51 protein-coding genes and 1 CRISPR repeat array (1 of these 52 running past the window's edge) are annotated in these 57671 nt (G+C 40.4%); of the genes, 25 read left to right on the forward strand and 26 right to left on the reverse strand.

Annotation, left to right across the window (positions count from 1 at the left end; genetic code table 11):
• The coding region (locus PL8927_RS02600; RefSeq protein ID WP_156093087.1) for a transglycosylase domain-containing protein at nucleotides 1-1779 on the reverse strand (1779 nt) is incomplete at its 3' end.
• Between the two features lie 384 nt (nucleotides 1780-2163).
• On the opposite strand from PL8927_RS02600, the gene tyrS reads away from it, so the two are divergent.
• Nucleotides 2164-3414: a tyrosine--tRNA ligase gene (tyrS, locus tag PL8927_RS02605; protein WP_083617333.1), complete on the forward strand. Its 1251-nt coding sequence runs from the start codon at nucleotides 2164-2166 to the stop codon at nucleotides 3412-3414.
• A 190-nt stretch (nucleotides 3415-3604) separates the two neighbouring features.
• Here the strand turns inward: tyrS and PL8927_RS28335 are convergent, their stop codons facing one another.
• From PL8927_RS28335 to PL8927_RS02620, 3 genes are all read right to left on the reverse strand, one after another.
• Nucleotides 3605-3895 carry a hypothetical protein gene (locus PL8927_RS28335; protein WP_083617335.1) on the reverse strand — a complete coding sequence of 97 codons (291 nt, stop codon included), beginning with the start codon at nucleotides 3893-3895 and terminating at the stop codon, nucleotides 3605-3607.
• Nucleotides 3882-4154 carry a BrnT family toxin gene (locus tag PL8927_RS02615; protein WP_083617337.1) on the reverse strand — a complete coding sequence of 91 codons (273 nt, stop codon included), beginning with the start codon at nucleotides 4152-4154 and terminating at the stop codon, nucleotides 3882-3884. The genes PL8927_RS28335 and PL8927_RS02615 overlap by 14 nt, the downstream gene beginning before the upstream one ends.
• Nucleotides 4155-4261: 107 nt before the next feature.
• Nucleotides 4262-4579 (reverse strand): DUF433 domain-containing protein, encoded by a 318-nt coding sequence (locus tag PL8927_RS02620; protein ID WP_083617339.1) that lies wholly within the window; start codon nucleotides 4577-4579, stop codon nucleotides 4262-4264.
• Between the two features lie 186 nt (nucleotides 4580-4765).
• Here PL8927_RS02620 and PL8927_RS02625 point away from each other — a divergent pair, with 186 nt between their 5' ends.
• A complete protein-coding gene (locus PL8927_RS02625) occupies nucleotides 4766-5017 on the forward strand; it encodes a hypothetical protein (RefSeq protein ID WP_231505891.1) in 252 nt (83 codons plus the stop codon).
• A 53-nt stretch (nucleotides 5018-5070) separates the two neighbouring features.
• Here PL8927_RS02625 and PL8927_RS02630 read toward each other — a convergent pair whose 3' ends face one another.
• From PL8927_RS02630 to PL8927_RS02650, 5 genes are all read right to left on the reverse strand, one after another.
• Entirely contained in the window at nucleotides 5071-6492 is a 1422-nt protein-coding gene (locus tag PL8927_RS02630) for an MlaD family protein (RefSeq protein WP_083617341.1), read from the reverse strand.
• A 58-nt stretch (nucleotides 6493-6550) separates the two neighbouring features.
• On the reverse strand, nucleotides 6551-8140 hold the full coding sequence (locus tag PL8927_RS02635) for an Hsp70 family protein (protein ID WP_083617343.1): 1590 nt from the start codon (nucleotides 8138-8140) through the stop codon (nucleotides 6551-6553).
• Between the two features lie 27 nt (nucleotides 8141-8167).
• Complete coding sequence (gene dtd, locus PL8927_RS02640; RefSeq protein ID WP_083617345.1) at nucleotides 8168-8626, reverse strand: D-aminoacyl-tRNA deacylase; 459 nt, start codon at nucleotides 8624-8626, stop codon at nucleotides 8168-8170.
• Nucleotides 8627-8895: 269 nt separating this feature from the next.
• Nucleotides 8896-10059 carry a CobW family GTP-binding protein gene (locus PL8927_RS02645; RefSeq protein ID WP_083617347.1) on the reverse strand — a complete coding sequence of 388 codons (1164 nt, stop codon included), beginning with the start codon at nucleotides 10057-10059 and terminating at the stop codon, nucleotides 8896-8898.
• Nucleotides 10060-10140: 81 nt separating this feature from the next.
• Nucleotides 10141-12510, reverse strand: coding sequence for a glycosyltransferase family 4 protein (locus PL8927_RS02650; RefSeq protein WP_083617349.1), 2370 nt, complete (start codon nucleotides 12508-12510; stop codon nucleotides 10141-10143).
• 221 nt (nucleotides 12511-12731) lie between these two features.
• Here PL8927_RS02650 and PL8927_RS02655 point away from each other — a divergent pair, with 221 nt between their 5' ends.
• From PL8927_RS02655 to PL8927_RS02670, 4 genes are all read left to right on the forward strand, one after another.
• Entirely contained in the window at nucleotides 12732-13850 is a 1119-nt protein-coding gene (locus PL8927_RS02655; RefSeq protein WP_083617351.1) for an AI-2E family transporter, read from the forward strand.
• 30 nt (nucleotides 13851-13880) lie between these two features.
• The gene (locus PL8927_RS02660) at nucleotides 13881-15131 is read left to right on the forward strand and encodes an FIST signal transduction protein (protein WP_083617353.1); all 1251 of its coding nucleotides are present in this window, start codon (nucleotides 13881-13883) and stop codon (nucleotides 15129-15131) included.
• Between the two features lie 78 nt (nucleotides 15132-15209).
• The gene (locus PL8927_RS02665) at nucleotides 15210-18875 is read left to right on the forward strand and encodes a PAS domain S-box protein (protein WP_083617355.1); all 3666 of its coding nucleotides are present in this window, start codon (nucleotides 15210-15212) and stop codon (nucleotides 18873-18875) included.
• A 38-nt stretch (nucleotides 18876-18913) separates the two neighbouring features.
• Nucleotides 18914-19291, forward strand: coding sequence for a response regulator (locus tag PL8927_RS02670; protein ID WP_083617357.1), 378 nt, complete (start codon nucleotides 18914-18916; stop codon nucleotides 19289-19291).
• A gap of 408 nt (nucleotides 19292-19699) precedes the next feature.
• On the opposite strand, the gene PL8927_RS28785 is transcribed toward PL8927_RS02670, so the two are convergent.
• Nucleotides 19700-19831, reverse strand: a complete 132-nt coding sequence (locus PL8927_RS28785; protein ID WP_269322002.1) for a hypothetical protein — start codon at nucleotides 19829-19831, stop codon at nucleotides 19700-19702.
• A 146-nt stretch (nucleotides 19832-19977) separates the two neighbouring features.
• Between PL8927_RS28785 and PL8927_RS02675 the strand changes: the two genes are divergently transcribed.
• Nucleotides 19978-21036 (forward strand): adenylate/guanylate cyclase domain-containing protein, encoded by a 1059-nt coding sequence (locus tag PL8927_RS02675; RefSeq protein WP_083617359.1) that lies wholly within the window; start codon nucleotides 19978-19980, stop codon nucleotides 21034-21036.
• A gap of 73 nt (nucleotides 21037-21109) precedes the next feature.
• On the opposite strand, the gene PL8927_RS02680 is transcribed toward PL8927_RS02675, so the two are convergent.
• From PL8927_RS02680 to PL8927_RS02705, 6 genes are all read right to left on the reverse strand, one after another.
• Nucleotides 21110-22894, reverse strand: a complete 1785-nt coding sequence (locus PL8927_RS02680; RefSeq protein ID WP_083617361.1) for a sensor histidine kinase — start codon at nucleotides 22892-22894, stop codon at nucleotides 21110-21112.
• An 85-nt stretch (nucleotides 22895-22979) separates the two neighbouring features.
• Entirely contained in the window at nucleotides 22980-23207 is a 228-nt protein-coding gene (locus PL8927_RS02685) for a type II toxin-antitoxin system CcdA family antitoxin (protein WP_083617363.1), read from the reverse strand.
• Between the two features lie 526 nt (nucleotides 23208-23733).
• Complete coding sequence (locus tag PL8927_RS02690; RefSeq protein ID WP_231505892.1) at nucleotides 23734-24306, reverse strand: Uma2 family endonuclease; 573 nt, start codon at nucleotides 24304-24306, stop codon at nucleotides 23734-23736.
• A 388-nt stretch (nucleotides 24307-24694) separates the two neighbouring features.
• Entirely contained in the window at nucleotides 24695-25537 is an 843-nt protein-coding gene (locus PL8927_RS02695) for an SDR family oxidoreductase (protein WP_231505893.1), read from the reverse strand.
• Complete coding sequence (gene hdhA / locus PL8927_RS02700; RefSeq protein WP_083617368.1) at nucleotides 25538-26305, reverse strand: 7-alpha-hydroxysteroid dehydrogenase; 768 nt, start codon at nucleotides 26303-26305, stop codon at nucleotides 25538-25540.
• Nucleotides 26306-26544: 239 nt separating this feature from the next.
• The gene (locus PL8927_RS02705) at nucleotides 26545-27039 is read right to left on the reverse strand and encodes a permease (protein WP_083617370.1); all 495 of its coding nucleotides are present in this window, start codon (nucleotides 27037-27039) and stop codon (nucleotides 26545-26547) included.
• Between the two features lie 122 nt (nucleotides 27040-27161).
• Between PL8927_RS02705 and PL8927_RS02710 the strand changes: the two genes are divergently transcribed.
• Entirely contained in the window at nucleotides 27162-28361 is a 1200-nt protein-coding gene (locus PL8927_RS02710; RefSeq protein ID WP_083617372.1) for a response regulator, read from the forward strand.
• Between the two features lie 177 nt (nucleotides 28362-28538).
• Here the strand turns inward: PL8927_RS02710 and PL8927_RS02715 are convergent, their stop codons facing one another.
• On the reverse strand, nucleotides 28539-28847 hold the full coding sequence (locus tag PL8927_RS02715; protein ID WP_083617374.1) for a Uma2 family endonuclease: 309 nt from the start codon (nucleotides 28845-28847) through the stop codon (nucleotides 28539-28541).
• A gap of 207 nt (nucleotides 28848-29054) precedes the next feature.
• Between PL8927_RS02715 and PL8927_RS02720 the strand changes: the two genes are divergently transcribed.
• The 4 genes from PL8927_RS02720 to pyrF all read left to right on the forward strand — a co-directional run bounded on the left by PL8927_RS02720 (nucleotide 29055) and on the right by pyrF (nucleotide 31438).
• Entirely contained in the window at nucleotides 29055-29792 is a 738-nt protein-coding gene (locus PL8927_RS02720; protein WP_083617376.1) for a TIGR04255 family protein, read from the forward strand.
• Nucleotides 29789-30085: a hypothetical protein gene (locus PL8927_RS02725; RefSeq protein WP_083617378.1), complete on the forward strand. Its 297-nt coding sequence runs from the start codon at nucleotides 29789-29791 to the stop codon at nucleotides 30083-30085. Before PL8927_RS02720 ends, PL8927_RS02725 begins: the two co-directional genes overlap by 4 nt.
• Nucleotides 30082-30621, forward strand: a complete 540-nt coding sequence (locus PL8927_RS02730; RefSeq protein ID WP_083617380.1) for a hypothetical protein — start codon at nucleotides 30082-30084, stop codon at nucleotides 30619-30621. The genes PL8927_RS02725 and PL8927_RS02730 overlap by 4 nt, the downstream gene beginning before the upstream one ends.
• 109 nt (nucleotides 30622-30730) lie before the next feature.
• Complete coding sequence (gene pyrF, locus PL8927_RS02735) at nucleotides 30731-31438, forward strand: orotidine-5'-phosphate decarboxylase (RefSeq protein ID WP_083617382.1); 708 nt, start codon at nucleotides 30731-30733, stop codon at nucleotides 31436-31438.
• A 135-nt stretch (nucleotides 31439-31573) separates the two neighbouring features.
• Here pyrF and crtH read toward each other — a convergent pair whose 3' ends face one another.
• A complete protein-coding gene (gene crtH, locus PL8927_RS02740; protein ID WP_083617384.1) occupies nucleotides 31574-33118 on the reverse strand; it encodes a carotenoid isomerase in 1545 nt (514 codons plus the stop codon).
• 505 nt (nucleotides 33119-33623) lie between these two features.
• Between crtH and ilvN the strand changes: the two genes are divergently transcribed.
• The 5 genes from ilvN (at nucleotide 33624) to PL8927_RS02760 (ending at nucleotide 38626) form a co-directional block, all read left to right on the forward strand.
• Complete coding sequence (ilvN, locus tag PL8927_RS02745) at nucleotides 33624-34154, forward strand: acetolactate synthase small subunit (RefSeq protein ID WP_083617386.1); 531 nt, start codon at nucleotides 33624-33626, stop codon at nucleotides 34152-34154.
• A gap of 375 nt (nucleotides 34155-34529) precedes the next feature.
• Nucleotides 34530-35522: direct repeats of the CRISPR family, unit length 37 nt; unit sequence GTTAGCTTCTACCTTTTCCCCGCAAGGGGACGGAAAC.
• A 130-nt stretch (nucleotides 35523-35652) separates the two neighbouring features.
• A complete protein-coding gene (locus PL8927_RS28340) occupies nucleotides 35653-36108 on the forward strand; it encodes a hypothetical protein (protein WP_231505894.1) in 456 nt (151 codons plus the stop codon).
• Nucleotides 36098-36769, forward strand: coding sequence for a hypothetical protein (locus tag PL8927_RS28345; protein ID WP_231505895.1), 672 nt, complete (start codon nucleotides 36098-36100; stop codon nucleotides 36767-36769). The genes PL8927_RS28340 and PL8927_RS28345 overlap by 11 nt, the downstream gene beginning before the upstream one ends.
• A gap of 95 nt (nucleotides 36770-36864) precedes the next feature.
• Entirely contained in the window at nucleotides 36865-37311 is a 447-nt protein-coding gene (gene psbQ / locus PL8927_RS02755; protein ID WP_083617388.1) for a photosystem II protein PsbQ, read from the forward strand.
• 193 nt (nucleotides 37312-37504) lie between these two features.
• On the forward strand, nucleotides 37505-38626 hold the full coding sequence (locus tag PL8927_RS02760; protein ID WP_083617390.1) for an NAD(P)/FAD-dependent oxidoreductase: 1122 nt from the start codon (nucleotides 37505-37507) through the stop codon (nucleotides 38624-38626).
• A 238-nt stretch (nucleotides 38627-38864) separates the two neighbouring features.
• Here PL8927_RS02760 and PL8927_RS02765 read toward each other — a convergent pair whose 3' ends face one another.
• Both PL8927_RS02765 and psbX read right to left on the reverse strand, forming a co-directional pair.
• Complete coding sequence (locus tag PL8927_RS02765; protein ID WP_083617392.1) at nucleotides 38865-39758, reverse strand: Ycf66 family protein; 894 nt, start codon at nucleotides 39756-39758, stop codon at nucleotides 38865-38867.
• A 201-nt stretch (nucleotides 39759-39959) separates the two neighbouring features.
• Entirely contained in the window at nucleotides 39960-40079 is a 120-nt protein-coding gene (psbX, locus tag PL8927_RS02770) for a photosystem II reaction center X protein (protein ID WP_083617394.1), read from the reverse strand.
• A gap of 214 nt (nucleotides 40080-40293) precedes the next feature.
• Here psbX and PL8927_RS02775 point away from each other — a divergent pair, with 214 nt between their 5' ends.
• The 3 genes from PL8927_RS02775 (at nucleotide 40294) to mdh (ending at nucleotide 43186) form a co-directional block, all read left to right on the forward strand.
• Nucleotides 40294-40572 (forward strand): YggT family protein, encoded by a 279-nt coding sequence (locus PL8927_RS02775; protein WP_083617396.1) that lies wholly within the window; start codon nucleotides 40294-40296, stop codon nucleotides 40570-40572.
• Between the two features lie 257 nt (nucleotides 40573-40829).
• On the forward strand, nucleotides 40830-42158 hold the full coding sequence (locus tag PL8927_RS02780; protein ID WP_083617398.1) for a tetratricopeptide repeat protein: 1329 nt from the start codon (nucleotides 40830-40832) through the stop codon (nucleotides 42156-42158).
• 56 nt (nucleotides 42159-42214) lie between these two features.
• A complete protein-coding gene (gene mdh, locus PL8927_RS02785; RefSeq protein WP_083617400.1) occupies nucleotides 42215-43186 on the forward strand; it encodes a malate dehydrogenase in 972 nt (323 codons plus the stop codon).
• A gap of 628 nt (nucleotides 43187-43814) precedes the next feature.
• Here mdh and PL8927_RS02790 read toward each other — a convergent pair.
• Nucleotides 43815-45389, reverse strand: coding sequence for a DGQHR domain-containing protein (locus PL8927_RS02790; RefSeq protein WP_083617402.1), 1575 nt, complete (start codon nucleotides 45387-45389; stop codon nucleotides 43815-43817).
• Nucleotides 45390-45503: 114 nt separating this feature from the next.
• On the opposite strand from PL8927_RS02790, the gene PL8927_RS02795 reads away from it, so the two are divergent.
• Genes PL8927_RS02795 through dndD form a run of 3 tightly spaced genes read left to right on the forward strand, consistent with a single transcriptional unit; the run spans nucleotide 45504 to nucleotide 50073 of the window.
• Nucleotides 45504-46472 (forward strand): HNH endonuclease, encoded by a 969-nt coding sequence (locus tag PL8927_RS02795; RefSeq protein WP_083617404.1) that lies wholly within the window; start codon nucleotides 45504-45506, stop codon nucleotides 46470-46472.
• A 7-nt stretch (nucleotides 46473-46479) separates the two neighbouring features.
• Entirely contained in the window at nucleotides 46480-48060 is a 1581-nt protein-coding gene (gene dndC / locus PL8927_RS02800) for a DNA phosphorothioation system sulfurtransferase DndC (protein ID WP_083617406.1), read from the forward strand.
• Between the two features lie 27 nt (nucleotides 48061-48087).
• Nucleotides 48088-50073, forward strand: a complete 1986-nt coding sequence (dndD, locus tag PL8927_RS02805; protein ID WP_083617408.1) for a DNA sulfur modification protein DndD — start codon at nucleotides 48088-48090, stop codon at nucleotides 50071-50073.
• Between the two features lie 287 nt (nucleotides 50074-50360).
• Here dndD and PL8927_RS02810 read toward each other — a convergent pair whose 3' ends face one another.
• The 4 genes from PL8927_RS02810 to PL8927_RS02825 all read right to left on the reverse strand — a co-directional run bounded on the left by PL8927_RS02810 (nucleotide 50361) and on the right by PL8927_RS02825 (nucleotide 55974).
• Nucleotides 50361-50636: a glutaredoxin family protein gene (locus PL8927_RS02810; RefSeq protein ID WP_083617781.1), complete on the reverse strand. Its 276-nt coding sequence runs from the start codon at nucleotides 50634-50636 to the stop codon at nucleotides 50361-50363.
• Nucleotides 50636-54913, reverse strand: a complete 4278-nt coding sequence (locus PL8927_RS02815) for an EAL domain-containing protein (protein WP_083617410.1) — start codon at nucleotides 54911-54913, stop codon at nucleotides 50636-50638. Before PL8927_RS02815 ends, PL8927_RS02810 begins: the two co-directional genes overlap by 1 nt.
• Before the next feature lie 551 nt (nucleotides 54914-55464).
• Entirely contained in the window at nucleotides 55465-55728 is a 264-nt protein-coding gene (locus PL8927_RS02820) for a type II toxin-antitoxin system RelE family toxin (protein WP_083617412.1), read from the reverse strand.
• A 3-nt stretch (nucleotides 55729-55731) separates the two neighbouring features.
• Complete coding sequence (locus tag PL8927_RS02825) at nucleotides 55732-55974, reverse strand: hypothetical protein (protein ID WP_083617414.1); 243 nt, start codon at nucleotides 55972-55974, stop codon at nucleotides 55732-55734.
• Nucleotides 55975-56157: 183 nt separating this feature from the next.
• Between PL8927_RS02825 and PL8927_RS02830 the strand changes: the two genes are divergently transcribed.
• Both PL8927_RS02830 and PL8927_RS02835 read left to right on the forward strand, forming a co-directional pair.
• Nucleotides 56158-56361, forward strand: coding sequence for a hypothetical protein (locus PL8927_RS02830; RefSeq protein WP_231505896.1), 204 nt, complete (start codon nucleotides 56158-56160; stop codon nucleotides 56359-56361).
• Nucleotides 56361-56615 carry a ParE family toxin-like protein gene (locus PL8927_RS02835; RefSeq protein WP_083617416.1) on the forward strand — a complete coding sequence of 85 codons (255 nt, stop codon included), beginning with the start codon at nucleotides 56361-56363 and terminating at the stop codon, nucleotides 56613-56615. Before PL8927_RS02830 ends, PL8927_RS02835 begins: the two co-directional genes overlap by 1 nt.
• A gap of 47 nt (nucleotides 56616-56662) precedes the next feature.
• Here PL8927_RS02835 and PL8927_RS02840 read toward each other — a convergent pair whose 3' ends face one another.
• Nucleotides 56663-57671, reverse strand: the 3' portion of a protein-coding gene (locus PL8927_RS02840) for an NADAR family protein (protein ID WP_083617785.1). 56 nt of this gene lie beyond the right edge of the window; the window shows 1009 of its 1065 coding nt (coding positions 57-1065); the start codon falls outside the window, past its right edge — the gene reads right to left on this strand; its stop codon occupies nucleotides 56663-56665.

A 57671-nucleotide genomic window follows, 5' to 3' on the forward strand; every position in this document is an offset into this window, starting at 1 on the left:
AGTGGCGGGTTTCCCCTCTAACGCTTGTAACATAAAGTCACGCCAGATCGGAGCCACAATCGTTCCGCCCGTTGCCCCATAAGTTAGGGGAGTATAATCATCATTTCCCACCCAAACGGCCGTGGCTAAATCGGGAGTATATCCCGCAAACCAGATATCCCGTTCAGAAGACGTTGTTCCGGTTTTTCCCGCCGCCGGACGTCCAATTTGGGCGCGAGTCGCTGTCCCGCTATTAATTACCCCTTGTAGGACGTTATTGAGAGACGCCACCGCCCATTGATCCAAGACTAATCGAGGTTTCGGGGTATTATCCAATAAAATATTGCCTTGACTATCCGTAACTTGGACAATAAATGTCGGGTCAGAGTGCCAACCATCGTTAGCAAAGGTAGCATAAGCTCCGGCCATTTCCATCGGGGTTAAATCCACCGACCCCAAAGGTAGAGAAATAACGGGTTCAATCGGACTCTTAATTCCTAAAATTCGACAAACCTCAATCACCTGATTCAGTCCCACATCTTGACCCAATTTCACCGCCGGAATATTCAACGAACTTTCTAAGGCTGTCCGAACACTCACCGCCCCAGAATAACCCCCCCCATAGTTCTGAGGAGAATAGTAACCATAACCATCGGGATAACTGACGGGGCTATCATAAACCGTTGAATTTGGCCCGTATTTACCACTGGCAAAGGCGGCATAATAAACAAAGGGTTTAAACGCCGATCCGGGTTGACGCAACGCTTGAATGGCTCGATTGTACTGACTGGTTTTATAATCTGCCCCTCCCACCATTGCTTTCACAAAATGGGTACGCGGGTCAATGGCGACCAGGGCAATTTGGCCATTTTTTAAACTGCTATAAACCCCTCGATAGTACAAGGTTTCATGCCACTCACTGATCGTTTTCTCCGCCATGCGTTGGAAATTCATATCAATGGTGGTTTGAATCCGCATTCCGCCCTTAAGCACCGCCTCCCGACCAAAGCGTTCAGAAAGTTCCTGAACAACAGCTTCCGTCACATAGGGAAGACGGCTGCTGCTAAAGGAGGTAACTTTGCCAACGAGTAAGTTTTGTTTCTTGGCTTGGGCTTCTTCTTGGGGAGTAATCCACTGAAGATCTCGCATCCGCTTCAAAACCGTTAACTGTCTTTGTTTGGCTTTTTTGTAATCGACAAAGGGACTATAATCTTCCGGGGCGGGAATTAAACCCGCCATCAACGCCGATTCAGCTAAGGATAAATCCGCCGCCGATTTATTAAAATAACTGCGGGCTGCGGTTTCTACCCCATAAAGGTTATGACCCCAATAGACTTGATTGAGATACAGTTCTAAAATCTCATCTTTTGCTAAAATCTGCTCCAAACGAATCGCCATCACCGCTTCTGCGGCTTTGCGGCTAATGGTACGATTCGGGGATAAAAATAGGTTTTTCACTAACTGCATTGTTAGGGTCGAACCCCCTTCAACAGTGTTACCCGTTTCTAAGTTAGCGATAAACGCCCGGACAATTCCCGTGGGGTTAATGCCTTTGTGATAGTAAAAATTGCTATCTTCAATTGCAAGCACAGCCCGTTTGAGATGGGGTGAAATCTCGTTGAGGGAGACGACTTCCCGATTGGCTTCATCGTGGAGGCTGGCCAGAGGAACCCCTTTAATATCATAGATATGGGTGGTTTCTGTCGGAACATAGTTCTGTAATACCCGGACATCCGGCAAATTGCGGAAACTGACAGCCAAGCCGACCAGCCCTCCCGCAACGACAGAACTGGTTAACATCGTAACACCGAGTAAGGTTCCGGCAGTTACTTTGCTAACAGACTGAACAAAGTCGAACAACGTTGATGGGTTGTTGACCTGAACCTCCTGTGGGATTGTGTTAGTTGACGACACGTTTAATTTACTCCCTCAACGAAAACAGGGCTACTTGACATTTAGCGCTTGCAGATAAAAATATTAACTTTTTTTGAGCTTCGAGTGATAGCATATAACATTAACATTATGCAGTTAAACCCTACAAATAGATTTCTTTCGGTTTGGGTTGAACAGATCTCCTCCTAGTTGGGCGGGAAATGATAGAATCCCGAAGTTACAGATCAAATTTTAATTCCGGGATCAAGGTTAACGGATTTTACCCTAAATTGGCAAAAGAATTTTAAGATCATGTCTATTAGTCCCTCTTCTGTACATAAGGAATCGGCGGCGTCTCTACAAAATTTTCCCACCCTTCGCCGAGGGATTACTGAGATTTTCCCTGAGATTATCAGATCTGACAACCCGGATGAGAATTTAGGTCAACGATTATTAACAACAAATCGACCTCTACGGGTTAAATTTGGCATTGATCCCACCGCATCGGATATTCATTTAGGTCATAGTATCCCCATTCGTAAGTTACGCGCTTTTCAAGATGCGGGTCATATTGCTGTTTTAATTATTGGGGATTTTACCGCTAGAATTGGTGACCCCACTGGAAAATCTGAAGTCCGGCGTCAATTAACCCCGGAAGATGTACAGAAAAATGCTCAAACTTATTTAGAACAACTGCGTCCAATTTTAGATTTTGACACCCCCGGACGGTTGGAAATTCGCTACAATTCCGAATGGTTATCGCAATTAGATTTACCTAAAATATTAGAATTATTGGCAACGATGACCGTCGGACAAATGTTAGCAAAAGAAGGTTTTGCGCTGCGGTTTGAACAGGAAAGTCCGATTTATTTACATGAATTTCTGTATCCGTTAATGCAGGGTTATGATTCCGTTGCGGTGGAAGCGGATATTGAAATTGGGGGTACAGATCAAAAGTTTAATTTAGCAGTGGGACGGGATTTACAACGGCATTTTGGACAAAAACCTCAATTTGGGTTATTAATGCCAATTTTAATCGGGACGGATGGCGTTCAAAAAATGTCGAAGTCCCTAGGAAATTATGTAGCGTTATCGGAAGATCCGTTAACCATGTATTCTAAATTAGAGAAGGTTCAAGATAATCTATTAAACCAATATTTTGAACTGTTAACCAATCTTCCCCTCGATCAATTACCGGAAAATCCTAGAGACAAGCAAAAGTTATTAGGATTAGAAATAACGTCTCAATTTCACGGAAAAGAAGCCGCGTTAGAAGCTCAAAAAGCATCTTTAACCTTAATTCAAGGAGATGCTAAAACAGCAGAAGCCGTCCCTGAGTTTTCCTTAGCTGAAATTCAATTTCCGGCGAAGTTATTTTATATTCTCAGTGCGAGTAAGTTATGTAAAAGCAGCAGTGAAGCGCGGCGAGAAATTCAAGGAGGGGCGGTTAAGTTAGATGGCGATCGCATTTCTGAAGTTGATATAATATTTAATTCTATTGATGAATTAAAAGGGAAAGTTCTGCAAGTTGGGAAAAAGAAATTTATCCGTTTAATTCAGTAGGGGCGGGTTCTGTACAATCTTTCAAATCCCACAAATAATCTTGATAAACCCGCCCAACCCACCAAGATTTAACGTTAACANATCAAAAACCCCCCTCCAGTGATAAATCGGAAGGGGGTTTTTGTAGGAATAGATTTTTATTGTAAGTTGTACGTTTTTATTTTAGAAACTGATTAATTTCTAAATATTTTCAGGAAAAATTGTTTTTTGGCTTATCCCTATCGGGGTCGATCTGTTTTAATGATGGGTTAGCCTCTGCTGTGGAAGCGACAGCTTGATTGTCTCGGATCACTCGAATTAAAAATCGTAAAGCCTCATTAACCGCATCAGCACTAGCAAAAATCTCCGCAACATCCGGTTCTAAACGCACAGTAATTCCACCAAAACTTTTTCTTCCAGAACCTAACCTTCTGACTCGTAAGCTTTTCAAGTCATACTCGGTTCTAAGGTCATCTTCCATTTCTGATTTATCTTTCTTCATAAGCTTCTCGCTCGGTTCGTGTTACTTCCCTAGCACTAATTAGGCGAATTGAATCTTTTCTTTCTGTATACGACACAATCAACAGTCGCCCTCGGTTTGATTCTCCAAGAATCAAGTATCGTTTTTCGTCTTCGGAGTGGTCTGGATCATAAAAGTCAACATAAAGAGGGTCGTCAAAAACGGTTTTGGCTTCCTCAAATGAAACCCTATGCTTTGACAGATTTCTGGCTGCTTTATTTTCGTTCCACTCAAACTGCATAAAATTATTATATCACTGCCCACTTCCATTATTTTTATGATTTTCTATTCCTCAATACCTGTATTGACCAAATCAACATTTTATGAAGTTAGCTTAAATTGCTAGAGTCATTTTAATAGCCCTTGAGCGCGTAATCTAGCAGCAAAAGGAGATTCACCAGCTTCAAGTTCTGCCTGTTTAACATACTCTTCTCGTCGCTTTATTTCTGCGTCGAGTTCTGGTTTATGATCCCAATAATAAGCTAAAGCAGAAAGAATTTGGCTCATGGTTAAATAGCGATGATTGAGGTGCAATTCTGCTGGACTCCAACTATAAGCAATTTGAGTTTCAACTAATTCAACGACTTTCATCGTAGTTCCCGCTATGATAGGAACATTATCCTGATTTAGCTCTACATATTTATACTCGGTTTTTGTAAGTGTCATATTTTCTGCTTTGTTGATTGGCTTTTAAATAGAATGTCTATTTTCTAGTATACTTCGCCAAATTCTGTAATGTTATAATGTTTAAGTAAATTATTAAAGTTGTGATCGCACATCAATTCATTTTAAAATTTAGAAACCCCTATTGCCATACACCTCGTTATATCACTAAATCCTGTAGGTGTTATAATGTTAGTGTATACGCCTCAAGCAGCTAATTCTATGATTGTAACTGACTTATTACCACTGCTTCAAAGTTTATCTCGCGCTGACAAGTTACTGGCGATTGAGTTTTTGACATCGGAATTAGCGAAAGAAGAAACTCTTTCTCCGCTGAAAGATGGACAAACTTACGAAATTTGGTCACCTTATGATGCTTTTGAAGCGGCTCATATACTTGGAAAAATGTTAGATAAAGACAAGGAAAGTCAAGATGCTTAATTCCGAAGCAAAATCGCTCAAATTAGCCCTCTAGGGTAAAATTTAGCTATTCCCTATTCCCTATTAAATTGAGGTTGAGGAATAAATTTTTGATTTTGATCAATAGAATAATCTGTAGCGGAATTCATCAGTTGATCTACTGTTGTATTGGGTTCTGAAACTGCCCTATCGAGAGTTGAAGATTGATTAATGATTGAGAGTGTGACCTGAGTTTTTTCAACAGCTTTAGCCAAAGGTTCTAATTCTTCAGACATCGATTTTTGACGTTCTAAACGTTGAGTTGAGTTGAATAATCTCCCCAAACCATTAATTAAATTTTTGAGGTTATTTTGTAATTGTTCATCTCCGGTTAATTGATTAATATCTTCACTAATTTCTTGAAGGGTTTGCAGGGTATTTCGGGTAGAACTTAAAGTTTCTTGAATTAGGATTAAATTTTCAGGATCACTGACTCCTTTTGATAAATCTCGGAGGTTAGCCGATGCTGCTTCTGCATTCACTGAGGCGGCTTCCAAATTTTCAATAATATTAGCCTGTTCTAACTTAGTCATTACAGGAGTTAAAGTTCCGACTAAAACACTCAATTCTTTAGTCGTTTGATTGATATTTTCTAAAGTAGAAACTAAACTAGAGCGATTATTCGCTAATAACCCACTAAATTGATTACTAAGAGCGCTAATTTGATTCGCCGCACGACTGACAGAATTTGCAGAATCAACAGTAGCTTGAGCGACTTCTTTTGTGTCTCTTTGAACAAAAGTTGAAAGATTAGTCATTTCTGAAGTCAAAACATTAACTCCTTGACTGACCGATTGATTTAACCCCCCTATTCCCGTACCTACAGACGCATTTAATTCTTCAATTTCTGACTGAGTAACGGCTAAAAAGCTGGAGATTTTTCCACTCAATTTTATAGCTTCTTGAGCCGCATTAGAACTGCTCTTAGCTGCGCTATTCAAATTAGCATATAATTGAGGATCGCCATAGATTTCCGCAAAGTTGTATAAACTTGAAATTAGTTTCATCACATCAATTCCCAATTCTCCAGAAACGCGAGTATTATTACACAGAATTGTTTCAGGACAATCTGGACTTAGCGGATCGGCATCGGCTATTTTTTGAGAAATATTTCCTTTAGGAATAATATCAACATATCCTTCATTTAATAACCCAATCTGGTTAGATTGAATAATCACATTGCGAGGAATAATAAAACTGCTGGGGGAAATTTCTAACGTCACATCGACAGAATTTAAGGTGGCTTTAAGTTGGGTAACTCGACCGATTTTAACCCCTCGATATCGCACGGGAGTTCCGATTTGTAATGCAGAAGCATCAGGAAATTCTGCAATTAGATTGTAACTGCGCGTTCCTAAACTAATATTTTTGAGCCATAAAATTACGGCTCCCAGCAAACCTAATCCTAACAGAATTAATAAACCAACAGAACCTTCTCGAATGGCGCGCGATCGCATATTTTTCCCCTCTTGAAATCAGGATGAACTTAAAACCTGATTAATAACAAATTTCACCTTAACTTAACTGTACAACAACTTGATTATCTAAAAGCATTCTATTTGTCAATAAGTCTTCAACTGTTATGCGTAAAAATCGTTTTTCATCCACTTGGAATAAAACTTTAATCCGATCGCTTCCGGGGTTTCCTAGGGGAGTTAATTGAGCAATGGTTCGACCTCCTTGGGTATCATTCAATGATTGTACAATTTGACGTTGATCTAAACGACGAGTAATTAAGCGATCGCCATCAAAATAAACCTCTGTTCCTCCCGTTTCGTCTCCCAATTCTCCTAAAATTAATTCAATACTCGGTTGATTGTCTATTGATGCACCCAACACTAATTCTACAGGTGTTGTCATCGGGTAGGGTTGACCTGATTTGATAATCGGATGCCAATTGTGGCAATTATCTCGACGATTCCAATACCGCACCCCATAACTATGATATAAAAAATCTTCTATTTTTGTCCCTTGACTCAGTTGTAAAGCACCGTGAGAAATCGCCTCAAAAGGTTTTTCACAGCGAATCTTATCCGGTTTAAAATATTGCTGAATCCACGTTTGTACAGCCGGAATTTGAGCACTTCCCCCCACTAACAATACAGCATTAATATCAGACACTTCTATTCCCTGACGACGAGCTTGTTGAAATACTTTCCCGATAGAATCATCTAACATTTCAAAAAATTGAGCCCCTGTGAGAATCGTTTCAAACTCCTCTCTTGTTAAGGCTAATTCATAACTGTCTAAAGTTTGATCATCAAAATAAACTTCAGTGGCTTGACTGTGTAAAGATAATTGAATTTTTAATCGTTCCGCTAAACGAGTGGTTAAAGGCGTTTTCGGTAAACCTTGGGTTTGAGTAAAATAATCCACCAACCAATTATCAATATCTGAACCGCCTAAATTTTGTCCGGCTTTGGCTAAAACTCTGGCTGTTTTTACCCTCTGTCCTGATGATTCTGCAAAGGATTTTTGACCCCATTTTAAAATAAACCCTAACGGCTTTTTATTAGCACTTCCTTCTAAACGAACTAAGGAGAGATCTAAGGTTCCTCCTCCTAAATCAATCACTAATAAAAGTTCTTGATCCGCCTGTCCATATCCTAAAGCCGCCGCCGTGGGTTCATCTAACAGTTGTACCTGTTCCACATCAAGAGACTGAGAGACTTTTCCTAACCAATGGCGATAGGATTCAAAACTATCAACGGGAACGGTAAAAACCAAAGCATCAACGGTCATGGGAATTTGACGAATTGCGTCCACAATTCCAGTTAAAAACAATTCCCCAACTCGTTCAAAGCTAATTGTTTGACTATCAATTTCAGGTAAAAATCCCTGAATATTGCTACCAATTCCCCGTTTAAAATTTTTGAAAAACCGAGAATCATTACTAATATCATATCCTCCATCCCGCACTTGTTGACCTAATAAAATATCTCCTTGATTGGCATCTTTGAGATAAACTAAACTAGGAATTAAGGGCGGATTTTGGCTAGAAATTTGAGATAAATTAGGCAATTTTAAAGTTTCCGCTTGTTGTGTGACGGGATTCCAACGAGAAATAACCGTATTACTGGTTCCAAAATCAATTGCAATGGTCATTGTTCTGAATACTTTTAATTAAAAGAATTAAGGGTTTGCTTCTTTTTCTAAGGTTAAGGTAACAGGGCCATCATTTTCAATTAAAACTTGCATCATGGCTCCAAATTTCCCCGTTTCGACTTTTAAACCACTCAAACGCAATTGTTCAATAAACCTTTGATAGAGGTTTTGAGCCTGGTCTGGAGGCGCTGAACGATCAAAAGACGGACGCCTACCTTTTCGACAGTCTCCATAGAGCGTAAATTGACTGATAACTAATAATTCACCTCCGATTTCTTGGACGGATTTTTCCCATTTTCCCGTATTCGTTTCGGGGTCAGGAAATAATCGTAATTCTAAACATTTTCGAGCCATCCAGTTTAGTTCGATTTCGGTATCAGTTTCAGCAATTCCTACTAATAAGTTAAGTCCGCGTTTAATTTGACCAATAATTTCACCATTGACCCTGACTTCAGACGCATTTACCCGTTGAATTATCACCCGCATATCAATAATCAGTTATCAGTTATCAGTTAACAGTTATCAGTTTGTAGGAGCGGGGTTTCTCCCATTGGTGTTAACTTTAGCCTCCGAAGCCCTGAACTAAAGTTCGGGCTAAGAGCTAAAGTCATCTAAAGATGACTCAATACAAGTTTTTCTTAACCCGTTTTAACGGGTTTAAGCTTTTAGCCTGAAATTGATTTCAAGGCTTTTTGCTAATGGGTAACCCCGCCCCCTAACCGTCAACAGTCAACAGTCAACAGTCAACTATTAACCTATTTTCCAAACCCTTTCCCTCGGCTTGTGGAGGGTAGACATAAACAATTGTTGATTTGAAAATTTAAGGTTTCATGATCTAAACCTTGACCAATTAAAACTAATTGGTTTTTGGGTTCACCTTTCCACTCATCACCATCAATAGAAAACCGTTTTCCGCTTAAGTGAAAAATATGACGTTTGGGACTTTCATCAAACCATAAAATTCCTTTAGCGCGAAATACACTCGCCGGGAGTTGATTATCTAAAAAGTATTGAAATTTTCTTAAAGAAAGGGGTTGATCACTTTGGAAAGAAAGGGAGGTAAAGCCATCATTTTCTAAGTGGTTAGAATGATGATGATGAGCATGGTCATGGTCGTGATTATGGTGATGATGATGTTCATGATGATGTTCATGATCAGGGTCGTGATCGCACTGTTCATCACAAACATGATCTTGATGTTCATGGTCGTGTTCATGGTCATGATCATCGTCATGGGAATCAGATTCAGGATTAAAATATTTATCCGATTCAAATAATCCTACACTCAAAACTAAGGGGAGAGGAACTTGAGAGTTATGAGTGCGTAAAATTCGGGAATCTTTTTTCATATCCCGAATTCTGATCTCTAATAAATCGACATCCGCTTCATCGACTAGATCGGTTTTATTTAAAACAATAATATCCCCGTAGATAATCTGACTATTAGCGGCTTCACTGTTGAATAAATCCAAACTAAAATTCGCACAATCCACTAACGTTACAATAGAATCTAAACGAGTCATGTCCCGTAATTCTGTGCTTAAAAAGGTTAGCGCAACGGGAAGCGGATCAGCGAGTCCGGTGGTTTCTACCACCATATAATCCACTTTTTCAGAACGTTCTAAAACTTTATAAACCGCATTCACTAAATCTTCATTAATGGTGCAACAAACGCAACCATTACTTAACTCAACCATTGTATTATTTTCATCGGTATTGATAATCAATTCATTATCAATCCCAATTTCACCAAACTCATTCACCAGGACGGCGGTTTTAATTCCCTGCTGATTGGATAAAATATGATTTAGGAGGGTGGTTTTCCCACTCCCTAAGAACCCTGTAATAATGGTGACAGGCATTCCTCGCTTGGGGTCATCCATTGTTAATTCTGTGTTAGGTGTCACGGCTGATTGCATAGGGGTACTACCAAAAACGTCAAAAACTCAAACTGATAATTTTTAGTGTATCGTATTCTTTCCCAGATGACAATTTCAGAATTAAAGATTGTGGAATAAAACCTTTAATAATTGCTCAACGATAATTTTCCAAGTAAATTTTTGGGCGACAAAATTAGGCCCAATTTTTTGTAAGGTTTGATAAAGATTTCCTTTTTCGATCACTGTTTCCATTAACTCTAATAAATGATCTTGATCGGGTTCTAAAAAGAATCGAGTTTCACCTGTTTTTAACGTGATTTCTTCAAAGGTACTTCTAATTTTATAGACTAATGTTTCATTTGTAAAATCATCTGTTGGCCCTCCATCGGTACAAATTACCGGAACCCCGGTGGCGATCGCTTCTAATACGGGAAGATTAAATCCTTCGGCGGAATAGGGAGACACATAAGCATCGGCGGCTTGATAAAGTTGTGCCATTTCTAAGGAGGATAAATTGTTACCAATATAACGCAGTCGGGAAGAAACTCGTTGAATTTCGGCATCATTTAAGCTGTCTTTTGTAGCTTTTTTGAGATAATCTTTAGACGGAAAAATAGCATCTCTTCCTTTTAAAACTAATCGAGCTTCGGGGTATTTTTCGGTAAGGCGAGCAAAGGCTTTTAAAATCCGATCAATTCCTTGACGTTCATTCCACATTACCCCAATATTTAGGAAAATAAAACAATCATTCCAGCCAAATAATTGACGAAGTTCCTGTCGTTTTTCTTCTGATGTCGGGTGATAAATCTGAGGATCAACTCCTAAAGGAATAACCACCACTCGTTCAGGAACAGCACCACTGCGAATAAATCCTTCCCTCGACCAATGGGAAGAAGTAATAATTAAAGTATCAGAATTGCGATGTGCTTCTCTAAAACAGTCAATTTTCATCCCATTTAAAATAGATCGAGGCACAATTCCCCATTCTGTACAGCCAAAAATTGCTGTTTTTTTACTCGCAGAAGCCGTTAAATTAAAGGGACAATAAATTCGCAGGGTAACATCTGTTTTTTGACCCGTTTCAAGAACCGGAATTCTATCGAGTAAATCCTGTGCTTCTACATTTAATAATTGTTTGCTGGGTTTCCAGTCGGAGGTAACATAAGGAATATCTTGATGAAATACTTGTAAGGCTGGATATTTTAGCATTTCTAACAGTTGATAACTGTTAATAAAGGAATAGGAATGGGGAATATCTCGCCATCCTTCCACCAAAATACTATGGGGAGAAGATAAAGAAAGGGGAATATTATTGATCGGAGTTCCCCAGGATATCGGGGTTTCTTTTTGGCTAATTTCTAATATTTTATCAACGGTATGTTTCCAGGTATAACGTTCAGCTATCCATTCGGGAGCGATTTTTTTAGCTTGTTCTCGCCATTGAGAATTTTCTATCACTTCTTGCATTAATTCTACCAGATGTTCCCAACTGGGATGGATAAAAAATCGGCTTTGATTTTGAATAATTCGGGTTTTAAATTGACTGTTGATTTTTAAGCTAAACTGTTCATTTATAATTTCTGCTGTCGCGCCTCCAGAACTACAAATAATCGGTAATCCTGATGCGGCTGCTTCCAATACTGATAAATTAAAAGCCGTAGCAACATCCGCAGCTAAATAAGCATCAGAAATTTGATATAATTGAGCTAGGGCGGTACACGATAAGGGTTGATTCAAATAAGCAATTTTAGGCTTAATATCAGCGACTTGTTCCTCGGTTAATACTTCTTGAATAGCATGGGTTAACCACTGATCCGAGTTCTGAAATAAGGCTGATCCTTTTAACACTAATCGAGCTTGGGGATAGCGTGCTGCTATCTGAGTAAAAGCCCTTAAAATCGGTTTAATTCCATCTTGATCCTGTAAACTTCCGACATGAAAAAAGATAAAATAATCGTCCCATCCCCATTTTTTTCTTAATCCTATTCGTTCCGTTTCATTCAGGGGATGATAAATTGTTGGATCAACACCCCAAGGAATAACAATCACCTGTTGAGGATTTAAACCACTTCTGATTAAGCCTTCCCGTGACCATTCGGAAGGAGTAATTACAGTTACATCGGAATTTAAGCTCTGATTTTTTAAGTGAAATAACGGTTTAAGGGGTAAGGATGAGTTAATTAAAATTCCCCAAGGTGCAGTAGCATAGACTAGGGTTTTTTGACTGCGAGACGATTGAAAATTAAACGGTTGATAGACTCTGAGAGTAACATCAACAGCCGGGTTAATCGCTTGAGGAATGTGTTGTAAATGGGTTTCTAATTCCTGATTCAATAATCCAGTAAAAGGTTGCCATTCGGGTTTCAAACCCGGAATATCTTCATGGGTTAATTCTAAGGGCGATCGCTTCAACATTTCCAAGAGTTGAAATTGATTCGTGATACTATAGGAATGGGGAAAAGAACGCCAGCCTTCAACATGAATTCGCATACAGAACCTTCTAGCCAGATACAAACCGTTAGGATATTTTAAACCATCTTATTGATTAATTCTAAAATAAATCAAAACATGAGAAATAGTTAATAATAAATTAATGAAGAACTCCTCTTGACCAATGTTCCGGTAATGATTACACTAAAAAAGCAGGTGGATAGAATAAAACGGGGTCTTTGATAGGTCTCCATCCCTTAGACTAATCTTATAGCCAACCCATGAAATCTGAACGACGTATTTCATTTTCCCTCTCTAGTCTGCTTCTGATTGTAGCATCTGTCTTCCTGCTTGTCCTGCTCTGGCAACTTCGAGGTTTAATCGTTTTATTAATGATTTCTGTTGTTTTAGCTGCTTCTATTGTCCCCATTGTCAATTGGGCAGAAAAAAAACAGGTTCCTCGATGGTTAGCCGTTGTTTTAGTTTATCTCACCTTAATCGCAGGATTAACGGGATTTGGATTAGTGATTGGGCCTGCTGTTGTCGATCAAATCACCTTATTAGTTCGTCAATCTCCGATTTTTGCCGAACAAATTATGAGAATAACAACGGATTTGGCGGGTCGATTAGGAGAAGATACCTCCTCCTTCATTGAACAACTAATTGATCCTCAATCTTTAACCAATTGGGTGATCCGTTCCAGCCAACAATTAATTTTACGTTCCTACGGAATTACTAGAGGAATTTTAGGCGGGGTTGCTAGTTTAATTTTAGCCTTATTTATTTCCGGCTATATGGTAGCTGATAGTAAAACCCTAATTCATAGTTTTATTCAATTTTTTCCTTATCCTTGGAATGAAAGATTAGCGGCGCAAGTTGATCCAATTAGTCAACGGATGGGGGGTTATCTGCGGGGACGAATTCTAGTTTCTGGAATTTTAGGCGTGGCGACTACAACGGGGTTAGGATTTTTAGGATTAAAAGACTTTGCTATTGGTTTAGGAGCGATCGCGGGAGTGACTAATTTAATTCCATTTTTAGGCCCAATTTTAGGAGCAATTCCGGCCTTAATTGTCGCCTTAGCCAAAGGCGGATTTTTAGTAATTTGGGTCTTATTATTATATGGAATTATTCAAAATGTAGAAACCTACGTTCTCGATCCCTTATTAGTCGGTTCATCGGTAGGAATTCACCCGTTATATCAACTTTTATCCGTCCTCGGTGGGGTGCAAGTTTTAGGAATTATGGGCGCCTTAATTGTGCCCCCTTGGTTTGCTGGAGTGGCTGCATTAGTTGAAAATCTCTATCTTAAACCTAAATTAATTGAAGAACAACAAGCAGAAAGTTCTCTCTCCTCTGAGGAAATATCACCGCCTAAATTTAACGAATCCTTCCCTTGATTAACTCTTTTTAATTCCCGATAATTGCTCATGAAATTAGAAACCTTTTTTTGGAAAAAACCGACGGGATGGTCAGTGGCAAACTTTCCGCCTCTGGACTCATCCCAAACCTTGATCATTGTGTTTGGTGCGGTTCAGTTTCAGGACGATCTTGAGCCCCTTCATGCTTTAAAAGATGCTTACCCTCAGTCTCATTTTATCGGCTGTTCAACGGCGGGAGAAATTTTTGGATCAACCTTGATGAATAATAGTTTAACGGTCAGTGTTTTACAATTGCAAAACACCCCGTTAAAAACAGCCTTTTGTCCGCTTCAAGAACAAATTAACCCCTCAAATCCGCTTCAAGAACAACAAAATTCTTATCAAGCGGGTCGTTTTATTGCCCAAGAACTTACCGATCCTCAGTTAAAAGCTGTCTTGATTTTAGCAGATGGACTGCAAATTAATGGCAGTGAATTCTTGCGAGGTTTGAATTCGATTTTATATCAAAGTTCGGTGTTTAATCCCTCAGAACCCCTTTTAATTGTTGGGGGATTAGCCGCCGATAATCATCAATTTAAACGCACTTGGATTTTAGAAAATTATTTACCCAGAAATGGTGCAGTTTCCGCCGTTGGATTTTATGGCAATGATATTATAATTAGCTATGGTTCCCAAGGTGGCTGGACAATGTTTGGGCCAGAACGACAAGTCACCCGTTCCCACCATAATATTTTGTATGAATTAGATCACAAACCCGTTTTACAACTCTATCAAGAATATTTGGGCAAATACGCCACCAATTTACCGACTAGCGCCTTATTTTTTCCCTTAGCATTGGGAACGCCATCGGCTCGAAAACGGACAGTTAGAACCGTTATAGGTATTGATGAAAATACAAAATCCCTAATTTTTACGGGCGATATTCCTGTCGGTTCTGTAGCTCAACTGATGCGAGGAAATTATGAGCGACTGGTGGATGGTGCTTTAGCTGCGGCGTTAATTACTCGTAACAGTAATCAACGAAAAATGGGAGAATTGGAACAGCAGAAATTGAACTCCAATGAGACAATGGTGCTAGAACCGACTTTAGCCATCGCTATTAGTGGTTCTGGTCGTCGATTAGTTCTTGGAGAGCGAACAGAAGAAGAACTAGAAGCTACACTAGATGAGTTACCCCCAGGAACCCAACAAATGGGTTTTTATTCCTACGGGGAAATTGCTCCCTCTGGAGTCGCTTCCCTCTGCGAATTGCATAATCAAACGATGACTTTGATTACCATTCGAGAAAAGAGTAGTTAACCCTAGGTCTTTCTCTTGTTTAACATAGTTTTACCTCTCCCAATTGCTGCACCCTGACTTCTTCACTATTGAGATTCTATGCACTATGCGCTCCAACGCCAACTCAGACGCCTGGGTCTTGATCGGCAAACTCCTCCGGTTGATCTCGCTACATGGCAAGAATTTCTGGAACGAGTCAGCCGTAGCTATAAAGAAGCCGATCAAGAACGATATTTGATGGAGCGATCGCTCACCCTGTCCTCGCGGGAACTGCTAGAGTTGTATAACCAGCAAAGTCATGAGTCAGAAGCCCGTCTCCAGGCGGAACGGGATCGACTGCGCTCAGTGATTAGTTCCCTAGGAGCCGGATTGTGTATTTTAGATCCCCAAGGCTGTTTATTGTCCATGAACCCCGAAGCGGAACGGCTTCTGGGATGGTCAGAAGCGGAATTAGTCGGAAACCCGATTTTAGACTGGATTGGAGGGCGATCGCAATTATCCCTAGACGCTTTTCAACCTCTAGCGACTTCTTCCCCTAGGGAGTTAGCGACCCTGCTCGAACCGATCAAATCCAGTGATGATCAATTTATCTGTTCCGATGGCAAGATTTTAGCCGTCTCCTATGTGTTAACTCCGATTTTAGAACAAAACACTTTTGTCGGAGCCGCTTTAATCTTTTTAGATATTACTGAACGCAAACAAGCTCAATTAGACGCGGAACGATCAATTTCCTTATTACAAGCAACCTTTGATTCAACGGATGCGGGAATTTTAGCTGTTGATCGCACGGGAAAAGTCTTAAATTTTAATCAAAAATTTGTGGAAATGTGGCAAGTTCCCCCCGCATTATTTAAGCCTCCCCAGGATCAATCGGTATTAGCTTTTGTGTTAAGACAATTAAAAGATCCGCCTCGATTTCTAAAAACAGTCATGCAGTTATCCTCTGAACCCCATACCCCGACTTATGATGTGGTGGAGTTCAAAGATGGCCGAATTTTTGAACTCTATTCCCATCCGTCTCGCATGGGGGAAAAATTAGTCGGCAGAGTTTGGAGTTTTCGGGATATTACCCAACGTAAACGAGTGGAAAAAGCCCTACAATATCGGGTAGAATTTGAACAATTAATTACCAATTTATCCACTCATTTTATTAGTTTAACGACGGATGAAATTGAAAGCGGAATTCAACAAGCTTTACAACGAATTAGTACCTTTATAGGGGTAGAACAGAGCTATTTGTATTTATTTGCCGATCAGGAAATCCAGATGAATTCGATTTATCAGTGGTTGGCGATGAGAACTACCCCGTCTCGATCACAGCAAAAATCAAAATTAACGGATTTATTAAAGAAAATTTCTGCATCCAAACTTTATGTAGCTGATATTCCTTGGTTAGAACGACAACTGAATCGCTATGAAAATATTTATCTGGCTATTCAAGATTTACCCCAGGAAGCATTGAGGGATTTAGAGTATTTACAACAGTTTCATCTAGTCCCAGAGTTTTCATCCTATTCAGAAACTGATAGTTTACCTCAAATTCAATCGATTATTTTAGTCCCGTTAGTTTGTCGTCGCGCGATTGTCGGATTTCTACGGTTTGATTCGATTCATTCGAGTTATACTTGGTCATCGGATAGTATTGCCCTATTAAAAATGGTGGGAGAAATGTTTTCTAATGCCATTGAACGTAAACAAACGGAAGAATTTCTCCGACAAACTGAAGCAAAATATCGCAGTATTTTTGAAAATGCCGCCGAAGGAATTTGTCAAACTACCCTGGAGGGACGATATATCAGTGCCAACCCGGCCTTAGCGAAAATTCTAGGTTATGAATCTCCAGAGAATTTATTACAAACAATGACGGATATTAGTCATCAATTGTATGTTAATCCCAACCGTCGAGCCGAATTTATCGCAGCCATTCAAGCCAATCATTCGGTATCTGGGTTTGAATCCCAAGTTTATCGCCAAGATAAAAGTATTATTTGGATCTCAGAAAACGCCCGTGCGGTTCGAGATCAAACCGGACAACTGCTCTGTTTTGAAGGCACAGTGGAAGATATTACCGAAAGTAAACAAGCCGCAGAAGCTTTAAAACAAGCCAAGGAAGAAGCCGTTGCTGCTAATCGGGCTAAAAGTACCTTTTTAGCCAATATGAGTCATGAACTCCGCACCCCCCTGAATGCCATTATTGGGTATAGTGAGATTTTAACGGAGGAAGCTGGGGATTCGGGTTATAGCGATATTGTTCCCGATTTAGACCGAATTCGCACCGCCGGACGTAACTTATTAGCTTTGATTAATGATATTTTAGATATTTCTAAAATTGAAGCGGGCCGCATGGATTTGTATTTAGAAACCTTTCAAATTCCCATGTTAATTGAGAGCGTCGTCACAACGGCTCAACCTCTAGTAGATCAAAATAGAAATACATTAGAGATTCACTATCACCCCGATGCTCCCAATACTATGCACGCCGATTTAACCAAAGTTCGACAGGTGTTGTTGAACTTGCTCAGTAATGCTGCCAAATTTACCTCCGAGGGTCATATTACCCTGAATATTTGTCGTACCCAAACCCTGCCCTTGGAAGCGGTTCAGAACAGTTATCCTCCCCTTGACCCGGCATCGGGCTACATCAAATTTCAAGTCCAAGATAGCGGAATTGGGATTACTCCCGAACAACAAAGACAACTGTTTCAACCCTTTACCCAAGGGGATGCTTCTACGACTCGTCGCTATGGGGGCACGGGGTTAGGACTGACCATCAGTCAACGTTTTTGTCAAATGATGCAAGGGTACATTAGCGTTGAGAGTTCATTAGGAAGTGGTTCCACTTTTACCGTTTATTTGCCCCTATCGGTTCAATCTTTATTCAAAGGGTCAGAAAACCCTAACTTAGAAGATGAGCGGGAACTGCTGGAAGAGTTGGAGGAAGCGGAGTTAATTCTCGGTGAATCCTCCCCAACGGGTAATAGTCAATCGGCTACTATCTTAGTGATTGATGATGATCCCGATACCAGAGATTTAATCGAGCGATCGCTAATTCGGGAAGGACTGCGGGTAGAAACCTCCGCCACCGGAGAAGAAGGACTTCAGCGAGTCCGAGAACTGCGTCCCGATGCCATTGTCTTAGATGTGATTTTACCCCAAATGGACGGTTGGACGGTATTATCGACATTAAAAGCCGATCCGGATCTGGCTGAGATTCCAGTGATCGTACTCTCGTTTATCAGCAACAAAAATCGAGGCTTTGCTTTGGGTGCATCGGATTATCTGACCAAACCGTTTGATGGTAAGCGTCTGGCTGCTCTGCTGAATAAGTATCAACCCGATCGCAAACGGGATATCCTTCCCCTGGGTGATCATATTCTAGTCGTTGAAGATGATCCCACCACCCGACAAATGTTACGCGGATTATTAGAGCGAAATGGTTGGACTGTCCAAGAAGCTGAAAATGGCAATCAGGCTTTGCAACTGATCCAACAGTCACCTCCTAGACTGATTCTGCTTGATTTAGTTCTTCCTCAAAAAAGTGGTTTTGAGTTAATCCATGACCTTCACAGAGCCGAGCAGTGGGCAAATATCCCAATTATTGTAGTGACGGCGGCTGAATTAACCCCCACAGAATGGATGCAATTGCGGGGCCATGTGGAGCAGATTCTTCAGAAAGGCAGTTATAGCTGTGAAGATCTTTTACGAGAAATTCATACCCTGTTAAGTGTTAGCCTGAAACAGTCTCCCTTAAGTTCTAAATCGTGAAAACTCTAACGCTAAACTATCAACGTTGAGATCGGATCATGGTAAAGATTTTGTTAGTTGAAGATAATGAAATGAATCGGGATATGCTCAAACGGCGTCTATTCCGAAAAGGATATGAGGTATTTATTGCAGTGGATGGGGCCGAAGGTGTGGAACTGACCCGTTCTATCCTACCCGATCTCATCCTGATGGATATGAGTTTACCTGTGATGGATGGATGGGAAGCCACCCGACAAATTAAAGCCGATGCTAAAACCGGAGCCATTCCCGTGATTGCGCTAACGGCCCATGCGATGGCGGGCGATCGGGAAAAATGTTTAGCCGCTGGCTGTGATGATTATGATACAAAACCCGTAGAATTCCCCCGTCTATTAGAAAAAATAGAAATCTGTTTAAAGAAAGCACCCGCACCCTGAGCTTCAATTTTATGGGGTTAACGGTCGGGTTTCATCGGCCCCTGTGCCGTTCAACCCTATCTAGCACGTCAATTGGTGAGTGTGTTATTATTTGTGCGCGATATGAACTCGTTTGATCACCAGCCAAGCAATTGTCCTGATCGGGGAGTCAGCACCCCGCTCTCTTTGTGACGGGGCTTCATGCCTCTAACTTTAGATAGCTCGTACCCGCCTAAGCCTAACGGCTACGTTTTCTGGATCATAATACCCACGAATACGACGCTAGTTTGTGGCTCTATTGTTAACAATTAAACAGTTTTACGAGGGGTAAGACAGTGTTGTTAACCTAACAAGTTCAGAAAATCTTATTGAAGCGAACATTACCCTAGAAATAGGAGGGGGAGAAATCCCCAAACCCAATTAAACGCCCTACCGAGGCGGGTCTAACCAGAACAATATCGGTAGCCTCAATCCTGTAATGTCAGCAGGTATGCCGGGGAGTTTCGCCACTTCTGAGGCACAACGGTTTCCTCCAAACCCCAAGAATTCACGATGTTGCATAGACCCCGCCCTCCCTTTCCTCTCACCGCCAAGCTGAGTACAGCTATGGCGGGAGTCTCCAAGGAGGGAGAAAGATGAAAACCCTAGATGGAGGCGTGGAACTCGTTGTTACTATCCCAAAACGAGAGTAGGAGTTACCAATAGAGATGGACGCTGAACCCGATCGTGTACTAATTGTTGATGATAATGAAGTGAATCGTGACCTGCTGGCCAAACGACTCCAGCGTCAAGGGTATGGGGTAACGGTGGCTTCTAATGGCTTTGAAGCTTTGGAAATTCTGGGTTCGATGTCCCTGGATTTGGTGTTACTGGATATTATGATGCCTCAAATGAATGGCTATCAGGTCTTGGAAACCTTGAAAGCTGACCCGGCTTTGCGTCATATTCCGGTGGTGATGATTTCGGCTGTTAATGATATTGATAGTATTGTTCGTTGTATTGAATTGGGGGCTGAAGATTATTTATCGAAACCGTTTAATCCGGTTTTATTAAAAGCTAGAATTAATGCCTGTTTAGAAAAAAAACGCTTGCGAGATCAAGAACAAGCTTATTTAAAAAAATTAGCAGAAGAACAGGAAAAATCGGAACGATTATTATTAAATATTTTACCGGAAGCGATCGCCCAACGTCTAAAACGGGGTGAAAGCACAATAGCTGATAGTTTTGCTGATGTTACGGTTTTATTTGCAGATATTGTTAATTTTACCAAATTATCCGCTAATTTATCCCCGGCTCAATTAGTCGAAATTCTGAATGAAATTTTTTCGGCTTTTGATGAATTAGCCGAAAAATATGAATTAGAAAAAATTAAAACTATTGGGGATGCTTATATGGTGGTGGGAGGATTACCAACTCCACGAGATGATCATGCTGAAGCGATCGCTAATATGGCTTTAGATATGCAAAATATTATCGGTCAATTTCATCTCCAAGACAATGAACCTGTACAAATGCGAACCGGAATTAATACGGGTGCTGTGGAAGCCGGAGTCATTGGTACAAAAAAGTTTACTTATGATTTATGGGGAGATACGGTAAATACTGCTAACCGCATGGAATCTCATGGAGTTGCTGGAAAAATTCAAGTCACCGTCGCTACCTACGAACGTTTAAAAGATAAATACAGTTTTGAAGAACGTGGGATTATTGATATTAAAGGAAAAGGCGAAATGATGACTTATTTTCTCACGGGTCAAAAAGATTAAGGTGGTTGTCGGTTAACCGTTAACAGTTAACCGTCAACAGTCAACAGTCAACAGTTAACCGTCAACACCCTAATTAATTACTCATATTCCGAGGTTCCTGATATAATGGAACCGTAAATGTTACTGTTGAACCTAATCCTTCACCTAAACTATAAAACTTAACCATTCCTCCCATCGTTTGAACTAATTTTTGAGAAATGACTAACCCTAAACCCGTTCCTCCATATTGACGAGTATAGCCTCCATCCACTTGAGAAAAAGCCTTAAACAGTCGATCTTGTTTTTCAATCGGAACTCCAATTCCCGTATCTGCTACCCGAAATTCCACAACTCCCGGAAACTCTTGATTTTGAAAAACAACCGTTTGTTTAAGAATTCCCAAACTAATATTAATTCCCCCTTCATGGGTAAATTTAATCGCATTTCCCACTAAATTTAACATCACTTGTAGTAAGCGTTGATAATTCCCATAGACAATAATTTCATCTTCATAAGCTGCTTTTTGGACGGTAAACGTTAATCCTTTTTCTTGAACTTGCGCTCGCGTAAAATGTTCAACTTCCTGTAAAACTTCACTCACCTTAATTAAAGCCAAGTCAATATCCATTCTTCCGGCTTCAATTTTAGCAATATCTAAAACATCATTAATTAAATTTAATAAATGTAATGCTGCTCGGTGAGCTTCTTGAATAAATTCTTCTTCTTCTTTGGGATCATCAACCATCCCATCTAAAACTAACTTTAAAAATCCAATAATTCCATTTAGAGGCGTGCGTAATTCATGGGAAGTATTGGCTAGAAATTCACTTTTTAATCGGGAAAGAGCCACCGCCTCCATCCGAGCTTCTTCGAGTTCTTGATAGAGGGTTGCGTGAGCAATGGCTGTTCCGACATGAGTAGCTAATTCTCGGATAAATTCTACCTCAGCCGATGTCCATTGTCGGAAGCGATCGCACTGTTGTAAACTAATAATTGCATTCGGTTGATCTTGATAAGAAGTCGCTATCACTAAAATAGAATAACGTTTATAAGGATCATGATCGGGAGAAGTTCGTTCAACTACAACAGGTTCTAAAGTTGCTAAAGCTTGCGTCCATCCCAACTCATCAGCGATCGCCAAATCTAAACCCAACATCATTTGAACTTCTTCCAAGCGATATTCCGCCACCACTTGGGTTTGTTGTAAGCTCCAATTATTCCCTTTTTCGGGTCGATAAGGGCATAAAATACAACGACTCACCCCTAAAACTTGCCCCAAACTATTAACAGTTTGTTGCCAAATTTGCTTTAAATCTAAAGTCCGGCGAATTTTTTGAGCAATTTGACTTAATAAAGTTTGATAAATATGAGAACTAGGAGACACGGTGCGACACATCGTTCCTGCGATTTGAATTAGCATTTTTTGAGGAATATCTAAATTTGAAGGAAGGGAACGATAGGCAACAATCTCCGCCATAGTCATGTCTAAATTTTCTTCCGGTTGTTCCAGAATGCACCCCATAACTAATACCCGATCCGGTGTTCCATTGGAGACTAAAATCGGACTCATAATCAGTTCCAAGGGAATATATTGATCTTCGTAGGAAAAAGAATAAACAAATCTTTCGGGAATTAAACTGGTTAAAACCCGACTAATTCGATCTTGATAGGGAGAAATTACAACAGGTTTAAAGTAATCTTGAATCGATGAGCCGACAATTATATCCGTAGGTAAGGGATAGCGATCATGCCGTTGCCAATAAAACGTTAAATACTGACCTGCGGCATTTTGAATAAAAACCAGATCCGTACCTAACTCTTGCCAGATCTGGTAAGCCGAAGTTGAACTTGCAAACTGAGAGTTCGTGTCTAAGTTCATCCGCGTCCGCGACTACTGTGTTAACTTGATCAATGATCAGTGATTAGTGATTACAGATTACTGATTACTGATCAGGGCTTCTGCTTTAATCATTCCATTCCCCTCGGGGTGGAATTGGGGGATTGCGCTGGAGGGTTAAGGCTAATTCATCCTCTGGACGTTCGCCTCTAAGCCATTGGCGTAGAGCCGTTTCAATCACCTTACTGGGGTCATTAGTAAGATGTTTAATTTGATTCAGTAACTCCGAGTCAATGTGGATTGAAACTTCCACTTTTTGAGTCATATTGGGCGAAGAAAATGTATTCTTTTCCATAAGAAATCTGATCCTAACGCATAAAAATTTTCAACCCTAGGAAATAGCCATTACAGCCAATTCCTAGGCATCCATAGCTCAAACAATTCCAGGAATAATGTTTCAGCCTATTCCCCCAGAGCAAGACACACGCTGATTAAGCAGGTGGTGCTCCCTTCATTCTACTCTCCTGACGCGAAAAATTGTCTGCCTCTATAGGCTTACTAGGCTGTGAACTGGATGCTCAATTAAGGTTTGGTATAGTTCGAGGNTGTTAAAAACCCGTAGGGGCGGGTTCTGTACAATCTTTCAAATCCCACAAATAATCTTGATAAACCCGCCCCACCCCACCAAGATTTAACGTTAACAAAACCGGGTTGATATTGATTCATATTGCGCGGTTGGGCGGGTTTATTTAGGTGAATTATCATTAACAAAAATTGACTCGAACCCGCCCCTACATTCGTTAAAAACCCGTAGGGGCGGGTTCGACAAAATCTTTCAAATCTAACAAATAATATTTGTAAACCTGCCCCACTTAATGAGCCTAAAAAGGATTTAAAATTTGTTCAACTGTTAATTTTAATTCAGGAAAAGTTATAGAATTTATAGAATCTTTTTCTGTCATTTCTATAACTTCATATAAACCCGAAACTAACGTTAAAATTGAGATTTTTAAGGCTTGAGGATCAATAATCCAATATTCAGAAATGCCTAATGCTGCATATTCTGAACGTTTATAACGATAATCATCATCGGGGTTATTGGGACTAACAATTTCAACCACGAATAAAGGCGGATCTTCGAGAATAGCTGAGGGTAATGTCCTCAGAAGTTGACGTTGAGTTTCCGTCATCACTAAAATATCAGGAATGCGTGATTTTCTGATTCCTGTTCTCACTCCTACCGTTCCAGGTTGCACAACCCAATCTAATTGTAATCGTTGAATTTCTGCTTTTAAGATATCATAGATTAAACGTAAAATTTCAGCGTGTAAACCACTAGCAGGTGGCATTGTAATTAATTCTCCGTTGAAAAATTCATATTTGAGATCGGTATCATCTCTATAATTGAGATAGTCTTCAAAGCTATAGGTTTTAGTAACGGTTTGCACCATCATGAGTTTCTAGCCTCTAATGGGGTCTAATGTTATTATAACAAAAAAGGATTTTGAGGATTTTAATAATAATTGAAAATTATTCGTCATTCTGAACCCTTCACTTCGTTCGAGGGTAAACTCCGTGAAGAATGTCTACTTTTCTCAATAACGCAGTAGAGATCCTTCGCTCCGCTCAGGATGACAATAATTCGTTTCAGGATGACAATAATTCGTTAAATGAAAATACCCCCATACACGCTAAATCTTTGATGGGGGAAAAGTTTAAGAAAATAACCCTGGGGGTTATCCTATAGCGCTACGCATTACGGTGTTTGACATTTTTAAACCCTGAAACCCTTTCAATTCTTACTGTTCCCTGTTCCCTGTTCCCTGTTCCCTTGCGCGGGATTTATTCGGGTTTGAGGCGCACACGTTTGCCCCCACCAGAAACTTGTAAGGTTTGACCACTGACCCAAGACCCAGCCGGAGATGCCAGCCAGAGGAAGGCGTTAGCAATATCCTGGGGTTTTCCAGCACGTCCGGTCAAATTGTCGGGGTGGGCTAAGGCATACTGAGCTTTTTCATCCAAACCTGCTGCTGCATAGCCCTCTGTGATCACTGTACCAATCAACACGGTATTGATGCGAACTTGCTTGGCAAAATAGTGAGCTAGACCCAGCATCAGATGGTTAAGGGCTGCCTTGGCTGCGGAGTAGGCGATGAAGTCAAAAGCAGGTAACACCCCCACCAGAGAACCGGAGTTAGTAATGGTAGCATTTTCAGCTTTGAGTAAATAGGGGCGACAAGCAGCCGTCATTCGCATAGCCGATAGGGTATTGAGCTTATAACTCTCGATCATCTCTTCTAAAGGAACATCTAGGGGGTCATCGTAGGATTTGCCCCAGCCGACGTTATTAACTAAAGTTGAAATACCGCCAAAGGCTTCAACAGTTTGAGCGACACATTGTTGAATATCCTCCTCAAGGGTGACGTTGCAGCCGATCCCCAACACGTCATTACCCGTTTCGGCCTGGATCGCTGCCGCCGTTGCTTGGGCCTTCTCGCCATTGAGGTCAGCAATCATTACCTTGGCTCCTGCGCCCGAAAAGGTTTTAGCAATGGCTTCCCCGATATTTTGGGCGCCGCCCGTAACGATGGCCACATGACCATCCATCCGAAAGTCAGCAAAGGCATCAAAGTTGCTCATAGTAGTTTTGTTTAAGGTTGAATACTGTGAAAGACATGGGGACACTTAATCTAATTCCTGCACACCGCCCCCACTGACGGTGAGCACCTGTCCACTCACCCAACTGGCGGCCGGAGAACACAGAAACAAGGCAGCATAGGCAATATCACTGGGTTCTCCCAGTCGCGCTAGGGGGGTGTGCTTGAGCATGACTTTTTCAACTTCCGGGGTCAGCACCGTCGCTAAGGCATCGGTTTTAATCGCACCCGGAGCGATCGCATTTACCCGAATTCCCTTTGGCCCCAAATCAAAGGCAATATTCCGAGTCAGGTGGCTGACCGCAGCCTTGGAGGAACTGTAAGATGCCATATTGAGGTTTTTATTCTCTGCGGACATTGAGGAAATATTCAAAATGGCTCCCCCTCCTGTGGCTTCGATATGGGGAGCACACAGTTGGCACAGATGAAACACCGAAAACACATTGAGTTTGTAGGCCCAAATAAAGGTGTCCATCGGCATATCAAAGGGTTTTGGCCCACCACCCCCAGCGTTGTTGATCAAGAGGGTGATTTTGCCAAAGGCATCCAGGGTAGCCTGAACGAGGTTTTCAAGAGCTTGGTCATTGGTGACATCGCAGGCTACAGCTAGGGCTTTACCTCCCTTGTCATTAATGCTGTTAGCAACCGCAGCAGCAGTGTCTTCTTTCAAGTCGCTGACAACCACAGCAGCCCCAGCCTGGGCAAACAATTCGGCAATGCCCCGGCCAATACCAGCCCCGCCTCCGGTCACAATAGCGACCTGGCCATCGAGCTTAAATGCGTCCAAAACGGTCATATCGACACAATCTCCATGATGTTAAATACTGATATGAAATCCCGAAGTGTATGCTACAAAAGGGAACAGGGAACAGGGAACAGGGAACAGAAGGGAAAAGAAAATCGGAATAGGGAGTGGGAAAAAGTTATTAGCCACCCGATCAATTACTTGTAGCAAACATTAAAGGATGGAATATTAGAACCCTTTGTTATCGGAGTTCTCAACATTGCCCAAATCAAGAGCCATCACTCAAAAACCTACTCAGGTCGCAACATCGCTTTCATGACTGCCGCATTAATAAACCAGGACGCTATCCCGGCGATTATCCCTAAGAGAATGGCGGCGATCAAAGGCGTTACCAGAATAGTTCCTAAAAACTTTTGCAAAAATAGGGCAACCAATGCCGCTGTACCAAAGGCAAACAGAGAATAAAACAGAACTGTTCTCACCCCAAAAAAGAAAAAAGGCCGATCCAAAAGCTCTGGAAATGGCACGGGGAAAGTTTTAGCTTTTTTGCTGAAGGTAAAAAAGGCGATTGTCCCCAAGATGAGCGACAGCATAAACGCTGTCATCACCCCCGTTGAGAAAACTGTTTTTTCATGGGCTGATATGGTATCAACGGTAAGGGGTAGAGCCTCTTTTGCGCGAAACATAAACCAGCCAATCACACCGTTGATGACACCATTGATCACACCACTGATCAAGGCATTCTTTTGAATGAAATCATAGACGTGATGGGAGGCAGGAACCATATAGAGCAACCCTTTCAGAATTTGGTCTGGACTAAAAAACTTGGAGAAAGTATGACAGAAAAAGGTGAAAACTTTGTGTAATTCTGGAGGGATAGCCCTTGTGAAAGCTGAACCGCTAAACCATGAGAATTCTGCTGGTTTCCCCAGACCCAACATTGTGCAGGGTCATACATCAGGTTTTATCCCGCCATAGCTTTATTGTTGATATTGCAACCGATGGCGAGGAAGCCTGGGAATTGCTTCAGGCGTTCATGTACGATGGGGTTTTGCTGGAGGCGGTATTGCCTGATTTGGATGGAGTGACCCTGTGTTCTCGCTTGCGCGAGGTTGGCAACCCCGTCCTGATTTTGCTAATGCTGGAGTCTGCTGATGCCAACACTTGTGTCGATGGCTTAGATAGTGGGGCGGATGCCTGTTTAGTGAAACCGATTCAGCTTCCTGAACTCCTGGCTCAACTGCGTGCTTTGGCGCGGCGGGGCCTTCGTCGGGCCAGCCCTCTGTTAACCTGGGGGCCATTGTCTCTCAATCCCGTCGCCCAGCAAATTACCTGCTACGGTCAAATTTTGAAGGTCAACCGCAAGGAATACCAAATTCTGGAGTTATTCCTCACTTATCCCCGAAAAATGTTTTCTCGCAGCGAGATGGGCGATCGCCTCTGGACATTGGACGATGAGTTACCCAGCGATGCCACCCTCAAGAGCCATATCCGCAGTATTCGCCGTAAGCTTGAACAGGCGGGTGTTCAAAATTTTATTCAAACCCACTATGGTCAGGGGTACTGTCTCGATCCGGTTTATAATAAGAAACTCCAGCCACTTAACAGAGATTTTTATCTTCCAGAAGGGATAGTTGATTCGATTACCGCCAATATCTGGCAAGAATTGATGGCGGCGAATGCTCGTCTACACCAAGAAATTGAGCAGCGCAAACACATTGAAGCCCAACTACGACGATCAGAAATGATGTTGCGAAATGCCCAACGAGTGGCTCAAGTCGGGTGTTGGGAGTTCGATGTCATAACTCGTGAAATTTATTGGACGGAGGAGCTTTTTCTGATTCATGGTCTTGACCCGAATCAGTCTGCCCCCACTGCTGAAGAAATTTTAGCTTTAATTCACCCTGATGATCGCCAACTTCATCAGGAAGCGATTCAGTCTCGGTCGCTTAGAAGGGAGGCGTTTGAAGCCAACTTACGCATCATTCGCGCCAATGATGGAGAAATTCGCTACATTAACGCCCGAGGCGGCCCCGTTTTTGATCATTCTGGTCAGATCATTAAGTTAACAGGAACGACCTTCGATGTCACCCAATGGCTCCGATAATAGCATCCCTGATGATTCAACGTTCCCATCAACCGGATTTTTTAACCCACTGCTATAATATAATAAATACAAATAATTAATCAATTAAATTAAATATATCAAACCCGTAGGGGCGGGTTCAACAAAATCCTTCAAATCTAACAAATAATCTTGATAAACCCGCCCCACTTAATGAGCCTAAAAAGGATTTAAAATTTGTTCAACTGTTAATTTTAATTCAGGAAAAGTTATAGAATTTATAGAATCTTTTTCTGTCATTTCTATAACTTCATATAAACCCGAAACTAAGGTTAAAATTGAGATTTTTAAAGCTTGAGGATCAATAATCCAATATTCAGGAATACCTAACGCAGCATATTCTGAACGTTTATAACGATAATCATCATCGGGGTTATTGGGACTAACAATTTCAACCACGAATAAAGGCGGATCTTCGAGAATAGCTGAGGGTAATGTTCTCAAAAGTTGACGTTGAGTTTCTGTCATCTAATTCTAACCTTAACAAATAGAATTCTATAGCAATTCTAAATTAATTAGAATTCTTGAAAATAGATATGAAACGACTAGAAGCATTCTCCCGATTTCCTGCTATATCGAAAAAGTCAAGGATGTGGTATAATAACCCGGAAACGTTAATGTAACGTAGAGCTACAAAGGTTGATTTCCAACCCCTTCATAGATTATGATTATCTTATGCAAGCAAGGAGACACTATTCACGCTCACCCATCACCGAAGCGGTGATCGATCTGGGTGTTACCCTTCCTCAAGAGGCAGGACTCGAAACATTAGGGGGTGTGCAGACTACCATTTCCACAGACTACCCAAATCAAGAAGCTCTTTTGTTTGTTCAAGAAGAGATGAAAGCAGGAACGAGTGTTGGGGCTACAGCAACTCAAGCCCAGATCGGATTTGGCTGTATCAGTAGCAATCAAAAGCAAATTATCCAAGCACGTTTGGATGGCTTTTCCTTCAGTCGGCTTGCTCCCTATGAGAATTGGGAATCATTTCGGGATGAGGCAAAGCGATTATGGAATATTTATCAAAATGCGATCCACCCAACCGCAATTAACCGTCTTGGAGTCCGTTATATCAATCGTTTTGATTTACCTCTTCCTATCAAGGATTTCAAAGATTACCTGAGAGTTTTTCCCCAAGTTCCCTCTGATTTGTCCGAATCCCTGAATGGGTACTTCATACAGTTACAGATTCCTAAACCGGAAGTGGAAGCAATCCTCCTTCTAAATCAGGCGATTATTCCACCTTCTGGTGACTCGGTTGTTTCCGTATTATTGGATATTTATCTGTTCCGAATCTGTAATATTCCAATTGAAAAAACGACTTTGTGGGACATTTTAGAAAACCTCCATGAAGAAATAGATCAAATCTTTGAAGCCTGTATTACAGATGAAATAAGGGAGCTAATAAAATGACTATAATTTGTACACTACCTCCTACTCAAAGAGCAAATAAATCACCGGAAGTATTAATTCGAGAAACTGTTTTTTCCTCAGCTTTTCACAGTTTAGAACACCGAAAAATAGCAAAATTTACAGATGAAATTTGGAGAGCATTAACACCTTCAGAACGACAACTAACCACGCCAGAAAATATTCAAGAGATTGATTATAAACCTGTTCCACCTAAACGAACCTTTACAGTGCGAGTACGCTATCAATTTAAAGGGCGGATCGAACCTCTACCATATCAACTGGATGACGAATGACAGTAGAACATTTCTGGATAAACGTGAATGAGGGAAATTTGCGTCAAGGTGACTATTTACAAAATTGTCTGGTTCCCATCCCTGTTTTCGATCCGGACAATTTCTCCCGCAACCCAGAAGGTCAAGAAATCGATGCAGAGGTTAAGGAATTGGACTTAATTATATTAACTCAAAGCTGTGATCTTGAGAATCACAAGGCTCTATTCGTCGCCCTATGTCCCATTTATCCAATTGTGGAATTTGAGAGAGTTAACCCAGATTTTACTCGTAAGGGTAAATGGAATGATGTACGCAGAGGTAGGATTGAGGGACTACATCTCCTGGCATCCCCAATTGATCCCGCCAATAATCGAGATGCCCTTGTTGTAGATTTTCGACAAATTTATAGTCTTCCCTTTACCTATCTTGTAAGGCACGCTGAAAAAATCGGGTCACGCTGGCGTTTAAAATCTCCTTTTTTAGAGCATTTCTCTCAAACCTTTGCTCGTTTTTTTATGCGTGTTGGTTTGCCATCATCTATTCCTGAATTTCAGTGATATTAACTCAAGATTCTTCTGCCAGTCTCAGATAAGTAAAATAAAAGAACGTTAGCTCAATCCCTCTGATAGAGTTAATTTTAATTATAGACTTAATTCGGATCAGATAATGAGCTTAGATAAAATTATTGTTCCCTTGGATGTTTCTAGTAAAGAAGATGCGATCGCCCTGGTTGAAAAACTTCCTCAAGTTACATTCTGGAAAGTCGGGTTAGAATTATTTGTTAGTTGTGGCCCAGAAATTTTAACTTTCCTAAAATCCCAAGAAAAACGCATTTTTCTGGATTTAAAATTCCATGATATTCCTAATACCGTTGCGGGCGCTTGTCGATCTGCTTCTCGATATGGTGTGGATTTAATTACCCTTCATGCAACGGCCGGAAAAACAGCGCTGAAAGCCGCACAAATCGCCGCCGAAGACGCTGCAAAGGAGGCGGGTTATCCCGTTCCCAAATTAATCGCTATTACCCTATTAACGAGTTTAAATTCCAGGGATTTAGCTTTTGATTTAAAAGTCCCGTTAGAATTACCTGAATATGCTTTAAATATGGCTTTATTAGCTCAAGAAAGTGGGTTAGCGGGCGCTGTTTGTTCTCCCCAGGAAGTCGCCCAACTGCGTCAAACCTGCGGGAATGAGTTTCTATTAGTTTGTCCGGGGGTACGTCCGGTTTGGGCAGATAAAGGCGATCAACAACGGACTTTTACCCCGGTGGAAGCTCTCAAAGCCGGGGCGAATTATCTGGTTATTGGACGTCCGATCACGGCCTCTGATGATCCCGTTAAGGCTTTAGAACGTATTATTGAGGAAATCGGTTGACGGTTGGGTGTTGGATGGATAGATGGATGGATGGGTCGGTGGGTGGTGCGTGCGCGGGGCTTACGCACCCTACGGTTTTAGGTTAATGGCTGCCCGATGGGTGGGTGGATGGTGCGTGCGCGGGGCTTACGCACCCTACAGTTTTAGGTCAACGGCTACCCGATGGGCGCAGGCGAAGCCGGAGAAGGCGACAGCGTTTAATCCTTGGCCGGGGAAGGTGCTATCACCGACACAATATAACCCTCGAATAGACGTGCGGTTAAAGGGCATTCCTAGGAGTCCTTTTAATTTATAGGCCGGAATGGGGCCATAAGTTCCATCCTGTCGGTTCAAAAAGCGACGATGCGATCGCGCAGTTCCAACTTCCATATAATCTAACCCGGCATCTAACCCCGGAAAAAGTATTTCTAATTGGTCAATAATTCTGCCTGCTGCGGCTTCTTTTTTGGCTTCATATTCTGATTCAGGTAATTTTTCCCAATCATCAATCCAACTGGGGGTAAAGACATGAATAATATGATATCCGACCGGAGCTAAACTCGGATCTAATAAAGTAGGAATTGACACAAAGATTGTGCCTTCGGGTTCCTCCATTTTATCCCAATTTTCCACAATAATATGGTGACAATCGGTTCCGGGTGGGAATACCGAGGCTTCTACTCCTAAATGTAAACTTAAAAAACTAGGGGATTTCTGATAACGTTCTCGCCATTTTTTTTCTGCTTTTGGCATATATTCAGGGGGGATTAACTTGCCAAAGGTATCCCAACGGGTGGCATTAGAAACGATACGTTTTCCGCGATAAACTCTGCCATCAACGAGTTCTACTCCCACAGCCCGTCCGTTTTCTAATAGGATTTGTTTAGCTCTGGCTTTATATTGAATTTGTCCCCCAAATTTTTCTAATCCTTCGACTAATTTCAGGGCAATTTGACCGACTCCTCCTTTCGGATAATTAATTCCCCCATAATGGCGATCGGAAAATACCATTCCGGCGTTGATCATCGGAGTTAAATCGGCGGGAACCACTGACCAGCAGTAACATTCAATATCGATAAACTTTAAAAGTTCGGGATCTTTGATATAACGTTTGGCAATATCCCCGACGTTTTGGGGAAGATACTGCACTAACCCTAAACATGATCCCGGCTCTTGGAAAAACACCCGCATTAAGTAACGGGGTTCTTCCAAAGACAGCAACTCCATGGAGTTGAGACAGTTAAAGACTTTCCAGCATTCATCATAAAATTGACGAATCCCTTTTTGTTCATGGGGGAACCGAGCAATTAGTTCTTGCAAAAATTTCTCATAATCCCGATGAACCCGCAATTTTAGATCTTGGGGAAGATGATAGTGAATTTGAACCGGATCGGGAATTGTTTCTAAGGTCACGTTTACCGCTTGTAAGGCGCGGGTTAGGAGGTTCGTGGTTCCTTTGTCCCCAAATCCAAAAATCATCGATGCACCGACGTCAAATCGATATCCGTCTCGTTCAAAGTATCCCGCACTTCCACCGGGGATGATATAGCTTTCCAAAACCAGAACTTTAGCGCCCTTCGCAGCTAATTGGGTCGCAGTCACCAGTCCTCCAATACCAGAACCAATGACAATCACGTCAAATTCCTGATCTGAGTCAGAACTAAATTCAGCAAAAGACTGGGATGGGGTAGAAACAGGCATGACTGTCAACTCTCTTAAGCATTTCCTGACTCTACAGTGTAGCGTCTTACGCTCAGATCAGAGAGTTCAATCTTCACAGTTTTAATGAAAAAGCTTTGAATGTTGGCTGTTGGCTGTTGAGGGCGAGAAAACCTCGCCCCTACTTCCCCTGTTCCCTGTTCTTCATGGTGTGTTGTTAAACTGTCCAGTTTGCGCTAGACACCTGTAATTTGTTCCTACTTCCTCTGTTCCCTGTTCCCTGTTCCCTGTTCCCTCTAAAAAAGAAATTCGGGGTCAGTCTACCATTGCGGACTGCCCCGTTTGCCGATCCTTTGAGAGGAGAACACTAAAAATTAGTGTAGCCTTATTGATAATTATTGTCAACTTATTATCAAGTTTTTTTCGGTTTGACCCTGATAGAGGACTGCGGGGGGATAGTTCTGTTGCTCTGGAGTCCTGTACAATTGATGACTAATATAGTTAGTTTTAAGTCGGGAGCTTAGTCCCTGATCAAGTTGTAGCCAGTATGAAACACACTCTATCTGTTTTAGTAGAAGATGAAGCAGGAGTCCTGACGCGAATTGCAGGTTTGTTTGCGCGTCGAGGGTTCAATATCGAGAGTTTAGCTGTAGGCCCTGCTGAACAGTCTGGTATTTCTCGGATTACAATGGTTGTTCCAGGGGATGACCAGATTATTGAACAGTTGACGAAACAACTCTACAAACTGATCAATGTTCTGAAAGTACAGGATATTACCGAAGTTCCTTGTGTAGAACGGGAGTTGATGCTATTGAAGGTGAATTACAATAGCAGTACCACTCGCTCAGAAATTATTGAGTTGGCGCAAATATTCCGAGCGCGGGTTGTTGATATTGGGGATGATGCTCTCACCATTGAAGTTGTCGGTGATCCCGGAAAAATGGTGGCCATTATCCAAGTCTTAGGTCGCTTTGGGATTCGGGAAATTGCTCGCACGGGTAAAATTGTCTTGGTGCGGGAGTCGGGTGTTAATACGGAATTCCTCAAAAGTCAAGCTTCTGTTGAAGCTCGATTTTAACCTATTATTAATTAAGCAATATTACGGTTTCTCAGATTTATAGGACGTTTTAACCTGTATTTAGACGATAAGTTAGGGTTAAACGTCCTATTTGATTAGGTTTGATAGATTTGTAATGTTTTGTAAAATTTTCTCATTCGGTGTCGCAGGAAGCTAGAAAGCGTGATTCCATCAGGGATAAAGCTTTTTTGAGATTTTTTGGGATTGGGCGCTTGACTCGTTAGAGAAATTCCGTTATAGTCTTAAATATGGAGGATTTTACGAGTTGAGGTAGCTTAAAATAGCCTAATTAACTTTTTATACAACCCCTACATCCGTACTCCCTCGCAAACGCACTTTGAAAACTTCATAGCGTCAGGTTTCTATAAGGGTAGGGTTAGCTTCTACCTTTTCCCCGCAAGGGGACGGAAACGTACAATCCCTTAAACTTCTTGGTTAGGGGAATTGACCCTGTTAGCTTCTACCTTTTCCCCGCAAGGGGACGGAAACCTAAAGCAATAGAACCAACACCGATGATTAAGGTAGAAGCTGTTAGCTTCTACCTTTTCCCCGCAAGGGGACGGAAACAACAAGTGGTGTTGCTCTTCAATTCCCCACTGTCGAAAGTAAGGTTAGCTTCTACCTTTTCCCCGCAAGGGGACGGAAACCGAGCGGGTGTCAGGTTGGAGGTTGATCTGAATTTCGTTTGGTTAGCTTCTACCTTTTCCCCGCAAGGGGACGGAAACGACGTAACAGGAGTAGATGTCGATGCTTTCCCAAACTTCAGGGGTTAGCTTCTACCTTTTCCCCGCAAGGGGACGGAAACCCCAAAGCCTTGACTTTTCAGACCCTTCATAACTTCTTGAGCAGTTAGCTTCTACCTTTTCCCCGCAAGGGGACGGAAACTTGGGAGTGACTCAAGAGTTTCATCAAGAATTTCAATAAGCTGTTAGCTTCTACCTTTTCCCCGCAAGGGGACGGAAACTCCTGAAGAACCTTGTTAGGATTCTTCATTTCTGTCCAAGCAAGTTAGCTTCTACCTTTTCCCCGCAAGGGGACGGAAACAGTGGAAGAATTGCCGGGCTATAGAAACCTAAGGCATCACAGTTAGCTTCTACCTTTTCCCCGCAAGGGGACGGAAACTATTACTCATGAACATAAGGAAAGGCATAGAGGTATGCACAGGTTAGCTTCTACCTTTTCCCCGCAAGGGGACGGAAACTTAAAGTAGCAAGGAAGTAACACTGATCTTCATTAAGGTTACAGTATGTTAGCTTCTACCTTTTCCCCGCAAGGGGACGGAAACCATACACAAAGCGAAACTCGGGCTCATACCCGAACAGAGAAACAGAGTTAGCTTCTACCTTTTCCCCGTAAGGGGACGGAAACTCATCTTCGTAAGTATAGGGTCTATGCTTGTTTTTGAAGAAATGTTGATTTTTAAGTCATTTTTAAAAAAAATTGTTAGAATGGAAGCAGGTGAGCGATCGCATAGTGTTGAGGCTCATCGGTTAAAGTTATGAACATAAACGTGATGAATGAACAGGATTGTTCAGCCGTTTATAACGCGCTGATAGAGATGCTGAGTTCTATAAAATTGGGGTGGGTAACTGAACAAGTTGCTGAGGTGATTAGCGCGGGAAAAACCATTGAAGAATTGGTATCCGGTCGGAAATCTCCTGATTTAAAATTAAATTATTATACACCCCAAGAACAACTTTTAATTTTAATTAATGCTATTGAGAAATCGGTCATTAATACCGCAGAAATAGAAACAGAAATCATGGATATTTTCAGCCATGAAGCTCCAAATTCTGACTTAAAACCGGAGTTGAGATTTACCTCGTCGGTGGAGGGGAAAGGCAAACTGTTTAAATATAGTGTTGAATCTGTTAATAACCGACAAGAACAAACGCAAAAGTTAAAATTTTTACTGGAACAATTACGTCAGGAGATTGGAAGTGATGGCAATTAATGCGGCTTTACTGGAAAATATCAATCAACAGTTAAAACAAAGTTTAAATCCTGATCTCAAAGCCGCTAAAGATTTTGAGGATTGGTTTAAATTCTACATTTTCAATATTATTGTGAAAGCAGCCCGCAATGAAGGAGCCTTTGTTTATTATAAAGATGTTTTGAAACGAAATCCTGAAACCTTAGTATTTCGTAGACGGGCGGGACAAATTTATGATCTCTCCCAACCCTATACCCATGCTGTAATTGAATTTGAACAAAAACCCCCCTTAGAAATCCATTTAGGGGTTAAAATTCATGGTCGTTTAAGGGTGTTATATGATTGTGATGTTTGTGTACTTTATAAAATGGAAGCCGATAGTTGTCGCACCAATAAACGCGAACCTCGCGCCTCTCGAATTTTCCTGGCGATAGATTGTCAACATTATGCTTCCCAATTGCGATTAGAATTGGCTCAAGCTTTTATTGCTTTTTCTTCAGAATTAAGAGTGGCGGGGGATTGTTATTTTGTGTCTAATAGTGCTTCTAACCCTGTGGCCAAACTTTTGGCGAGTCGTAAACGAAAATGGGAATATGATATTGTTCCCAGCGAGATCAACAATGTTAATCGGTTGATGTACGAATTTCAGACCAAATTTAAAGATTTTAAAGCTAGAAGTTAGCCAAATGTCCCCTAATCTGCAACAATAGTAAAATCCCTAATCGGAATATATTGGGGACTGTTGTGTTTTTTAGTAAAACTCTAAACACTTAGGATATGAAACGTTATCGTTCAATTCTGGCTTGCATCTTAGCCCTGATTACAACTTTTGTGGTGGGTTGCGGTTCTCCGAAAGTGGAAATTCCTAAAACCTACACAGAAGCTCAAATTCAACAAATCCAGAAATATAACTCTGATATTTTGGCCCTGCGCGATCGCTTTACCACTGAACTTCCTCGGTATATTAGCGCTCGCAACTGGGTACAAGTGGATACCTTTATTCACGGGCCATTGGGATCATTGTTGCAAGAAATGAATTATTTAACCAAAAATTTGTTGCCCGATACCCAACCTAAAGCTCGTGAACTGGCCAGAGAAGTGTTTGAACACTTAGTCCAAGTCAGCAAAGCCGCAGAAAACCGTGATCCTATCAAAGCTGCGTCAGGATATCAAGAAGCCCTGAAAGATTTAGATGCGTTTTTAGGTTTAGTTTCTAACGCTTAACAAAGCTTAGTTGAACTCGCAATTAATTTGAAACTGTAGAGACGTGAAATTTCGCGTCTCTACAAATTATAGCAGGGAAGAGGGATCGCGGATTTAAGAGGATTTCACGGATTTCACGGATTTTAATCTGTGTTTTCGTAATTCGTAATTCGTAATTCGTAATTCCCAATTCGTAATTATTAAACATTTTTTTATGAATCATCTTGTTATTATTGGTTGTGGTGTTGTTGGGGCAACAATTGCTTATGAACTTGCCGCAATTCCTGATTTAAAAATTACTGTTTTTGATCAAAATTATCCGGCTCAAGCTTCAACGGGAGCAGCGTTAGGGGTTTTAGTAGGAATTATTAGTCAAAAATTAAAGGGACGGGCGTGGCGACGGCGAGAGTTTAGTATGCAGCGTTATGAGAGTTTAATTCCTGAATTGGAAGCAATTACAGGGCGAAAGATTCCTTTTAATCGTCAAGGAATTTTATTATTATGTTATGGGGAAGATGAATTAGAAAAATGGCAAAATTTAATTAATTTACGCCGTTCTCAAGGGTTAGAATTGCAATGGTTAAATCAAGAAGAAGTTAAAACTCAATATCCTCAGATTAATACTAAAAATGTGGTGGGTGCTGTGTATTCTCCCCAGGATCGACAACTTGATCCAACTCTATTAACATTAGCATTAGTTGAGGCGGCTCAACATCGGGGTGTGAGGTTTGAATTTGGGGTTAAAGTAGAGTCTTTAGAAACTTTAAAAAATACCGATGAGCAACAAGTTTGTCAACGAGTTAAAACCAGTACAGGAGAGTTAAATGTTGATTGGGTTGTCGTTTCTGCGGGGTTAGGAACAACACCATTAATTTCTCAAATTGCTACAGAAAATCATCCTAAAAAACCGATTAATATTCGTCCAGTTTTAGGACAGGCGGTGCAAGTTCGGTGTCTTGAAAGTTTGGGAAATGGAGAATTAGAACCTGTAATTACGGGAAATGATGTTCATATTGTGCCGTTAGGAAATGCGGAATATTGGATAGGAGCAACGGTTGAATTTCCTGAACAGGGGGATGAGATTTTAGCAAGTTCTGAACAATTGGATTTAGTTTTAAAAGGTGCGATCGCTATTTGTCCAGCTTTAGAAAATGCTACTCTAATTAAACAATGGTCAGGGTTACGTCCCCGTCCTGACGGAATTCCTGCTCCTGTAATTGGAAATTTACCCGGATGTAAAAATATTTTATTAGCGACTGGACATTATCGCAATGGCATTTTATTAGCTCCAGCAACGGCTGATGAAATTAGAGGGATGTTGACGGTTGACGGTTGACTGTTGACTGTTAATAGGTGTGTGGAACAGGCATCTTGCCTGTTATATAAACTGGGGTGTCGGGTTTCAGCGAAGAAGTGTCTATTATTTCTCTTTGTCCCCCTCATCCCCTGTTCCCTGTTCCCTGTTCCCTGTTCCCTCTTCAAGTAGCAATATACAAAAAAATTAGGAATCAGGCTGGGAATCAATATAATCCTAATGCCTAATTCCTAAAGTTTGGACTTGATTGTGATCAGATTTACTTTTCAAAATTAGAAGAACTATCCACCTCATCATCGGAATAGTCTACGGGTCGATATTCAACATAATCTGTTGAATTATGATTGCGATTGCGATCTTCGGAATAACGATATTCTGAAGAAGAGGCAGAAGCAGAAGCAGAAGTGGAAGCAGAAGGACGACGACGAGAACGGGGTGTTTCAGAAACTGACCAATCCTCTCTATCTACTCTATCTACTCTATCTACTCTATCTACTCTATCTGTTCTATCTACTGAAGGCGAAGCCGGAGGACGGCTAGAGCGATTTTTTGCAGGTCTTTCTTCCCGTTCTCTGGGGGGTTCTCCCCAATCGGATGCCGTTTCAGGAGGAGCTTCAGGACGGGGACGACGCTTGCGGGAACGATCTTCTAGGGGAGGATAGTCAACACTGCTGCTTCTGCGACTAGAAGAGGGACGCCGACGCACAGACTCATCTTCATAGGTATCGGCTCTGCTTAAGCGACTATCCCGACTACCACGAATTTGACGAGCCATTGGCATATATTCGTCTGTCGGTTCCAGTTCGTCTAATTCTGCATCCACTCGATAAACGTCACTGACATAACGTTCATCGTCCACAATCGGAGCGCGTTCTTTGGCTTGGACAACAGCAATTCCTCGGAGGCGAATACTTTCGACTGCAAAGAAAATCGCACTTCCGGTTAATAAAAATTGACCAAACGCTAGAATGGGATCAAGTCGCCATCCCTGAAATAGCAGAATCCCGCCACAGAGTAATCCAATGGCGGCAAAGAAAATATCATGATCTCGTGCCAGTTTTGGACGCCAGGAACGCAGGAAATATAATCCAGCACCAGCAACCGCGAGCATAATTCCGATTAAGCTGCTGAAATTTAAACCTAAATTAACCATTATTTTTTCTCCTATGCCAGTCCTATCTTAGCGACTTCTCTTGAAAATCTCTACTGCTCCGGGCTTCAGGGTGAATATTGTTAGCAACAATAGACAGCAGGGGCTAGTAATTCAGATGAAGTTCTGATTCTTAGCCCCTGAGTTTATGGGTTTAACAAGGATTTTGGCAAGTGCGCCTAGACTTGTCTCCAGAGAGTTATTCTAGGAACGAATAACTTTATCCTTCTGGCTGATAAAAATCAGACCGACGGTAGCAGGAATCACCACAATCAGGATTCCGGCCAGCAAACTATAAAAAAAGTTCATCAATGAAGGTGTCATAACAAATGCGATCCTTGTCTTAGAATGATTTCTTAGTTCACTATTTTAACAATAGTTGACACTTGATCGCCCGAAAAGAGCGAGGATTCTTGGTTGATCCAGTTTCCGGTCAGAATTTTGATCAGCCGTCTCCCTATTTCTCAGACAATACCCCAAAACCGTTAAAATTGATCCTAGAAACAGTAACAAAACTTAAAATATTTTTTCTGCTGCTATGACAACAACGGTTTTAATCTGGGGTTTAGGCTTAAGTCTGGGTTTGATGACCTTTTTGTTTATTTTCAGAATCGTCTTAACTTGGTATCCCCAAGTCAATCAACAGCGTTTTCCCTTCAACTTGATTGTTTGGCCAACTGAACCCTTTTTAGTTGTCACCCGCAAAATTGTTCCGCCTTTGGGTGGTGTAGATATCACCCCGATTATCTGGGTGGGAATTTTCAGCCTGCTGCGGGAAATGCTAATTGGTCAACAGGGGTTATTACGGATGATGTGACCAACCTGGCAATAGTTCAGAAGGGTTAAGCTTTAATTTAACCACAAAGACACAAAGAAGTTGTTGTAAAGACTAACCTGCTGATTGCTATAACTTTGATATTCTGGCCTATTGCTCCTAGAGCATGAGATTGTAACTGTTCAATATTGGGGTAGAAGGATTTAGCTAAATAGCCGAATCAAAAAGGTGTATTATGTGCGATATCTTGGTGGTTTTGCCCCAATTCTCGATAACAACTCTATTGTCTAAACCTATTTATGCTACGCCGAATTATTCAATTTTTCAAACGACTGATTCAACGACTGTTCGGGAAACAGCCTACTCCTCCATCCCCAGCATCGGAAACTGTGATTCCTCGGACGGATACCGAATATGAAGCTCTATTTCTGCAACTGTTGGACACGGTACAACAAGGGTCAAGTCGGGGGCAAATTAAAGGGTGGTTCATTGGTCATAAAGTTCAGGAAGGGGAGTTAGTTGCTTGGTTGGAACGGTTTGGAACTCGGCTTCAGGAAGCACCTTCTCAACATGAAGAACTGGCGCAACGGATGGTACGGTTGGGGAGTCTGGATATTGGGCCTGTGGGAACGGTTTCGGGACGCATTGGCAGAAGTCTTTTAGAACAAATCGCTCCGCAAACAGAGACTCCTATTTCAGAGAATCCTCAGTCTTATCCGATTATTGACGCGGAATTTGTCGGGGATGGTGTCACCATTTCAACGGAAGAAGTTAATCAAGAAGTTGAGGAGAATTATACCCCGATTACAGAAGAATTAGTGCCTGTAATTCAATCAGATGAACCCTTAGCTGTTGAGGAGAATTTTGCCCCGATTACAGAAGAATTAGTGCCTGTAATTCAATCGGAGGAATCCTTAACTGTTGAGGAGATTTCTACCCCGATTACAGAAGAATTAGCGCCTGTAATTCAATCGGAGGAATCCTTAACTGTTGAGGAGGATTTACCCGATATTGAGGGATTATTTGAACAAGGCATTCAACAAGATGAAGCCGAAGATTTTGAAGCAGCTTTAGTTTCCTTTGAAACAGTTATTCAACGGCAAAACGATCATGCTTTTGTGTGGTTCTATCGAGGCAATACCCTGAAAAGTTTGGGCAGAATCGAAGAAGCTTTAGACTCTTTTGAACAAGCGATTAGACTACGACCCGAATATGCTGACGCTTGGAATAATCGAGGGAGTGTTTTAGAACTTTTAGGTGACACTGGAGAAGCATTAAAATCTTATGAACTAGCACTTCAGTTAGAACCTAATGATCCTTATGTCTGGAATAATCGGGGAAATGCTTTATCAGATTTAGGACGATTAGAAGAAGCAGTAGAATCTTATGGAGAGGCAATTAAATTAGAACCCCATTATTTTAATGCGTTGTACAATCAAGGAATTGCTTTATCTAATTTAAACCGAAGTGAAGAAGCTTTAATCTCGTTTAATCAAGCGATAGAACTACAACCTAATGATCCTGATGGTTGGTATAATCTAGGTCTAGTCTTAGAAGATTTAGGACAAACAGAAGAAGCAATTGCAGCCTTTGAACAAGCAAAACAACTACAACCTGATGAAGATTGAGGCTAACAATATTCATTCTAAAATGGGTTTAACTTGTCGTTATTTGAGAGAATATTATGATATTATCCACTCCATTTTTCCCGCCATCTTGTCATTCCACACGAGTTTCAATTATTGGTGCTGGTAAAGTAGGAAGTACCCTAGCCCAGCGTATTGTTGAACAAAATATTGCCAATGTTGTTTTATTAGATATCTTAGAAGGGGTTCCCCAAGGGATTGCGTTAGATTTAATGCAAGCCGGTGCTGTTGAACGTCATGATCGACAAGTGATGGGTACTAATGATTATGCAGATACAGCAGGTTCAGATATTGTTGTGATTACCGCCGGACGTCCTCGAATTCCGGGGATGAGTCGAGACGATTTAATTCATATTAATGTCAAAATTGTTGCCGAGGCTGCCAAAAAATCTATTCAATATTCTCCCGATGCGGTGTTAATTATTGTCACTAATCCATTAGATATTATGTCTTATATTGCTTGGCACGTCACACAAATTGAACCGCATCGAATTATGGGGATGGCAGGGGTTTTAGATTCGGCTCGATTTGAGGCTTTTCTGGGAATAGAATTAGGAATGTCGGTGGCGAATATTGATGCAACGGTATTAGGAAGTCATGGGGATTTAATGGTTCCTTTACCCCGTTACACAACGGTTAATGGTATTCCGATTACAGAATTAATTGAACAAGAAACCATTGATAAAATTGTAGAACGCACCCGTCAAGGGGGGGGAGAAATTGTTGAGTTATTAAAAACAGGAGGAGCTTATTTCGCGCCAGCTTCTTCGATTAGAATTATGGTTGAATCTATTTTACGTCAACAATCGAGATTATTACCCACCTGTTGTTATTTACAAGGACAATATGGTTTGAATGATGTTTTTTTAGGGGTTCCTGCCTGGTTAGGATGTCGGGGAGTAGAACGAGTTTTAGAACTCGATTTAACAGAATCTGAACAGGAATCGTTGATGAAATGTGCCACATCAGTTCGAGAGGGAATTAATCAAGCTATAGAAATGTTGGGATGAGATCAGGGCTGTTTCAAAGTCAGATCTAAAATGCGATCGCATTTGAGTAATAATCAACAATTAAACCGTAGGGGCGGGTTCCGAGATGAGCTTTAATAATCAGTAATTATCTCCCTAAACCCGCCCTTTCTTCTCAGGCGATCGCATTGAAGAGAAGAGAGGGGCGGGTTTATTTAGATTATTGGTTAGAATTGAAGATAATTACAGAACCCGCCCCTACATTTTGTTGTTGAAAAAATGCGATCGCATTTGAGCAATCATCAACAATTAAACCGTAGGGGCGGGTTCCGAGACCAGCTTTAATGATCAGTAATTATCTCCCTAAACCCGCCCTTTCTTCTCAGGCGATCGCATTGAAGAGAAGAGGGGCGGGTTTAGTCAGATTATTGATTAGAATTGAAGATAATTACAGAACCCGCCCCTACATTTTGTTGTGGAAAAAATGCGATCGCATTTGAGTTTGACTTTTAGTTCAATATTTGATTAATTAGTCAAGTGTATATACGAACGCCCCCCTACAATATTATCTCTCCGGCGGCGGGTTTTGTCAACCCCCTTTCCCAGAAAAACGAAATTTTTTGAGGGGGAAGAATTTTTGTAACCACAAAGACACAAAGACACAAAGAAGTTATAAGGTTTGGGGTAAACCGACTTCTCTGGGTTTGACAAATTTACCTTCAAAACTGACGGCTTTATTTTCAAATGTTCTAGCATCGGCTAAGGCTTTGCGTAACTCGGCGCATTCCATCGGTTGCTGTATTCCTCCTAATAAATAGATGAGTAGCTTGGCGGCTAAGTCTTTTCCGGCGACTCTGACGCGGCGTTTATTGGGGTCATATAATACTCCATACCAGAGGGAGTCAGGATATTCCATCCCACTAAACCCCCCAGACCCATCAAAACTTTGCAATTTCTCAAAAATCTCTGTTATCGACCGTTGTTGATAAAATACCAACACCCCCAAGGCTGCGGCTAGGGCGACTTGACCCACTGGACGAAAGAGTAAATTTCCTTCGCCTCCGGGTTTTTCAAAACTAAACCGACGCAAGGCGGGAGTTTCCCAACTTTGTTCTAACTTTTGATAACTGGGTAAACTTGCCATCCCATCAAACAGTTGTTGTAGCGCTTCTATCCCGGTTTCTAATTCTTCGGGTGTGGGTCGCAGGGGAATTAACCCAGATTTTGCGGCTTTCCAGTGGGGAAATTTGGGACTTAAATACCGTTGACCCATATCGGTTAATGCTTGCAGGGTGGTTAAGACCGTTGACTTAGAGGCGACTGTGGCACTATCCCAATTAATTCTAGGGTTGCGTCCGGGTTTATCGCAAAATAAAGCATGGGAAACTACCACCTGACGAGTGACAATAGAAAACCCATCATCTTCATCTAATAGTGCTAATTGTCCTTTACTGAGTTTGACGGCCATTAAGTTAACGTGAACAAAAATAGACCTTACCCGTTGTCTGGCTTGGGCGCGAGTTTCTCCTTTGACCACTGCGGGAATAAATTCAACTCCGATGGTTTCTTGGGATAACTGTTGTAGCTGTTGGGGAGTGATAGCGAATTTTTGGCTAAGTTCTTTAACGGTAATAGCATCCCCGATGGGTTTTTTCTGTTTAGTGTAGGGTTGTAAACGTCCTGTCCGCAGGAGTTGCATTAACCCTTGTATCCCCATTAAGCGATGTTGTCCATCTAACGCAAACACGGATATATCGCCGGACATCTGCAATAGTCCGAGTTTTCCTTGGCTGTCGAGGGGGAGAAATTCAATGGCGGACTCGGTGGCGTGTCCGTCTTTATCCCATTGAGAGGCTTTGGGGTCATCGACCCAGGCGGGACTGAGGACAACTAACACCGCAGGGAATTTATGGTCTTTATGGTTGGTGAGATATTGGGTTAAGGTGGCTTGACGTGACCAGTCGAGGGGTCGTTGGAAAATTTCATCAACGGTTTCAGCGTCGCGCTCGACGTTACCTGTTGCGTCTAAATGAGGTTGAAATAAGGGCAATTGGGACGCAAAACCGACTTTGGCGGCTATCCATTCAAGGGTAACAGAACTGATAAAGGTTTCGGTTCCGGCCATTTGGCTTTTTTGGGCAAAAAGGCGATCTCTTTGGTTCAGGTAGATGTCCAAAAATTGGGAGATGTCAGCCCCAGGATTACAAATTGTTGCGATCAGATCTGAATGAGTTGCAGGTTCCATGAGTCCAAGATAAGCTTATAAGGCGATGGGTTTTTAAAAAAAAATTACCCATAAGGGTATCTTACCGAAATGAAAACGACAGGAGTATGTATAAATTTCGGTTAGGAGGAAAATATGGACAGTACACAACAACCTAACAACAGGCAAACTCTTGGAGACTATTGTAAACGCTTTTCGGAATTAAGGGTTAGTAAAATTCGTCAACGAGGTGATGCTCCTTATAAACCTATCTTGTTGTTATCTGTTATTGATCTGATCGCACAAGGTATTATTGAGCAAAACGAAATTACGGTATCAGATGAATTAATTGATACCTTCAAAAAGCATTGGCAATTTTTGGGAAATGAAGGATATTCAGGGGGGTTACACTATCCTTTTTTTCACTTGAAACGGGAAAATTTTTGGCACTTGAAGTTAAAGCCTGATTTTGATGGGTTTCAACCTAAGAGTATTAATAAATTGAAACAAGCGGTAGAATATGCTAAGTTAGATGAGCAATTATTTGAATTTATCAGAAATGGAGAAACCAGAAAAGAATTAGTAGATACTTTAATATCAGTTTGGTTTTCTGATACCCAAAAAGAATTAGAAGATATTTTAGGAGTAAATCAAAATTTACAAACTGAAGCGGAACAAGAGCTAACACAGTTAGATCAATTAATTGAGAAAAAAATCAGAATTTATAAATCTGTTATGAGAGATGCTTTTTTTAGGAAATCCATTATTCATATTTATGATTATAAATGTGCATTTTGTGGTTTAAGGGTAACTCGTTCTATTAATCAAACTATTGTTGATGGAGCGCATATCAAACCGATATCTTTATTTTATGATAATAAAATTGATAATGGAATTTCATTTTGTAAAAATCATCATTGGGCATTTGATCGAGGTTGGTTTACTATAGATAATGATTATAAAATTATTGTTGCAGAAGATTTACAAGAAATATCACCTCATGCTAGACCCATGAGAGATTTTAATGGAGATTCTATATTTCTCCCCAACATTGAAAAATTTTATCCAAGGCTTGATGCTATTCAGTGGCATAGAAGCAATATTTTCAAATCAGAATTAGGGTGATATCAAAATGGCAATTGATCAACAAATATCTTTATTCCCCTCTCGGAATGTTGAAGGATTTATCAATGATCTTGAAATTCTTAACCAAGAAGTTCAAGATTTATATTGTTTAGATGAAATTCCTTGGGTTATTGGTTATTCTGGAGGAAAAGATAGTACAGCAAGTTTACAGCTTATTTGGAATGCGATCGCAACACTGCCACCCGAAAAACTTAATAAGAAAATTTATGTTATTAGTACAGATACTTTAGTAGAAAATCCTATTGTTTCTGCTTGGGTTAATAATTCTTTAAATAGAATGAAATTAGTTGCACAGAAAAATAATTTGCCTATTGAACCTCATTTATTAATGCCTGAAGTGACGCAAACTTATTGGGCTGGTTTAATAGGGAAAGGTTATCCTGCACCTCGTCATCGGTTTAGATGGTGTACTGGACGCTTAAAAATTGATCCCTCTAACCGTTTTATTCGTGATGTTGTGCGGTCAAATGGGGAAGCTATTGTAATTTTAGGAACGCGGAAAACAGAAAGTTCTAACCGTGCAATGATCATGGCTAAACGTGAAATAAAACGAGTTCGTGATCATCTTTGTCCTCATCCTCATTTACCCAGTTCTCTACTTTATACCCCTATTGAAAGTTGGCGAACTGATGAAGTTTGGATGTATTTAATGCAATGGGAAAACCCTTGGGGTCTGGATAATAAAGAATTATTTGCAATGTATCGAGGTGCAACGGCTGATAATGACTGCCCGCTTGTTGTAGATACTTCTACCCCTAGCTGTGGAAGTTCTCGGTTTGGATGTTGGGTTTGTACTTTGGTAGATAGTGATAAATCATTAACTGCAATGATCCAAAATGATCAAGAAAAAGAATGGTTACAACCTCTTGTTGATCTGCGTTTAGAATTAGATATCCAAAATGATCGAGATAAACGAGATTTTAGGCGACTTGTTGGAACTGTTCAACTGTTTGAACGTAATATTGATGGGGAAATATCTGTTGAACCTATTCCGGGGCCATATACTAAAAAATGGCGAGAACATTGGTTAAGACGGGTATTAGAAGCACAACAACAAATTAGACAAACAGCGCCGGAAGAATATCGAGATATAACCTTAATTACAATAGGAGAACTTAGCGAAATTCGGCGAATATGGTTAGAAGAAAAACACGAATTTGATGATAGTGTACCTAAAATTTATCAGGAAGTTATGGGAGAAGCGTTTGAAGACCCCCGTTTGGGTGCAGGAAATACTGTTTTAGGTGGAGATGAATGGCAACTTTTAGAAGAACTGAGTCAGGGGGATACGATGTATATGGAACTGATGGCTAAACTCATTGATACCGAACGTCAATATAAAACAATGGCGAGACGAAATGGCATTTATGATGATTTAGAAAAGTGTTTAGAAACCAGTTCTCGACCTCAACAGGCTGCTATTGATAACGCTCATTATGAACGTAATTTGAAAGAAGCCGCAAAAACCGGAAGTGTTGAACAAGTCAAGCAAGCTGTTGAGGGAAAAAACCCTGACCCTCCGCAACAGTTAAGTTGGGCAACTTTGAAATTTCAAAACCCCTCTTAAGAGGTTAACATATCCCTATTTTTATTTATGATTTTCCTAGAATTAACAGTAGAAAACTTTGGCCCCTATCGAGGTAAACAAGTCATTGATTTACGTCCCCAAATTAATGATAATGTGATTAGTCCGATTGTGTTATTAGGTGGCATGAATGGAGGCGGCAAAACAAGCTTAATGGATGCGATGCGGCTGGCACTTTATGGACAACGCGCTCAATGTTCTACCAGGGGAAGTTTAAGTTATCCTGACTTTTTGAAACAAGCTGTTAATAAACAGACTTTAGCTCATGAAGAAACCAGTGTTGAACTGTTATTTGAACATATTATTAAAAATATGCAGGTGCAGTTTAGGGTTAAACGTCGCTGGACAAGAAACCCGAAAAATGGTAAGGATATTTTAGGGATATTAATTGATGACTGGCCGGACTCCGCTTGGTTAGAAACTTGGGATGAACGCATTGAAGATTTTTTCCCTATTGGTATTTCTAATTTATTTTTATTTGATGGCGAACAGGTCAAGGAATTAGCTGATTTAGAGAGTCCGCCTAATGTTGTGGTACAAGCTATTCAATCTTTGTTAGGATTAGAATTAGCGGAACGGTTAGCGATAGATTTAGATATTTTAGCTAACCGCAAACGTAAGCAGTTAGCGGACTCTAAGGAGTTAGCAACTTTAGAAGAAATTGAGGAAAAGTTAAATCACTATAAGTCAGAATGGGATCATGCAGAAATCGCCGTAGTCCAACTCAAGGAAAAGGCAGGAATTGCTCGAAAAAAATTATATGCAGCTAAGGATAAATTTAAACTCGAAGGCGGAAAAATCGCCGGAGAACGCAGTCAATTAGAAAAACAATTAGAAGATGAAAAGAAAAAAGCCCAACAACAACGGGATTATTTATGTGAATTAGCAGCCGATCATTTGCCTTTAGCTTTAATTACACCTTTATTAATTCAAGCGAAAAACCAAGGAGAAAAGGAGTTAAATCGAGAAAAAGCAAGAATAGCTCAGGATTTTATTAAAGATAGAGATCAACGATTATTGGAATATTTAGAAGAACTTAAATTAGCTAAAAAACAATTAGAAACGGTTAAAAGTTATTTAGAAAATGATTATCAACAATTAACAGATGATCAACAGAATCAAGAAACTCTATTTTTAGGACTTGATGAAAAAGTTTTGAATCAATTAAAAACCGTTTTAGAGCATCAACTTCCGAGTCAAATTCAACAGTCCCAGGATGCTTTAAATGCCTTAAGTATTATTGAAGAAGCTATTTCTAGTACCGATCAACAATTGGCTGTGGCTGCACCGCCAGAAGTCTATGAACAACTGTTAGAAAAAGTTTCCCAAGCACAAGGGGAATTAACTAAAGTTGAAACTGCTATTGAGCAAGCAGAACAACAGTTAAAAAAATGTCAAACTCAATATGAAAAAGCTAAAAAAGACTTAGAAAGATATAGTCAAAATACTATTGATCGAAAAAATGTTAATCATATTATTGATAGTGTTGCTAAAGTTCAAACTACCCTAAAATTGTTTAAGGAAAAACTCACCCTCAAAAAACTGAATAAATTAGAAGTAGAAGTCACTGAATGTTTCCGCTATTTATTACATAAATCGGATTTAGTGCATCGAGTCATTATTGAAACCGAAGATTTTAGTTTATCTTTGTATGATCCTCAAGGACAACCTGTGGAGAAACATCGGCTTTCGGCGGGAGAAAAACAACTGTTAGCGATCGCTTTTTTATGGGGGTTAGCGAGGGTTTCAGGATTAAATTTACCCATTGCTATTGATACTCCATTAGGTCGTTTAGACTCCTCCCACCGTCAAAACTTAATTGAACGGTATTTTCCCGCCGCCAGTCATCAAGTTATTTTACTCTCGACGGATACGGAAATTGGAGAAAAGGAAGTTAATAGTTTACGAGAACAAGAAGCGATCGCTCGTGAATATTTACTTAAATATGACCCTAGCGATCGCCAAACTCACATTGAGCCGGGTTATTTCTTTTAGGAATAGGCAATAGGCAATCTTGCTATAGGCAATAGGTAATAGGCAATAGGCAATAGGCAATAGGCAATAGGTAATAGGTAATAGGTAATAGGTAATAGGTAATAGGTGATAGGCAATAGGCAATAGGCAATAGGCAATAGGCAATAGGCAATAGGGAAGGGGGAGTAATTAATAATTGTTGATGTTTAATAGTAATAATTAGTCCCCCCTCGCCTTGCAGGAGAGGGGGTTAGGGGGAGAGGTCATACAAATTTTGGGAGAAAATGAAACAGCCCTGCTCCCTAACTCTACCAATATTTGTGTAACACTTGTTCCAACTGCGTTACCGACATCCGGGGGGAGGGGCGAGGAATGCGTTGTTCAATGTTATCAATATCACTGGATTTAAACAGCACAGGAATTTCATATTGATAGGTTTGAAACCAATCTTCCCGTGTTGTAATGTCTCGAATTTCTAATTGAAATTCTCCCAAAGTTTGGGATGAAGCTTGAATTTTCTCGATTTTTTCTTGTAATCCTTCGCACAAGTGGCAGTCCGGTTTACTGTATAAAATGAGTGTAATCATTGAGCTTCTTTAACCTCCGTTAATAACAGTTGTGTTGCCTGTTCAGCTTCTAAAGGTTTAGCGAACAGATAACCTTGTCCGAAGGGACAGCCTAATTGACGTAAAATTTTCATTTGTTGACGAGTTTCTATGCCTTCTGCTACAATATCTAAATCTAAATTTTGAGCTAAAGAAATAATTGCTTTCACAATTTGTAAAGGTTGGCTTTTTTTACCACTAAAAGAACTGGTTTTCTGATCTAAACGATTAATAAATGACCGATCAATTTTTAAACTATTTAAAGGAAATTGATGTAAATAACTCAAAGAGGAATACCCTGTCCCGAAGTCATCAATAGAGAGATGAATTTTGCGAGATTTTAATTGCGCCAGAATAATAAAGGAAGTACCTAAATTTTCCATAATCACACTTTCGGTAATTTCCAGTTTTAAATGAGCGGGATTACAGCCTGTTTCTGCTAAAATTTGATCAATTTGTTCTAAAAGATTAGGTTGACAAAGCTGTTTACTCGATAAATTCACACTCATGGTTAAGGGACAAATCTCAAAAGTAGATAGGGGTTTTTGACCGTGATGTTTTTCCATCCAAGCGGTCTGAATCATGCCAAATTTTTGCTTTAATTGTTCTTGCCAAATTTGCAGTTGACGACAGGCTTCTCGTAAAACCCAAGCTCCTAATGGAATAATTAATCCTGTTTCTTCTGCAACTGGAATAAACTCTACGGGCGACACTAAACCCCTAGTGGGATGGAGCCAACGGACTAAGGCTTCAAATCCCGTAATTTTACCATTCGATAAAGAAACAATTGGTTGATAATAAACTCTAAAACCCGTGAGATTAGTGGGTTTTTCATAGGAATATTCTAATAAATGTTCTGTGGCTCTTAATGCCGTTGAATCATGACTTTCTAAGGGAGTTATGGATTCTGATTGCTGTGGAGTTCCGATCCGCATTCGTCCATAAATCGCTTGTCGTAAATCCGTTTCCAACTGCAACATAGACATTGTTTGACTATGTATTGTTAAGTCAAAAACTTCATATCGAGCTTTACCTTTCGCTTTTGCCCGATACATGGCAATATCAGCATCTCGTAAAAAATCTTCAGGATTATTATACAATAAACATTGATAGGATTGACTATTATTTTCGGATTGCTGATAATAGCCTCGACTGGGGACAATTCCAATACTAACAGTTGTAAAAATTTCATGTCCTTGGATATAAAAAGGCTGGGTTAATTCATCGTGAATTCTCTCGGCCATTCGGGTTGCATCGGCTATACTTTGAATCCGATAGATCAAAATTGTGAATTCATCTCCGCCTAAACGAGCAACGGTATCGAGGGGTTTGACACAATAGAGGAGACGATGGGAAATTTCAATTAACAGTTGATCTCCGATCAAATGTCCTAAACTATCATTAACTACTTTAAATCGATCTAAATCTAAAAATAAAACGGCAAACTCATAATTAGATTCTTGTCGAGATCGTTTTAAGGACTGGGCTAAACGTTCATTAAAAAAGCTCCGATTCGGTAATTGGGTGAGGGCATCATGTAACGCTTCATACATCAGTTGGGCTTCAAAGCGTTTACGTTCGGTAATATCCCGAATAATAATTTGAATCGCTGCTTGACCTTGATAGTTGGCAGGAATTCCGACGATTTCAACATCAATCACTTCTCCATTTAAGCGAGTTAATTTTTGCTCCAGTAACTCAACGGATTGTTGTTCATTTTTAGGGTCTGGAATTCGAGCCTGAGTCGAGTTAAAATCATCAGGAGGAAGGAAATCAAAAATGGAACGACCGATTAAATCTTGAGGGCGATTAGCACCTAATAGTTTAGCTCCAGCCATATTAATATAAACCAATTTTTCTCCATCATGAATAGCAATGGTTTCTGGAGATAATTCCACTAAACGACGATAGCGTTCTTCACTTTCTCGGAGAGCTAATTCAGCTTCTGCTCGTTGTTGTTCCGTTTGGTTAGCCGCAATAAATCGACCAATACTTTGAGCCATTAACTCTAAAATTTCCAGTTCATGGGATTCATAAGCGATATTTTTCACCTCTGAACAAGCAAAAGCTAATGTTCCATAAATTTCGCCATTCACCCATAACGGTGTTCCTAAACAAGTTTCCAGATGAAACCTTTGATAGCTTTGGAGTTGATTAAATTGAGGATTTTGCCCAATTTGGGTATGAATTTGAGTTGTCTGGGTCTGAATCACTTGCTGACAGTAACTTTCTTCTAAAGGCACGGTTATACCGGGTTGAATCCGATCTAAATCCGAATGCACGGTATCGATAATAATATTATTATTTTCTAATCGACTGATTAAACCAATCGACAGTTGAAAAATTTCACAGCCCGCTTGTAGATAATCTCGAAAAAGTTCATCTAAATTTTGATGATTATAGGTTGTAATTCGATGCAAATGTTTGAGATTAGAGCTAAATTGAGCTAAGGCTTTAGATTTTAAAACTAAGGCTTGTTCGGATTGCTTGCGTTTAGTTACGTCGGCTTGAATGCCAATAAAATGAGTCAGATGTCCTTTTGAACTATACACCGGAGCAATAGAAAGTTCATTCCAGAAAAAAGTCCCATCTTTACGATAATTTCGGAGTTGAACATGACATTCTGTGCCTTCTAAAACCGCCCGCCGAATTTGTTCAACCCCTAAATTATTAGGATCATTACCTTGTAAAAATCGACAATTTTCGCCTAAAATTTCTTCCCGCTTATAACCCGTAATTCGTTCAAATCCAGAATTAACAAAAATAATCGGATTATCCGGTTGTGTCGCATCGGTGATCACAATTCCATTGCTACTACTATTAATTGCGCGTTCCATTAATTGTAAACGTTCTTCGGCACGATGGCGTTCAATTGCCGCCGCTAACACATTAGCGATCGCTTCTAAAAAATGAACATCCTCTGGAGTAAACTGACGATGGCGATGACTATGAACACTTAAAACCCCCCAGAATTTTGAAACCGGGGACTGGGGCTGTTTTTTACCTAAAGTAGAATCCTGTTCCCAACGAGCAATCACCACACTCATGCCACTAATAATTCTATGATTATGTAGCAGAGGACTCCCTGAAAACCGGGTTTCAACTCGTAAATCATCAACAACAACGGGTTCATTTTTGAATAAGGTATATCCCGCTTGAGACGTGACGTGGGCGCTGACCCGGGCATTCCCCACCAGTCCCGGTTGCCAACCCACTCCTGCCCGCAACCAAAAGGCATGACCACCGGGCATGAGTTCCAACAGTTTGCAATATTCTACACCCAGGGTTTGCACGACGGCGGAGACGGCTGCATCCATCAATACCGACAGGTCTGAATGAATCAGTGCTTGTTGACCGAGATAAGCAACGGTGGCTTGTTGACTCACCCTAGACTGTAAGCTGGCTAAAAGTTGATGTTCGGGAGCAAAAGTTGGAACTTCCTCCAGGATTTCCTGAATGTTGATTAAGATAGCGATTAACTCGCCTAATTCATTGCGAAGGGGTAACAGGGTAGCACGACATTGGCTTAGTGTTCCATCCCGGTGATAGAAGGGAATTTCATGGGTATATCCAGAATAGTGATAGTAAAGGTGATAGCTGCACAGGTCGTAAGCCAGATGATGCAATGGGGACAAATTGATATCTACCAAAGTCTGACCCAGAACTTGGGATTTTTCATAACCAAATATCTGTTCGGCGATGGGATTCCAATCGATAATCTGGTTTTCTACGTTGATCAGAATTACCCCTTCTTGCCAATGGTCAAAGGTTGGGCCTAGGCGTGAGGGCAGGGAGTGAGTCGAGGAAATGGGAATCAGGTTAGAGTAGGTGGATAGTATCAACGCCTCTCCATTCACTGCGAGTAAACGGATCGACACCATTGTCAGCCAGAGTGTCCCATCCGCCCGTTTGACTTGCAGGGGTTGTTGTTGTAGGGAATTCTTTTTTCGCAGCGTCTCTAACAGGATGTCTCGATCCCTGAGATTAGCAAATATATCGAGTTCAGTAAAGTTAAGGTGTTCGGAAGTTAAAAATCCAAAGGTGTGTTGAAAGCGAGAATTACAGTAAAAAACTTTGCCATCAGCCATCCGACTGATCACCAGGGGCACTTGCATTAATTCTGCAATTGCCTGAATCAGAATTTGGCTCTCTGGCAATGCAACCTCCACATCTGAACCCATGACCCAGGCCCGATCAATAGATACTATGGGATAAAGTTGCTCTTGATCTCCGTGTGTCCCGTGTTTGTTGAGCATCAACTAAGTTCCAGCATTGTCTGTCCGACTACTCGTATCACCGACTCGCAGAGTATTCGACGCACCAAGGTTTTTTTATCTGCTCCTCCGTATACATTCTACGATTATCATCATCAAATTTTGACTTTTTTTAACGAAAATTAAAAAAAAGTTAACAAAGCTCTTGCATATAATTGAGATGGACATCAGTTTTGGACAAAAATTTGTAGTCCGGTTAATAGACTCAGACAAGGCTAATTATTTTTGGAAAACGAATAGCATTATTCTCAATAGTTTGAGGGGGTTTACTGATTAAGTGAGAACGGAGTACCTACTGGAATTCCTCCGGGATCGCATCCCTCTACAGGAGGATCAACTGGGTTAAGAGGATTTTAGTTTGATTAAAAAATGAATCAAAGCGATCGCATTCCTAGACCTCACACCCTAAAATCAATACCAATAAGGGTGAGGGTGAGATAATTATAGCATATTATTAAATAATATCAGGTGCGATCGCATTTCAATACCTGAACTGAGTTAGAAAAGCAATGGGATCTTCTCCTGTGAGTTAATTAATCTCGATAAATATTTTTCCGATGTCCAACTTTAATAATTAGAATCACGAGGCGATCATTTTCAACTCGATAAATCATTCGATCATCACCCACACGCACCCTTAAACGTCCTTCACCATTTTTGAGAGCTTTAACATCTGAAGGATAAGGATTAATTGTTAAGGATTCTAGTTTATTAGCAATGCGCTTTTGGATTTCTTTAGGGAGTTTATAAAATTCTTTTTCTGCTGTCTTTAAAAATTCTATTTTATACTGAGACACTTGCTAATTAATCCCTAAATTATGTTTAATAATATCCCAAGAAACTCTTTCTTGATTTTCAGGATCATTTTCAGCTTGAATCGTATCCTTTAAATCAATAAAGTCTTCTAATTCTTCAGGATCAATTACCGTTAATTTACCTTGACTAATTCGTTCTAATAATTCGGTAACAGATAAATTAAACTGTTGAGCAACAACTTCTATTCCGGTTGCAATCTCTGGAGATATTGTTAATGGATTAATCATCGGCTTTACATTGAGCAATATTATTGATAATGGTAAAATTATTATAGCATAATATCCATTTTATCATGTGCGATCGCATTTCAACACCTCAAAAAAGCGATCGCCCCTCCAACTTACCTACAGAAATGATAAAATGTTATAATCTGATCGAACTGTTTTATCAAAAACTTGAAATAATATTTTATGGCTATGAACGTTGAACAAATTGAAAAGGCAATTTTAAATCTTTCTGAACAAGATTTTAGTAAATTACGCAATTGGTTATTAGACTTAGATTATCAACAATGGGATAAACAGTTAGAACAAGATATCATAAAGGGTAAACTTGATGATATAGCCTCTGAAGCACTTGCTGAATTTGAAGCCGGAGATTATCAAGAAATGTAATGCACTATACTAATCGTAAATTCTGGTTATTTTATAATCAGCTACCTGAAGATATAAAACAGATAGCAGATGCTTCTTATGAATTATTAAAAACTAATCCTAATCATCCTTCGTTACATTTTAAGAAAGTTAATAAATATTGGTCTGTAAGGGTGGGAAAAGCTTATCGTGCGTTAGGAATTGAAGTCAAAAATGGAATTTTATGGTTTTGGATTGGTACTCATGCTGAATATGATAGATTAATCGGTAAATAAAAGCGATCGCATTTCAACACCTGAACTGAGTTAGAAAAGCGATAAATTTATATCAAAGAAAGTTGCGTACTCTCTTGAGTTACATTGGATTTACTTTTTTGGCTAGATTTCAATTGAGTTTTTCGAGTATTTCTGGACTGGCTGATTTTTCTTGCTTTCAGAAGATTAGATTCAGATTCATAAGCAGAGTACCAAATATATCTTACAGGTTTTTCTATTTTTTTTACTTTACCTAATTCAACGGCTAATTTCATCCAGTCTTGCATTTGTTTTTTATTAACAGTTTTGAAATGCTGTAAAATTTGATCATAAGATTGATAATTTTGTAATATTTTTTCTAATTTTGGCAAAACCCATCCATCGAATATATTATCATCTTTTTCTGTTTTTTCTATGTTTGTATCAGTAATTATTGTTTCCTCTCTATAAAATTCTTTCGTTTGGTCTAGGCTAACGTTACTTTCTAAAGTAATTTCGGGTATCAATGGAATAATGAGTTGCTTTTCTTGTATACTTAAAGTATGATTTTCATCCTTTAATGTTAGAAATTCAATAGGTTTACTTAAGAAAATAAAATCAGGAATTTCAAGAGGTTTTAGAGATTTTAATGAATTTGCATCCTCTTTTAAATATTTCCTTAATTCCATCAAAAGGCGACCCAAAGCATTCACCCCAATTAGTTGATTATCATTTGTTGGGATAGCACCCCAAAAGTCATCTTTATGGGAATCTTCTACAATAGCTTTGTCTCCTGTTTCTAATAACAATTGGCCAAATGTATCCCAATTTTGTAGCAATTTAACTCGTAGACACCAACGCATAATCTGAACTTTAACTCGCTCCCAATCTGAACGAGATTGATCTCGATAAGGTTTACCCTTCATTTTGGCTGTCATAGGACTATTTTGAGCAATAATTAATTTTTGAATATCAGGAAGATGGGGAAACCGACAAGCTTGATATAAAGCTTCTGATGTGAGAATATGTATACCATTCACTATTAAAGGATAGCCTCCAGCCATATTTGATAATCCGCCAAAAGCTTCCTTTGTTTTG

The organism is Planktothrix serta PCC 8927 (assembly GCF_900010725.2).
Taxonomy (GTDB): Bacteria; Cyanobacteriota; Cyanobacteriia; order Cyanobacteriales; family Microcoleaceae; genus Planktothrix; species Planktothrix serta.

What these genes read in the sequence shown, in the direction of transcription:
- tyrS (WP_083617333.1), top strand. Translation starts at nt 2,164, where the DNA reads ATGTCTATTAGTCCCTCTTCTGTACATAAGGAATCGGCGGCGTCTCTA.
- PL8927_RS28335 (WP_083617335.1), bottom strand. Translation starts at nt 3,895, where the DNA reads ATGAAGAAAGATAAATCAGAAATGGAAGATGACCTTAGAACCGAGTAT.
- PL8927_RS02615 (WP_083617337.1), bottom strand. Translation starts at nt 4,154, where the DNA reads ATGCAGTTTGAGTGGAACGAAAATAAAGCAGCCAGAAATCTGTCAAAG.
- PL8927_RS02620 (WP_083617339.1), bottom strand. Translation starts at nt 4,579, where the DNA reads ATGACACTTACAAAAACCGAGTATAAATATGTAGAGCTAAATCAGGAT.
- PL8927_RS02625 (WP_231505891.1), top strand. Translation starts at nt 4,766, where the DNA reads ATGTTAGTGTATACGCCTCAAGCAGCTAATTCTATGATTGTAACTGAC.
- PL8927_RS02630 (WP_083617341.1), bottom strand. Translation starts at nt 6,492, where the DNA reads ATGCGATCGCGCGCCATTCGAGAAGGTTCTGTTGGTTTATTAATTCTG.
- PL8927_RS02635 (WP_083617343.1), bottom strand. Translation starts at nt 8,140, where the DNA reads ATGACCATTGCAATTGATTTTGGAACCAGTAATACGGTTATTTCTCGT.
- dtd (WP_083617345.1), bottom strand. Translation starts at nt 8,626, where the DNA reads ATGCGGGTGATAATTCAACGGGTAAATGCGTCTGAAGTCAGGGTCAAT.
- PL8927_RS02645 (WP_083617347.1), bottom strand. Translation starts at nt 10,059, where the DNA reads ATGCAATCAGCCGTGACACCTAACACAGAATTAACAATGGATGACCCC.
- PL8927_RS02650 (WP_083617349.1), bottom strand. Translation starts at nt 12,510, where the DNA reads ATGCGAATTCATGTTGAAGGCTGGCGTTCTTTTCCCCATTCCTATAGT.
- PL8927_RS02655 (WP_083617351.1), top strand. Translation starts at nt 12,732, where the DNA reads ATGAAATCTGAACGACGTATTTCATTTTCCCTCTCTAGTCTGCTTCTG.
- PL8927_RS02660 (WP_083617353.1), top strand. Translation starts at nt 13,881, where the DNA reads ATGAAATTAGAAACCTTTTTTTGGAAAAAACCGACGGGATGGTCAGTG.
- PL8927_RS02665 (WP_083617355.1), top strand. Translation starts at nt 15,210, where the DNA reads ATGCACTATGCGCTCCAACGCCAACTCAGACGCCTGGGTCTTGATCGG.
- PL8927_RS02670 (WP_083617357.1), top strand. Translation starts at nt 18,914, where the DNA reads ATGGTAAAGATTTTGTTAGTTGAAGATAATGAAATGAATCGGGATATG.
- PL8927_RS28785 (WP_269322002.1), bottom strand. Translation starts at nt 19,831, where the DNA reads ATGCAACATCGTGAATTCTTGGGGTTTGGAGGAAACCGTTGTGCCTCA.
- PL8927_RS02675 (WP_083617359.1), top strand. Translation starts at nt 19,978, where the DNA reads ATGGACGCTGAACCCGATCGTGTACTAATTGTTGATGATAATGAAGTG.
- PL8927_RS02680 (WP_083617361.1), bottom strand. Translation starts at nt 22,894, where the DNA reads ATGAACTTAGACACGAACTCTCAGTTTGCAAGTTCAACTTCGGCTTAC.
- PL8927_RS02685 (WP_083617363.1), bottom strand. Translation starts at nt 23,207, where the DNA reads ATGGAAAAGAATACATTTTCTTCGCCCAATATGACTCAAAAAGTGGAA.
- PL8927_RS02690 (WP_231505892.1), bottom strand. Translation starts at nt 24,306, where the DNA reads ATGATGGTGCAAACCGTTACTAAAACCTATAGCTTTGAAGACTATCTC.
- hdhA (WP_083617368.1), bottom strand. Translation starts at nt 26,305, where the DNA reads ATGACCGTTTTGGACGCATTTAAGCTCGATGGCCAGGTCGCTATTGTG.
- PL8927_RS02705 (WP_083617370.1), bottom strand. Translation starts at nt 27,039, where the DNA reads ATGGTTCCTGCCTCCCATCACGTCTATGATTTCATTCAAAAGAATGCC.
- PL8927_RS02710 (WP_083617372.1), top strand. Translation starts at nt 27,162, where the DNA reads ATGAGAATTCTGCTGGTTTCCCCAGACCCAACATTGTGCAGGGTCATA.
- PL8927_RS02715 (WP_083617374.1), bottom strand. Translation starts at nt 28,847, where the DNA reads ATGACAGAAACTCAACGTCAACTTTTGAGAACATTACCCTCAGCTATT.
- PL8927_RS02720 (WP_083617376.1), top strand. Translation starts at nt 29,055, where the DNA reads ATGCAAGCAAGGAGACACTATTCACGCTCACCCATCACCGAAGCGGTG.
- PL8927_RS02725 (WP_083617378.1), top strand. Translation starts at nt 29,789, where the DNA reads ATGACTATAATTTGTACACTACCTCCTACTCAAAGAGCAAATAAATCA.
- PL8927_RS02730 (WP_083617380.1), top strand. Translation starts at nt 30,082, where the DNA reads ATGACAGTAGAACATTTCTGGATAAACGTGAATGAGGGAAATTTGCGT.
- pyrF (WP_083617382.1), top strand. Translation starts at nt 30,731, where the DNA reads ATGAGCTTAGATAAAATTATTGTTCCCTTGGATGTTTCTAGTAAAGAA.
- crtH (WP_083617384.1), bottom strand. Translation starts at nt 33,118, where the DNA reads ATGCCTGTTTCTACCCCATCCCAGTCTTTTGCTGAATTTAGTTCTGAC.
- ilvN (WP_083617386.1), top strand. Translation starts at nt 33,624, where the DNA reads ATGAAACACACTCTATCTGTTTTAGTAGAAGATGAAGCAGGAGTCCTG.
- PL8927_RS28340 (WP_231505894.1), top strand. Translation starts at nt 35,653, where the DNA reads ATGAACATAAACGTGATGAATGAACAGGATTGTTCAGCCGTTTATAAC.
- PL8927_RS28345 (WP_231505895.1), top strand. Translation starts at nt 36,098, where the DNA reads ATGGCAATTAATGCGGCTTTACTGGAAAATATCAATCAACAGTTAAAA.
- psbQ (WP_083617388.1), top strand. Translation starts at nt 36,865, where the DNA reads ATGAAACGTTATCGTTCAATTCTGGCTTGCATCTTAGCCCTGATTACA.
- PL8927_RS02760 (WP_083617390.1), top strand. Translation starts at nt 37,505, where the DNA reads ATGAATCATCTTGTTATTATTGGTTGTGGTGTTGTTGGGGCAACAATT.
- PL8927_RS02765 (WP_083617392.1), bottom strand. Translation starts at nt 39,758, where the DNA reads ATGGTTAATTTAGGTTTAAATTTCAGCAGCTTAATCGGAATTATGCTC.
- psbX (WP_083617394.1), bottom strand. Translation starts at nt 40,079, where the DNA reads ATGACACCTTCATTGATGAACTTTTTTTATAGTTTGCTGGCCGGAATC.
- PL8927_RS02775 (WP_083617396.1), top strand. Translation starts at nt 40,294, where the DNA reads ATGACAACAACGGTTTTAATCTGGGGTTTAGGCTTAAGTCTGGGTTTG.
- PL8927_RS02780 (WP_083617398.1), top strand. Translation starts at nt 40,830, where the DNA reads ATGCTACGCCGAATTATTCAATTTTTCAAACGACTGATTCAACGACTG.
- mdh (WP_083617400.1), top strand. Translation starts at nt 42,215, where the DNA reads ATGATATTATCCACTCCATTTTTCCCGCCATCTTGTCATTCCACACGA.
- PL8927_RS02790 (WP_083617402.1), bottom strand. Translation starts at nt 45,389, where the DNA reads ATGGAACCTGCAACTCATTCAGATCTGATCGCAACAATTTGTAATCCT.
- PL8927_RS02795 (WP_083617404.1), top strand. Translation starts at nt 45,504, where the DNA reads ATGGACAGTACACAACAACCTAACAACAGGCAAACTCTTGGAGACTAT.
- dndC (WP_083617406.1), top strand. Translation starts at nt 46,480, where the DNA reads ATGGCAATTGATCAACAAATATCTTTATTCCCCTCTCGGAATGTTGAA.
- dndD (WP_083617408.1), top strand. Translation starts at nt 48,088, where the DNA reads ATGATTTTCCTAGAATTAACAGTAGAAAACTTTGGCCCCTATCGAGGT.
- PL8927_RS02815 (WP_083617410.1), bottom strand. Translation starts at nt 54,913, where the DNA reads ATGCTCAACAAACACGGGACACACGGAGATCAAGAGCAACTTTATCCC.
- PL8927_RS02825 (WP_083617414.1), bottom strand. Translation starts at nt 55,974, where the DNA reads ATGATTAATCCATTAACAATATCTCCAGAGATTGCAACCGGAATAGAA.
- PL8927_RS02830 (WP_231505896.1), top strand. Translation starts at nt 56,158, where the DNA reads ATGGCTATGAACGTTGAACAAATTGAAAAGGCAATTTTAAATCTTTCT.
- PL8927_RS02835 (WP_083617416.1), top strand. Translation starts at nt 56,361, where the DNA reads ATGCACTATACTAATCGTAAATTCTGGTTATTTTATAATCAGCTACCT.